55 protein-coding genes and 1 riboswitch (1 of these 56 running past the window's edge) are annotated in these 55,694 nt (G+C 69.0%); of the genes, 20 read left to right on the forward strand and 35 right to left on the reverse strand.

Going from position 1 to position 55,694, the window contains the following annotated elements:
* Positions 1 to 770, forward strand: a 770-nt coding sequence (locus AC5RUH_RS09545) for an MFS transporter (RefSeq protein ID WP_494128440.1), incomplete at its 5' end; no start/stop codon positions are given.
* Between the two features lie 83 nt (positions 771 to 853).
* On the opposite strand, the gene AC5RUH_RS09550 is transcribed toward AC5RUH_RS09545, so the two are convergent.
* From AC5RUH_RS09550 to AC5RUH_RS09605, 12 genes are all read right to left on the reverse strand, one after another.
* Positions 854 to 1,318: an RrF2 family transcriptional regulator gene (locus AC5RUH_RS09550; RefSeq protein ID WP_494000839.1), complete on the reverse strand. Its 465-nt coding sequence runs from the start codon at positions 1,316 to 1,318 to the stop codon at positions 854 to 856.
* A gap of 12 nt (positions 1,319 to 1,330) precedes the next feature.
* Positions 1,331 to 2,236: a sulfite exporter TauE/SafE family protein gene (locus AC5RUH_RS09555; RefSeq protein WP_494025214.1), complete on the reverse strand. Its 906-nt coding sequence runs from the start codon at positions 2,234 to 2,236 to the stop codon at positions 1,331 to 1,333.
* Between the two features lie 367 nt (positions 2,237 to 2,603).
* A complete protein-coding gene (locus AC5RUH_RS09560; protein ID WP_494025215.1) occupies positions 2,604 to 3,203 on the reverse strand; it encodes a protoglobin domain-containing protein in 600 nt (199 codons plus the stop codon).
* Between the two features lie 82 nt (positions 3,204 to 3,285).
* Positions 3,286 to 4,815, reverse strand: coding sequence for an MFS transporter (locus AC5RUH_RS09565; RefSeq protein ID WP_494000836.1), 1,530 nt, complete (start codon positions 4,813 to 4,815; stop codon positions 3,286 to 3,288).
* 23 nt (positions 4,816 to 4,838) lie between these two features.
* Positions 4,839 to 6,092, reverse strand: coding sequence for an amidohydrolase (locus AC5RUH_RS09570; RefSeq protein WP_494013748.1), 1,254 nt, complete (start codon positions 6,090 to 6,092; stop codon positions 4,839 to 4,841).
* A 176-nt stretch (positions 6,093 to 6,268) separates the two neighbouring features.
* On the reverse strand, positions 6,269 to 7,255 hold the full coding sequence (locus AC5RUH_RS09575) for a S1C family serine protease (protein WP_494049356.1): 987 nt from the start codon (positions 7,253 to 7,255) through the stop codon (positions 6,269 to 6,271).
* 158 nt (positions 7,256 to 7,413) lie between these two features.
* Positions 7,414 to 8,871 carry a benzaldehyde dehydrogenase gene (locus AC5RUH_RS09580; protein WP_494128441.1) on the reverse strand — a complete coding sequence of 486 codons (1,458 nt, stop codon included), beginning with the start codon at positions 8,869 to 8,871 and terminating at the stop codon, positions 7,414 to 7,416.
* Positions 8,872 to 8,941: 70 nt separating this feature from the next.
* Positions 8,942 to 10,057: an NAD(P)-dependent alcohol dehydrogenase gene (locus AC5RUH_RS09585; RefSeq protein ID WP_494128442.1), complete on the reverse strand. Its 1,116-nt coding sequence runs from the start codon at positions 10,055 to 10,057 to the stop codon at positions 8,942 to 8,944.
* A gap of 87 nt (positions 10,058 to 10,144) precedes the next feature.
* Positions 10,145 to 10,750 (reverse strand): isochorismatase family protein, encoded by a 606-nt coding sequence (locus AC5RUH_RS09590; RefSeq protein ID WP_494128443.1) that lies wholly within the window; start codon positions 10,748 to 10,750, stop codon positions 10,145 to 10,147.
* Positions 10,751 to 10,878: 128 nt separating this feature from the next.
* On the reverse strand, positions 10,879 to 11,814 hold the full coding sequence (locus tag AC5RUH_RS09595; RefSeq protein WP_494025222.1) for a transposase: 936 nt from the start codon (positions 11,812 to 11,814) through the stop codon (positions 10,879 to 10,881).
* 135 nt (positions 11,815 to 11,949) lie between these two features.
* Positions 11,950 to 12,525 (reverse strand): NADPH-dependent F420 reductase, encoded by a 576-nt coding sequence (locus tag AC5RUH_RS09600; protein ID WP_494000829.1) that lies wholly within the window; start codon positions 12,523 to 12,525, stop codon positions 11,950 to 11,952.
* A 77-nt stretch (positions 12,526 to 12,602) separates the two neighbouring features.
* Positions 12,603 to 13,019, reverse strand: a complete 417-nt coding sequence (locus tag AC5RUH_RS09605) for a ChaB family protein (RefSeq protein ID WP_494001310.1) — start codon at positions 13,017 to 13,019, stop codon at positions 12,603 to 12,605.
* A gap of 244 nt (positions 13,020 to 13,263) precedes the next feature.
* On the opposite strand from AC5RUH_RS09605, the gene hrpB reads away from it, so the two are divergent.
* Positions 13,264 to 15,894, forward strand: coding sequence for an ATP-dependent helicase HrpB (hrpB, locus tag AC5RUH_RS09610; RefSeq protein WP_494128459.1), 2,631 nt, complete (start codon positions 13,264 to 13,266; stop codon positions 15,892 to 15,894).
* Positions 15,895 to 16,064: 170 nt separating this feature from the next.
* On the opposite strand, the gene AC5RUH_RS09615 is transcribed toward hrpB, so the two are convergent.
* The gene (locus tag AC5RUH_RS09615; RefSeq protein WP_494128460.1) at positions 16,065 to 17,207 is read right to left on the reverse strand and encodes an acyl-CoA dehydrogenase family protein; all 1,143 of its coding nucleotides are present in this window, start codon (positions 17,205 to 17,207) and stop codon (positions 16,065 to 16,067) included.
* Positions 17,208 to 17,874: 667 nt separating this feature from the next.
* Between AC5RUH_RS09615 and AC5RUH_RS09620 the strand changes: the two genes are divergently transcribed.
* The 3 genes from AC5RUH_RS09620 to AC5RUH_RS09630 are packed head-to-tail and all read left to right on the forward strand — an operon-like array spanning position 17,875 to position 20,883.
* A complete protein-coding gene (locus tag AC5RUH_RS09620; protein WP_494128444.1) occupies positions 17,875 to 18,978 on the forward strand; it encodes a LolA family protein in 1,104 nt (367 codons plus the stop codon).
* The gene (locus AC5RUH_RS09625; RefSeq protein WP_494012973.1) at positions 18,975 to 19,940 is read left to right on the forward strand and encodes an ABC transporter ATP-binding protein; all 966 of its coding nucleotides are present in this window, start codon (positions 18,975 to 18,977) and stop codon (positions 19,938 to 19,940) included. The genes AC5RUH_RS09620 and AC5RUH_RS09625 overlap by 4 nt, the downstream gene beginning before the upstream one ends.
* Positions 19,930 to 20,883, forward strand: a complete 954-nt coding sequence (locus AC5RUH_RS09630) for an ABC transporter permease (protein ID WP_494012972.1) — start codon at positions 19,930 to 19,932, stop codon at positions 20,881 to 20,883. The genes AC5RUH_RS09625 and AC5RUH_RS09630 overlap by 11 nt, the downstream gene beginning before the upstream one ends.
* Positions 20,884 to 20,934: 51 nt before the next feature.
* Here the strand turns inward: AC5RUH_RS09630 and AC5RUH_RS09635 are convergent, their stop codons facing one another.
* A complete protein-coding gene (locus AC5RUH_RS09635; RefSeq protein ID WP_494012971.1) occupies positions 20,935 to 21,336 on the reverse strand; it encodes a VOC family protein in 402 nt (133 codons plus the stop codon).
* Positions 21,337 to 21,869: 533 nt separating this feature from the next.
* Positions 21,870 to 22,346: an SRPBCC family protein gene (locus AC5RUH_RS09640; protein ID WP_494012970.1), complete on the reverse strand. Its 477-nt coding sequence runs from the start codon at positions 22,344 to 22,346 to the stop codon at positions 21,870 to 21,872.
* Positions 22,347 to 22,524: 178 nt separating this feature from the next.
* Here AC5RUH_RS09640 and AC5RUH_RS09645 point away from each other — a divergent pair, with 178 nt between their 5' ends.
* Both AC5RUH_RS09645 and AC5RUH_RS09650 read left to right on the forward strand, forming a co-directional pair.
* Positions 22,525 to 23,571 carry an NAD(P)-dependent alcohol dehydrogenase gene (locus AC5RUH_RS09645; protein WP_494128445.1) on the forward strand — a complete coding sequence of 349 codons (1,047 nt, stop codon included), beginning with the start codon at positions 22,525 to 22,527 and terminating at the stop codon, positions 23,569 to 23,571.
* Positions 23,572 to 23,606: 35 nt separating this feature from the next.
* A complete protein-coding gene (locus AC5RUH_RS09650; protein WP_494128446.1) occupies positions 23,607 to 24,632 on the forward strand; it encodes an LLM class flavin-dependent oxidoreductase in 1,026 nt (341 codons plus the stop codon).
* A 101-nt stretch (positions 24,633 to 24,733) separates the two neighbouring features.
* Here AC5RUH_RS09650 and AC5RUH_RS09655 read toward each other — a convergent pair whose 3' ends face one another.
* From AC5RUH_RS09655 to AC5RUH_RS09670, 4 genes are all read right to left on the reverse strand, one after another.
* Entirely contained in the window at positions 24,734 to 25,798 is a 1,065-nt protein-coding gene (locus AC5RUH_RS09655) for an ATP-dependent DNA ligase (RefSeq protein ID WP_494073936.1), read from the reverse strand.
* A 91-nt stretch (positions 25,799 to 25,889) separates the two neighbouring features.
* Positions 25,890 to 26,897 carry a fatty acid desaturase family protein gene (locus tag AC5RUH_RS09660; RefSeq protein ID WP_494128447.1) on the reverse strand — a complete coding sequence of 336 codons (1,008 nt, stop codon included), beginning with the start codon at positions 26,895 to 26,897 and terminating at the stop codon, positions 25,890 to 25,892.
* Between the two features lie 420 nt (positions 26,898 to 27,317).
* Positions 27,318 to 28,724, reverse strand: a complete 1,407-nt coding sequence (locus AC5RUH_RS09665) for an NAD-dependent succinate-semialdehyde dehydrogenase (protein WP_494012965.1) — start codon at positions 28,722 to 28,724, stop codon at positions 27,318 to 27,320.
* Positions 28,725 to 29,033: 309 nt separating this feature from the next.
* Positions 29,034 to 29,417, reverse strand: a complete 384-nt coding sequence (locus AC5RUH_RS09670) for an RNA-binding S4 domain-containing protein (protein WP_494049370.1) — start codon at positions 29,415 to 29,417, stop codon at positions 29,034 to 29,036.
* A gap of 188 nt (positions 29,418 to 29,605) precedes the next feature.
* Here AC5RUH_RS09670 and AC5RUH_RS09675 point away from each other — a divergent pair, with 188 nt between their 5' ends.
* The 7 genes from AC5RUH_RS09675 to AC5RUH_RS09705 all read left to right on the forward strand — a co-directional run bounded on the left by AC5RUH_RS09675 (position 29,606) and on the right by AC5RUH_RS09705 (position 36,812).
* Complete coding sequence (locus AC5RUH_RS09675) at positions 29,606 to 30,829, forward strand: glycerophosphodiester phosphodiesterase family protein (protein ID WP_494128448.1); 1,224 nt, start codon at positions 29,606 to 29,608, stop codon at positions 30,827 to 30,829.
* A 108-nt stretch (positions 30,830 to 30,937) separates the two neighbouring features.
* Complete coding sequence (locus AC5RUH_RS09680; RefSeq protein WP_494128449.1) at positions 30,938 to 32,263, forward strand: MFS transporter; 1,326 nt, start codon at positions 30,938 to 30,940, stop codon at positions 32,261 to 32,263.
* Positions 32,260 to 32,967, forward strand: a complete 708-nt coding sequence (locus tag AC5RUH_RS09685) for a FadR/GntR family transcriptional regulator (RefSeq protein WP_494128450.1) — start codon at positions 32,260 to 32,262, stop codon at positions 32,965 to 32,967. The genes AC5RUH_RS09680 and AC5RUH_RS09685 overlap by 4 nt, the downstream gene beginning before the upstream one ends.
* 132 nt (positions 32,968 to 33,099) lie before the next feature.
* On the forward strand, positions 33,100 to 34,032 hold the full coding sequence (locus AC5RUH_RS09690) for a cytochrome b/b6 domain-containing protein (protein WP_494024256.1): 933 nt from the start codon (positions 33,100 to 33,102) through the stop codon (positions 34,030 to 34,032).
* 73 nt (positions 34,033 to 34,105) lie between these two features.
* Entirely contained in the window at positions 34,106 to 34,483 is a 378-nt protein-coding gene (locus tag AC5RUH_RS09695; RefSeq protein WP_494000813.1) for a hypothetical protein, read from the forward strand.
* Between the two features lie 186 nt (positions 34,484 to 34,669).
* Complete coding sequence (locus AC5RUH_RS09700) at positions 34,670 to 35,686, forward strand: alpha/beta hydrolase (protein WP_494128451.1); 1,017 nt, start codon at positions 34,670 to 34,672, stop codon at positions 35,684 to 35,686.
* 136 nt (positions 35,687 to 35,822) lie between these two features.
* Positions 35,823 to 36,812, forward strand: a complete 990-nt coding sequence (locus AC5RUH_RS09705; protein ID WP_494128452.1) for an aldo/keto reductase — start codon at positions 35,823 to 35,825, stop codon at positions 36,810 to 36,812.
* A gap of 51 nt (positions 36,813 to 36,863) precedes the next feature.
* Here AC5RUH_RS09705 and AC5RUH_RS09710 read toward each other — a convergent pair whose 3' ends face one another.
* The 7 genes from AC5RUH_RS09710 to AC5RUH_RS09740 all read right to left on the reverse strand — a co-directional run bounded on the left by AC5RUH_RS09710 (position 36,864) and on the right by AC5RUH_RS09740 (position 42,569).
* Entirely contained in the window at positions 36,864 to 37,370 is a 507-nt protein-coding gene (locus AC5RUH_RS09710) for a flavin reductase family protein (protein ID WP_494024259.1), read from the reverse strand.
* A gap of 52 nt (positions 37,371 to 37,422) precedes the next feature.
* A riboswitch (SAM riboswitch) is annotated at positions 37,423 to 37,537 on the reverse strand.
* A gap of 163 nt (positions 37,538 to 37,700) precedes the next feature.
* Positions 37,701 to 38,570: a prephenate dehydratase gene (locus AC5RUH_RS09715; RefSeq protein ID WP_494024260.1), complete on the reverse strand. Its 870-nt coding sequence runs from the start codon at positions 38,568 to 38,570 to the stop codon at positions 37,701 to 37,703.
* 87 nt (positions 38,571 to 38,657) lie between these two features.
* Positions 38,658 to 38,870, reverse strand: coding sequence for a hypothetical protein (locus AC5RUH_RS09720; protein WP_494000808.1), 213 nt, complete (start codon positions 38,868 to 38,870; stop codon positions 38,658 to 38,660).
* A gap of 293 nt (positions 38,871 to 39,163) precedes the next feature.
* Entirely contained in the window at positions 39,164 to 39,970 is an 807-nt protein-coding gene (locus AC5RUH_RS09725) for an amino acid ABC transporter ATP-binding protein (protein WP_494000807.1), read from the reverse strand.
* A complete protein-coding gene (locus AC5RUH_RS09730) occupies positions 39,957 to 40,616 on the reverse strand; it encodes an amino acid ABC transporter permease (protein ID WP_494001307.1) in 660 nt (219 codons plus the stop codon). The genes AC5RUH_RS09725 and AC5RUH_RS09730 overlap by 14 nt, the downstream gene beginning before the upstream one ends.
* A 43-nt stretch (positions 40,617 to 40,659) precedes the next feature.
* Positions 40,660 to 41,478 carry an amino acid ABC transporter substrate-binding protein gene (locus tag AC5RUH_RS09735; protein ID WP_494000806.1) on the reverse strand — a complete coding sequence of 273 codons (819 nt, stop codon included), beginning with the start codon at positions 41,476 to 41,478 and terminating at the stop codon, positions 40,660 to 40,662.
* Between the two features lie 164 nt (positions 41,479 to 41,642).
* Entirely contained in the window at positions 41,643 to 42,569 is a 927-nt protein-coding gene (locus AC5RUH_RS09740; RefSeq protein WP_494000805.1) for a diacylglycerol/lipid kinase family protein, read from the reverse strand.
* 145 nt (positions 42,570 to 42,714) lie between these two features.
* Between AC5RUH_RS09740 and AC5RUH_RS09745 the strand changes: the two genes are divergently transcribed.
* Positions 42,715 to 44,622: a penicillin-binding transpeptidase domain-containing protein gene (locus AC5RUH_RS09745; protein WP_494128453.1), complete on the forward strand. Its 1,908-nt coding sequence runs from the start codon at positions 42,715 to 42,717 to the stop codon at positions 44,620 to 44,622.
* A gap of 132 nt (positions 44,623 to 44,754) precedes the next feature.
* Here the strand turns inward: AC5RUH_RS09745 and AC5RUH_RS09750 are convergent, their stop codons facing one another.
* The 7 genes from AC5RUH_RS09750 to AC5RUH_RS09780 form a co-directional block, all read right to left on the reverse strand.
* Positions 44,755 to 45,297, reverse strand: a complete 543-nt coding sequence (locus AC5RUH_RS09750; protein ID WP_494128454.1) for an AMIN-like domain-containing (lipo)protein — start codon at positions 45,295 to 45,297, stop codon at positions 44,755 to 44,757.
* Positions 45,298 to 45,707: 410 nt separating this feature from the next.
* Positions 45,708 to 45,998, reverse strand: coding sequence for an acylphosphatase (locus AC5RUH_RS09755; protein WP_494073947.1), 291 nt, complete (start codon positions 45,996 to 45,998; stop codon positions 45,708 to 45,710).
* A 48-nt stretch (positions 45,999 to 46,046) separates the two neighbouring features.
* Positions 46,047 to 46,436 (reverse strand): VOC family protein, encoded by a 390-nt coding sequence (locus AC5RUH_RS09760; protein WP_494073948.1) that lies wholly within the window; start codon positions 46,434 to 46,436, stop codon positions 46,047 to 46,049.
* Positions 46,437 to 46,627: 191 nt separating this feature from the next.
* Entirely contained in the window at positions 46,628 to 46,876 is a 249-nt protein-coding gene (locus tag AC5RUH_RS09765) for a hypothetical protein (RefSeq protein WP_493978913.1), read from the reverse strand.
* 424 nt (positions 46,877 to 47,300) lie between these two features.
* The gene (locus AC5RUH_RS09770) at positions 47,301 to 47,672 is read right to left on the reverse strand and encodes a glyoxalase superfamily protein (RefSeq protein ID WP_494000799.1); all 372 of its coding nucleotides are present in this window, start codon (positions 47,670 to 47,672) and stop codon (positions 47,301 to 47,303) included.
* Between the two features lie 194 nt (positions 47,673 to 47,866).
* Complete coding sequence (locus AC5RUH_RS09775; RefSeq protein WP_494128455.1) at positions 47,867 to 48,301, reverse strand: septum formation family protein; 435 nt, start codon at positions 48,299 to 48,301, stop codon at positions 47,867 to 47,869.
* 405 nt (positions 48,302 to 48,706) lie between these two features.
* Entirely contained in the window at positions 48,707 to 49,954 is a 1,248-nt protein-coding gene (locus AC5RUH_RS09780) for a pyridoxal phosphate-dependent aminotransferase (protein WP_494000797.1), read from the reverse strand.
* Between the two features lie 164 nt (positions 49,955 to 50,118).
* On the opposite strand from AC5RUH_RS09780, the gene AC5RUH_RS09785 reads away from it, so the two are divergent.
* The gene (locus tag AC5RUH_RS09785; RefSeq protein WP_494000796.1) at positions 50,119 to 50,517 is read left to right on the forward strand and encodes a RidA family protein; all 399 of its coding nucleotides are present in this window, start codon (positions 50,119 to 50,121) and stop codon (positions 50,515 to 50,517) included.
* Between the two features lie 97 nt (positions 50,518 to 50,614).
* On the opposite strand, the gene AC5RUH_RS09790 is transcribed toward AC5RUH_RS09785, so the two are convergent.
* Positions 50,615 to 51,085 carry a carboxymuconolactone decarboxylase family protein gene (locus tag AC5RUH_RS09790; protein WP_494012961.1) on the reverse strand — a complete coding sequence of 157 codons (471 nt, stop codon included), beginning with the start codon at positions 51,083 to 51,085 and terminating at the stop codon, positions 50,615 to 50,617.
* Between the two features lie 79 nt (positions 51,086 to 51,164).
* On the opposite strand from AC5RUH_RS09790, the gene AC5RUH_RS09795 reads away from it, so the two are divergent.
* Entirely contained in the window at positions 51,165 to 51,905 is a 741-nt protein-coding gene (locus AC5RUH_RS09795; protein WP_494128456.1) for a DUF427 domain-containing protein, read from the forward strand.
* A 312-nt stretch (positions 51,906 to 52,217) separates the two neighbouring features.
* On the forward strand, positions 52,218 to 53,003 hold the full coding sequence (locus AC5RUH_RS09800) for a sigma-70 family RNA polymerase sigma factor (RefSeq protein ID WP_494000793.1): 786 nt from the start codon (positions 52,218 to 52,220) through the stop codon (positions 53,001 to 53,003).
* On the opposite strand, the gene AC5RUH_RS09805 is transcribed toward AC5RUH_RS09800, so the two are convergent.
* Positions 52,936 to 53,961, reverse strand: a complete 1,026-nt coding sequence (locus tag AC5RUH_RS09805) for a glycosyltransferase family 9 protein (RefSeq protein ID WP_494128457.1) — start codon at positions 53,959 to 53,961, stop codon at positions 52,936 to 52,938. The two genes, AC5RUH_RS09800 and AC5RUH_RS09805, sit on opposite strands and share 68 nt — an antisense overlap.
* A gap of 144 nt (positions 53,962 to 54,105) precedes the next feature.
* Between AC5RUH_RS09805 and AC5RUH_RS09810 the strand changes: the two genes are divergently transcribed.
* Both AC5RUH_RS09810 and AC5RUH_RS09815 read left to right on the forward strand, forming a co-directional pair.
* Positions 54,106 to 54,645: a D-glycero-alpha-D-manno-heptose-1,7-bisphosphate 7-phosphatase gene (locus AC5RUH_RS09810; protein ID WP_494025251.1), complete on the forward strand. Its 540-nt coding sequence runs from the start codon at positions 54,106 to 54,108 to the stop codon at positions 54,643 to 54,645.
* Positions 54,642 to 55,694, forward strand: partial view of a glycosyltransferase family 9 protein gene (locus tag AC5RUH_RS09815; RefSeq protein WP_494128458.1) — the 5' portion only. It continues 15 nt past the right edge of the window; the window shows 1,053 of its 1,068 coding nt (coding positions 1–1,053); it begins with the start codon at positions 54,642 to 54,644; its stop codon lies off the right edge, out of view. Before AC5RUH_RS09810 ends, AC5RUH_RS09815 begins: the two co-directional genes overlap by 4 nt.

Raw genomic sequence — 55,694 nt, forward strand, 5'->3', positions numbered from 1 at the left:
CGGGACCCCGTGCGGACGGGGGCCCGCCCGGACCGGTCCGCGGCGACGGGCCTGCCGTTCGCGCCCGCGAAGCCGCGGCGGGGCCGGTGAAGCTGAATCCGTGGCGTTCACCGGTGGCCTGGGGCCTGGCCATCTTCCTGGCCGGCAACTCCGCGCAGACGTATGTGTACTTCGCGTGGCTGCCGCCGTACCTGACCGAACACGGCATTGACGCCGCGACGGCGGGGTCGGCGCTGGCGTACTTCGCCATCCTCGGGCTGCCCGCCAGCCTGCTCGTGCCATTGATCGTGCCGCGGCTGAGGCACCCCATCGCCGCCATTTTGGTGTTCACCGCCTGCTGGGTGGGCGGGCATCTGGGCCTGCTGCTCTCGCCGGAGAGCGGCACCTGGTGGTGGATGACCCTCTCCGGGCTGGGCCAGGGCACCTTCGCCACCGCGCTGCTGATGGTGAACCTTCGCTCGCGCACCACGCACGGCTCGGCGGTCCTGTCCGGCTTCAGCCAGGGCATCGGCTACGCCGGCGCGGGCGTCGCCCCGCTGCTGTTCGGCGTGGTGCACGAGGCCACCGGCTCCTGGACCGCTTCGTTCGCCATGCTGGGCGCCTGCATCGTGGTCATGCTGGTCGGCGCCGTCATGATCAACGGGCCCAGGAACATCGAAGACCCGCCCGCGGCCGGCGGCCGGCGCAGGAACCCGCGCTACCGCGTCAACGGCAGGGTGCCGTCGAAGGCTGCGTCGGCCGGCACCGGGGGAACAGGGCGGGCAGGCTAGAGGGCGGCCGCCTTCGCCGGGCCCGGCTCAAGCCGTCCACTGATCGTCGCCCCGCCGCGGGAAGGCAAGGCGATGAGGCATGTCTACCTGGGCTCCCACGCATCGTCGCGCGAACTGCGCCCGGTGACTTCTGCGGGCAGCTGACCGGAGGCAAGCTGGTCCAGGGTAACCGACTCCAGAACTTCGCGCAGGCTGCTGCGCGCGGCAATCCAGACCGGCTGGAGAACCGCCGCCGGGTCCTCGTATTGAACCGCTTCGGGCCGCACCCCGTGCACGCTCACCAGCGGCCCGTCCACCGCGCGGATGATGTCGGCGACGGTGATCTCCACCGCGGTGCGGGCAAGGTGCCAACCGCCGCCCTGGCCGCGGCGGCTGCGCACAATGCCGCTGCGCCGCAGATCGGCGAGAATCGACAGCAAGTAGTTGTGCGGGATGCCCTGGGCGGCCGCTATGGCCTCGGCCGCCAGCGTCCCGGTCTGCGCTTCGGACGACCGGGCGATGACGATCAGGGCGCGCAGGGCGTAGTCGGATTTGGCGGTGATGTGCACCCGCCCATTGTCTCAGGCGCCGGCGAGCTCCAGCTCGGGCTCCTCCTCGCGGCGTCGGCGCAACTCCCTGCGGACGGACTGCGTGATCAACAGGCCGGCCGCGACCGCCAGGACTGCCAGCGTGAGCCACACCGGGGCGGAGTTCTTTTCCGCCCCGCCCCACGTCTCCATCATGGTCTTGGCGTTGGTCAGGATGATGAGGCTTCCGGCTGCTACGCCGAGGACCGCCGCGGCCAGGTGTCGAACCAGCCACGCCGAGACGGGGGCCGCGATGACGCCGCCGGCAAGCAGGGCCAGAACCCAGGCGAAGTTAATGCCCTCCCGTCCGAGCGCGAGCAGGAAGCCCACCGAGGCACTGACCGCAACGATGAACTCGGTGGCGGAAATTGAGCCGATGACCTTGCGGGGTTCGATCTTGCCGGTGGACAGCAGCGAGGTGGTGCCGATCGGCCCCCAGCCGCCGCCGCCGATGGCGTCCATCGTGCCGGCGACGAGGCCAAGCGGCATCAGGACGACGGCCTTGACCTGGCCCTTGAACTGCGGCCGGCGGCCGGACAGGATCAGGAACCGGAACAGGACGTAGGCACCGAGCAGGAAAAGCAGCAGGGCAACCCACGGCTTGGCGACGTCGGCCGGCAGGCTGACCAGGAAGTTGGCTCCCATGAAGGCGCCGATGCCCCCCGGAACCGCCATGATCCCGACGATGCGCCAGTCGACGTTGCCGAACTTGTGGTGGGCGAATCCGGAGATCAGCGCCGTGCCGACCTCGGAGAGGTGGACTGCTGCGCTGGCCGCAGCGGGAGCGATGCCCACGGCAATCATGAGGCTGGACGAAGTCACGCCGTATCCCATGCCGAGCGAGCCGTCGACCATCTGGGCGAGGAGGCCGACGATGGCCATGAGGAACAAATTGCGCATGTGAGTGCCTTTCCCCCGAAACACTAGTAAGTTACTAGAGTTTGGAGTGTATGGACACCACGGGTCCGTGTCGATAGCAATCCGTCGTGCGCAAACATCCCTTAGCAAATCTTGAGGAGCGTGCGCGGTTGGCCGTGCCGCTCCCGCGGAAACGTAGGACGGAGCGTGGACTGGGAGGCACAACACGGTTTGCCTGCGCATGGCGGCGCGGCTGGTGCTGCCGGCCCACTGGGCCTGATTGTCGGCATGTCGGTGATCGAGGCGCCGCTGAAATTTCAGGCGCCCTGCATCACCATTCCCCTGGGGCTGGGTATCGGCCGGGGCAGAACCGGAGTTGCCCTGGCGTTGATCCTTCCGCCGGTCGCCGTCACCACTCGCCCGGCAGCGTGTAGGGCCGGGACCAGAGCGCGATCTGCAGGACCACTGCCTTCAGCCATGCCTGCATCATGGCGTCGACCTTCTCCACGGGATCCCCGCCGCTGGCCAGGAACGGCCGCATCGTGGTGACCACCGGCCCGATCAGCGCGATGAGGTGGCGCAACGGGACGACCTGAGTGGACCCTACGTGGTCGGTTTCGTTCTTGTGTTCGGGGGTGTGCCGCAGGGCGATTTCGTTTTGGTAGTCCAGCCACTCCTGGTCGTAGGGCTTGGTACAGGTATCCCTGATCCACTGGCCAAACCGGCGGCGGACCGCATTCAGGTAGTCCTCAATGGGCGGGCCGTCGGGCCGGGAGAAGTGCGCGACCAGCTGGGGTTGGCCGCCGACGAATCCGTACCAGACGTCGAGCACGTCCTCCACCTGGCCGTCAAGGATCTCGCCGGCCCGGTGCAGCAGGGTGGCGTCCTCGTCGCCAAACATGGCGCTGGCCTTGAGCTCATCGAGCTCGGCCAACGTGACCGGTGAATGCGCCACCGTGCCGTACTCGTAGCCGGGGATGTCTGAACCGCTGGATGCATGGACCGACATGGCAGTGCCTCCGCTGGAAGGTTTGGGACCGGCGCCTTGAACGGCCATTTATACTCTGCGACGCCGGTGGGGTCAACGATGCCTAGTTGCCGAAGGCCGGCGGCGGGACCACGTCCGGCCGGGCCTCTTCCTCCTCCTTGCTCCTGGTGGCGGGGACCGTGACGATAATCGAGGCGATGGCGACCACGACCATGAAGACGTTAAACAACAGCCCGACCGCCCCGCCGAAGCGCAGCGCCACGTTGTCCTGGCGGCCGATGAACAGGCCCCAGGACTGGATGAGTTCCGGGTTCACCGCCTGTGCGGCCACATACAGTGCCGCGGAGATGGCCACGCCGATGGCATTGCCCAGCGAGGACGCCATCTTGTAGATGCCGGACGCCGCACCCACCTGGGCGTCCGGGACGTTGGACAGGGCGGCGTCGGTGGACGGGGTGGCGTAGAACCCCAGGCCGACGCCGAACAGGGTGAACCCGATGACGGTGAGCACTATGTACTCTTCGATGTGCAGGAACGTGGTGGAGCACAGCAGGATGCCGACGCCAGTGATCATGCTGCCCCACAGCATCGGCTTCTTCGGGCCGAAGCGCTGCAGCAGCTTCTCGCCCACCCGGATGGTGGCGAGGATGGCGATCAGGTAGCCGAGCGTCAGCAGGCCCGATTGCAGCGAGCTCAACCCGGCGGCCACCTGCACCAGTCCCAGCGAAACGATCAGCGTGCCCGCGGCTCCGTTGAGCAGGAAGTTGGACAGCGTCGCGCCGGTGAAGGTGCCGTTCCTGAACAGCTTCAGGTCCACGAAAGCGAAGTGGCGGCGGCTTTCGATCTGCAGGAACAGCAGGCCGAACACCACGAAAGCGGCCACCAGCGCGACCCCCGGCCAACTGAACCAGCCGATGGCCGGCCCCTGGGAGATGTACACGTTGATGGCCACCAGCATGACGATGAAGCAGGCCAGCCCGCCCCAGTCGAAGCGGTGCCCGGCGGCCTCCGGATCGGCTGCCGCCCGCGACTCGGGCGTGCCCCGGAGCAGGAACAGCGCCAGCACCGACAGCACGATCGAAATCCAGAAGATGGACCGCCAGCCCAGGAAGGAGGTGGCCATCAGGCCGCCGAACAGGGCGCAGAAGCCCGAGCCGCCCCAGGAGCCGATGGACCAATACGAGAGTGCCCGCTGCCGGTCCTTACCCTCGTAGTAGCTCTTGATCAGCGCCATGGTCGAAGGCATGATGCACGCGGCGGACAGGCCTTGGATCGCGCGGCCGCCCAGCAGCATGAAGTCGGTGAGGCCGCCAAGGTTTTCCGGTGTCAGCGCGATGAGCAGGGAGCCGAGAATGCTGAGGTAGATCCCGGCGTACATGATCTTGGCCCGGCCGATCCGGTCGGCGAGTCCGCCCGCGACGACGATGAATATCCCGGAAAACAGCGACGTGATGGAGACGGCCAGGTTGGCCAGCGTCTGTTCGACCCCAAGCTGGTCCCGGATCCCCGGGATGACGTTGAGCAAAGTCTGCGCGAAGAGCCAGAAATTGATGACGGCCAGGACGATGCCCAGCAGCCACTTGTCGGTAGGTTTCCAGTCCGTGCGGACTGTGGTCGTGGTGGATTCGGTCATGGCAAACGACCCCTTACATTGCCTTACTTTGCCAAGTACTCCAGAGCTGCAACGGCCTGCGCCTGGGTGGCGACGGAGAGCGTCGGGTCGATGGCGGGAGCGAAGAACGGTGAGTGGTTGGCCGGAATGTCTTCGGAGACAGTGCCGTTCTCCACGGCTTCCCGGTAAACGTCGGCCGGAACGGAGCCGACCGTCCAATAGGTGTAGGGCACCCCGAGGGCATCCGGAATCCGGCTGAAGTCCTCGGAGGCCGTGACGGGTTCGGCACGGTAGACCTGATCGCCCCCAAAATGCCGGCTGAAGGCGGCCGTGATGCGCTCGGTCGTTTCGGCGTCGTTGCTGGTCAACGGGAACTGGTCGTAGTACTCGAACTCCGGGTCGCGGGGCGATCCGGCGGCCGCACACTCGCCGCGGACAATCCGTTCGATCGATGCCATGATCCGTTCCCGCAGGCCCAGGTCGTACGTGCGCAGGTTCAGCAGCAGCTCGGCACGGTCCGGGATGATGTTGGACTTGGTGCCCGCGTTGGAGGCGCCGACAGTCACCACCGCGAATTCGCCCGGCTTGGTCTCGCGGGAAACGATGGTCTGCAGCCGCAGCACGATCGATGCGGCCAGCACCACGGGGTCCACGGAGTTGTGCGGCATGGAGCCGTGGGCGCCGCGCCCGTAGACGGTAATTTTCAGGGAGTCGCCGGCCGAGAGGATGGGGCCGGCCGTGGTGCCGATCTTCCCGGCCTCGGTGGGCATCACATGCTGGGCGAAGGCGACGTCCGGTGTAGGAATCCTGGCGGCCAGGCCGTCGTCGACCATTGCCCGGGCTCCGGCGGCAGTCTCCTCTCCCGGCTGGAAGAGCGCCACGTAGGTGCCCGCCCAGCGGTCCCTGTGTCCGGCCATCAGCTTCGCCGCACCCAGCAGGGACACGATGTGCATGTCGTGGCCGCAGGCGTGCATGACGCCGGTGGTCCCGCCTCCGGGAAGCTTCGCGGTGGTCTCTGCGGCGTAGTCCAGGCCGGTGGCCTCGGCGACCGGCAGCGCATCGATGTCCGCCCGTGCCAGCACCGTGCTGCCGGAACCGTTGTTGAGGACCCCGACGACGCCCGTCCCGCCGATCCGCTGGACCTCGTAGCCGAAGCCGGTCAGCTCCCGCGCGATCAGGTCGGCGGTGTGGTGTTCTTCCATGCTGAGCTCGGGGTTCCGGTGCAGGTCCTTGTACAGGTCCCGTTGCCAGCCCAGCTCCCGCTCGAGTGAGCCGGCGAGGCCGTCCGTGATCGCCATGGTTGCCCTCCTGGTCCGCCGGCCGAAGTGGGGGCCGGCTGGTTAGGCGTGCTTCCTCCAACGGTAGGACCTGGACCGTTCAGACACAACGACGACGGCGGTGTCCCGGCCCCCTGCGATTCCGCATCCGAGGCACGGGCGCCGCGCACGGCGGGCCAAAGGCCGCGGCTCGCGCTTTAACCGGCTGACATTTCCACCGGCCAGGCGGTCAGCTCCACCACGGACCCGCCGCGCAGCACGGCCAGCGGGAACTCCACGCCGATGGCATCCGCGAAAAGCAGCCGCTGCAGGCTCTGCGCACTGGCCACCGGCTGCCCGGCGGCCCGGATCACGAGGTCGCCCGGCCGCAGTCCGGCCTGCTCGGCGGGGGAGCCGGGCAGCACCTCGACCACCCGCAGCGCGTTCCGCTCGCCGGTCCGCATGATGTCCCGCGGGGACAACGGCAGCGGCGTACTCACCAGGCCGAGGTAGGCGCGCCTCACGCGCCCGTCGGCCAGCAGCGCGGAGATGATCCGGCGGGTCGTGGCGTTGATCGGCACGGCCAGGCCGAGCCCGATCCCGGCGACGGCCGTGTTGATTCCGACCACCCGTCCGGAGGCGTCGGCCAGGGCGCCGCCGGAACTGCCCGGGTTCAGTGCGGCGTCCGTCTGGATGACGTCCTCGATCACCCTCCGGTTCCTGCCCGCGGCCACGGGGATGGAGCGGCCCAGGGCGCTGACCACCCCGGCCGTCACCGAGCCGGAGAGGCCCAGCGGGCTGCCGACGGCGACGACCAGTTGGCCTACGCGCAGTTTGGACGCATCGCCCAGCTCGACCGGGCGCGGCACCGTGAGCCGGCCGCGCAGAACGGCGAGGTCGGAGAGCGGATCCGCGCCGACCACGTCAACGTCCGTGCGTGACCCGTCCGCGAAGGCCGCATGGCCGCCGTCGGAGTTCGCCACGACGTGCGCGTTGGTGAGCAGGTAGCCGTCCTCGGTGAACACCACGGCCGAGCCGCCGGACGGGAAGCTCCTGTCCCGGCGTCGCGCGTCCATCTGAATGCCCGCCACGTGCGGCGTGACGGTCTCCGCTATGCGCACCACGGACGCCGAATACGAGTCCAGCGGGTCCTGGGCGGCGTGCGCCGCCTGCGGGTCGGCATGCGGTTCCGGGATCGTGTTCACGGCCCACCTCCGGGAGCTTTGCTTGCTCACTATGGAACCGCAGAATGGCCCGGTTTGATCCGGCTGCCGCTACGCCTTGAGTGAACCCAAAAGTTAACCACGCGACGGCGGGCGGCCGGCTGTTGCCGGCCGCCGCCGTCGCGGGACTCAGGAGGGGATCAGAACGGGTACTGCGCGATGTCCGGGCGGACGGTGAGCCATTGGGTCTCGGTGAAGGAGTCCATGTTGGCTTGGTGGCCGCCGATGCGGGAGCCGTTGCCGGAGTTCTTCGTGCCGCCGAACGGGGAGTTCGCCTCGTCGGAGACGGTTTGTTCGTTGATGTGGACCTTGCCGGAATCGACGCGGTCGGCGATCTGCATGGCCAGGCCCACGTCTCCGAGGATGGACAGGGAGAGCCCGTACTCGTTGGCATTGGCCAGTTCCACGGCTTCGTCGATGGTGGAGAACTTCATCACCGGGGCGACCGGGCCGAAGATCTCGTCCTTCCACGCGGTGTTGGCCGGGTCGAGGTCGGCGAGCACGGTGGGGGAGTAGAACGGGCCGTCGTTGGTGCCGCCGGCGGCCAGCCGGGCGCCGGCGGCGACCGCGTCCTGCACGATCGAGTCGATGCGCTTGAGCTGGTGCTCGTCGATGATCGGGCCGAGCGCGACGGTGCCGGTCTTGGGGTCGCCGACCGGCAGGTTCGTCGCCTTCTCGGCCAGCGCGGCGACGTAGTCCTCGTAGATGTCCTCGTGGACGATGTGCCGGCCGGTGGTCATGCAGATCTGGCCCTGGTGCATGAACGAGCCGAACGCGGCGGCGGACGCGGCCTTGGCCAGGTCCGCTCCGGGCAGCACGATCATGGCGTTGTTGCCGCCGAGTTCCAGGTGCGCGCGCTTGAGGTTCCGGGCGGCGGATTCGCCGATCTTCCGGCCGGCGGCGGTGGAGCCGGTGAAGGAGATGACCCGGACCTCGGGGGCCTCGACCACGGCCGCGCCGATGTCGGCGCCGCCGGGCAGCAGGGAGAGCAGCCCGGCGGGCAGGCCTGCTTCTTCGAAGACGCGCATCAGGCTGACGCCGCCGCAGACCGCCGTTCGGGGGTCGGGCTTGAGCAGCACCGCGTTGCCCAGCGCCAGCGCCGGGGCGACGGCGCGGATGGAGAGGATCAGCGGGAAGTTGAACGGCGCGATCACGGACACGACGCCGACCGGGCGGCGGCGGGCGAAGGACCAGCGGTCCTCGTTGGAGGTGAGCACGTCGCCGGCCGGCAGCGAGGGCAGCGCCGCGGCTTCGTAGCATTCGTTGGCGGCGATGTGGGTTTCCAGGCCGGCCTTGGGGCCGATGCCCCCGGATTCGCGCACGATCCAGGACTGGATTTCCTCGGCGTGTTCCTCCCACAGCGCGCCGGCGCGGCGCAGCACGGCGGCGCGTTCTTCCGGTTTGCGGGCGGCCCAGTCCTTTTGGGCAGCGGCAGCTACTGCTGCCGCTTCCTGCACGTCCTCGACCGAGGCCAGCCCGTAGCGGCCCAAAGTCTCGCCGGTGGCGGGCTCCACCGAAGCGGCGGTGCCGGCACCGCCGTCGCGCCAGCCATTGACATGGATCTTGCCCTCCCACAGGGAGGCATCAAGCAGGGACATATCCCGTCCTTTCAAGTTGATTGCATGGTTGTGCGGGCCGCGGCGGGGCGGCCGGGGCAGGGAAGGGTTTTCAGTCGGTGGCTTTCAAGACGGCCTTGATGGTCCCGCCGGCGGTGGAATCGGCGATGGCCGTGTCGATCTGGTCGAACCCGTAGTACTTCACCAGCTTGTCGAAGGGGAACCGTCCGGCCTTGTACAGGGCGATCAGCCCGGGAATCAGCTGGGCGGAGGTGCTGGAACCGCCGAGGGTGCCGATGATCCGCTTGCCCCAGAGCGTGCGCAGGTGGTCCACCGAGAACCGCGCCTGCGCCGGCGCCCCGCCGATCAGGATCAGCGTGCCCAGCATGCCCACGGCGTCCGCGGCTTCTTCAACCACCTTGATGTTGCCGGTGCATTCGAGCACGTAGTCGGCCGGGCCGCCGCAGATGCGCTGGATCTCCTCGAGGGCGTTGGTGTTGCCGGAATTGATGGTGTGGGTGGCACCGAGTTCGCGCGCCAGCTCCAGCCGCGAATCGTGCAGGTCGATGGCGATGATCGTGGCCGCGGGCATGTTCTTCGCGGCCATGATCGCGGCCAGGCCCACGGCGCCGGCTCCATACACGACCAGCGACTGGCCGGGTTCGGGCTTGGCCGTGTTGAACACGGCGCCGGCACCGGTCGTGATGCCGCAGGCCAGCGGCCCGAGCAGTTCCAGCGGGATCTCCTTGTCCACCTTCACCAGCGACGACGCCAGTGCGAGCGAGTAGTCGGCGAAGGACGACTGGCCGAAGAAGTGGCCGGACACCTTGCCTCCGTCGGCCCGGGTGTAGGCGGACTTGCCGGCGTCGGGACCCTTGAACCGGGCACCACTCACCAGCGCCTCGCCCAGGCGCAGGCAGTACCGGTGCTCGCCGCGCAGGCAGTTCTTGCATTCGCCGCAGTAAGCCCAACCCATGATGACGTGGTCGCCCACGGCGACATTGGTCACGCCGTCCCCGATGGCCTCCACGACGCCGGAGCCTTCATGGCCCAGCACGCCGGGCAGCGGCAGCGGCATGTCTCCGGCCTGGGTGATCAAGTCCGTATGGCAGAGGCCGACGGCGGCCACCTTGACCAGCACTTCGCCGGGCCCGGGCTCGTCCAGCTCCAGCTGCTCGGGGACAAACGGGGCATCCTTTTCTTCGACTACCAGCGCATTGATCTTCATTGCCATGCTCCTAACGGTCTTGCCGGCTATGTTGACGTGTCATCTAGTCGAACGTTTCACAACCACGGAAAAGTCCCCGGGCTGCACCTACGCCGTCGTTCCGAGTTCCGCTTCCATGTCGGCGGCGCTCATCACCCGGCCGAAGAAGGTGCCGATAGCGTCCAGGGTGGCGGCCTGGGCAGCCTCCGACCGGCCTCCGGTGGCGTCCGAGAGGAACGCCACCTTGTAGTCGTTCATGAAGGCACTGCGCGCGGTCGATTCGCAGCACACCTCGGTCAGCGTGCCGGCGATGACCACCGTGTCTATCGTGTTCAAGCCGCGGATGGTCGACAGGACACTCTTCAGTTGCGTGTTGTGGAACGCGTCGTAGCGGTGCTTGTCCAGCACGTAGTCGGCGGCTTCGGGCTTGAGTTCCTCGACGATCTCAACTCCGCTGGTTCCGCGGCGCATGCCGGCCGCCCGCAGCCGCTGGTTGTAGGTGGTCTCCAACGGCGAAACGTCGAATGTATCCAGCAGAACGTGGCGGGTGTAGATGACCGGGATGCCTGCCTGCCGGCATGCCGCGGCGGCGGTCACCATTTCCGGCAGCCGGTGGCGTGCCATGGGCACTTCCATCGGCGCGCCTTCCAGCACGAAATCGTTCTGCATGTCGATCATCAGCAGTGCGGTCCTGGCCGCATCAATGCGCCACATGTTGCCCCCTGTCGGCTCCGGCCGGTCCGGGCATTCCGCCCGGGCCGGACTTGAGACCTAGGCTACATGTTCCCTCGCGTCTCGCTGCCCCGCTAACTTGCTGCCCTGCGGCGGCCGCCGCGAGAAGACTATTCCTGCTCGGCCAACTCCCGCCGTGCCGCTGCGGCGGCCTTGCGCGTCCGATCCGCGGTCTTGGCCGCGGACACCAGGTCTTCCTCGGCAGCCTCCATCTTGCGATCGGTCGAGGCGACCTCCCGTTCCAGGTCCTCGATGCGCCGCTTCAGTTCGGCGAGCTCGCCCACGAGTTCGTCCCGCCGGTTCTGCAGTTGATCAAGCTTGTCCAGCACCTTCTGTTCCGATGCTTCGGCGTCTTCCTTGCGCTGCTCCGCCTTGTCCAGCGCCGCCCTCGCCTGCCGGCGCCGCCGCTCGGCCTCTTCGGCTTCCTGCTTGGCAGCCCGTTCGGCCTTGGCGGCCCGGCGCTCGGCGAGTTCGTCCCGCGAGGACCGCTTCGGCTGGAGGCGTGGCGCCGGCTCGGCAGCAGCATCCGGGGGAGCGCCTGCCCCGGGCAGGGCCACCCGGCCGTCCAGGTCCACCGGGTCGATCCCGTTCGACGACAGCGACTCGGTCAGCAGGCCGCTGGTTACGGCCGCCGCCGCACCGGCATCCGCCATCGCCGCATGCAGCGTCTGCTCCGCCTCGGCGACCGCCGCGGCACTCACCTTTTGCCCGAGCTCATCGGCCAGCTTCCGGCCCTCCGCCGCCACGGCGGCCAACAGTTCCCGGCGCTGGTCACCCAGTCGGCGCAGTAGTTGCGGATCGAGCTGTTCCTGGGCTTCGCTCATGGCGTGGCCGAGTTCCACGATTCCCGCGATGTCAGCGCTCCGCTGCCGGCTCAGGAGATTGACCAGCCAGGCCGCGGCCGACGGCTTTGCCAGCGCTTTGATTTGCCGGGCGAGCTCCTTGTGGCCGTCCTGGGCTGCCTCCTTGGCCCGAGCGTTGCGGGCAGCGGTGAATTCGCCGGGAAGCAGCGCGTACAGCTCTCGTGCCGCGCTCTCCAGGTCCATGTGCCCCAGCCTAATAGGAGCGGCCGTCCGCGGTTGTCATCGGGCTCGGCTGGCGGGACAGTGACGATCCAAACCCCGTCCGGGCGGCAGCTGTCCGCGGGCCACGCGCCGCGATGGCGGCGGCACCAGCTGAGGTCAGGGCACGACGCCGAAGCCGCCGCTCCAGGCGATCTTCTCGCTGGCGGCCAGGGTGATCTGCAGGAAGCCCATGGCTTCCAGTTCCCGAGCCCGGGACAAGGCACCGGCGTCGATAATACGGAGTCCGGCGGCGGCGACCACCTCGGCCAGCATGGTCTTGGCCTCTGCGTCGTCGCCGGCCACCAGCACCGTGGTGGTCAGCCCGCCGACAGTCCCGGCAGCCAGCGTGGCGGCCAAGGTGGTGTTGAAAGCCTTGAGCACCGCCGAGTCCGGCAGCGCCGCGGCTAGTTCCGCGGCCGCGGAGCTGTCCGCCGCCACGGTCAGGGAGTCGAAGGTCTCGAAGTTCACCGGGTTGGTGATGTCGACGACCACCTTGCCGGACAGCTGCCCGGAGCGCTTGCCGAGGATGTCGGCCAGGGCGGGATAGGGCACGGCCAACACGACGATGTCACCGGTGACCGGCTTGTCCTCGTCGGAGTGGCCGAGCATCTCGACGGTGTTGCCGCCCTTGGTGACGACCCCGGAAATGGCCTGGCCCATGTTTCCGGTACCGATAACGCTGACGTGTGCCATGGAGTGCTCCTCGATCACGGATGGATACTGGAAGACGCAGCCAAGACGCTAGCGGCAGGAGCTGAGGCAGTCAACGGCTACCGGGCCTTCCTGGTCTCCCGGTCGTTGGCCTTGCGCAGCGCCTCGACGAGCTCTGACTTGTCCATCCTCGACCTGCCGGGGACGTCGAGCTTCTTGGCCAGATCGTAGAGGTGCTGCTTGGAGGCGTTTGCGTCCACCCCGCCCTTGGTTTCCCGAGAGGTGCCGGCGCCGCCCTCGGCCTGCGGGTCGGAGGGGCCCTTCTTTTCCTTCGGTTCCCAGTGGTCGCCCACCTTCTCGTGCGTGTGCTTGAGCGCGCTGTAGGCCACGCGGTGGGCACGCTCCTCGTCGCCGTACGTCTCGGCGGCGGAATCATGGGCTTCCGCGAACGTCTCCTGGGCCTTCTTGCCCGACCGTTGCAGCGTGCTGGGCAATTCGGTCTGCTTCGGCTTGCCGCTCTTCGTCGTCTTCGGCATCTGAACCACGTCCCTCCAGAAAGGATTGTTCGCCATTCCACCTCCAACGTGGCACAGTTCGTGGGCGCTGCCAAGGGAGATACGCCGGGGTGTGGAAGCGCGAACAAGGACGGCGGGACGGCCGCCTGCCGACGGGAGTGGCGGCGATGCCGGAGGGCGCGACAGGCACCGGCACAATGGAAGGGTGAGCCAGCCAATCCCGCAGGAACCCGCGCACCGCCACGTCCTTTTCGACCTGGCCGCGATGGGCGAAGGCCTGGTCTTCGCCGAGTCACTGGACGACCTGGCCGCAGCCCTGACGGGCAGCCCTGTGGGCGAGGAACCCGCAACCGTAGGCACCCGGACGGGCACCGCCGTCGTACAGGCCCCGCCGGGCACGGGCAAGACCACCCTGGTTCCGCCGCTGGTCGCCAACCTCGTGGCCGCTGCAGCGGCTGGCGGCCGTCCGCGCATCGTGGTCACCCAGCCCCGCCGGGTCGCCGCCCGTTCCGCCGCCAGGCGCCTGGCCGCGCTGGATGGGAGCCGGCTGGGCGAACGCGTCGGCTATACGGTGCGCGGGGAACGCCGGGCGGGCCCGCAGACGCTGATCGAGTTCGTCACGCCGGGAATCCTGCTGCGCAGGCTGCTCACCGATCCCGGCCTGGACGGGACGGACGCGGTGATCCTGGATGAAGTGCATGAGCGCGGCCTGGAGACCGACCTGCTGGTCGGCATGCTCGGCGAGGTCCGCCAGCTGCGCGGGGATCTCACGTTGGTGGCGATGTCGGCCACCTTGGACGCGCCGCGCTTCGCCGCCTTGATCGGCGCGCACGACGGCGAAGGGCCGGCCCCGGTGGTCGACTGCCCTTCCGCACTGCATCCCCTGGCGGTGCGGTGGGCTCCGGCCTCGGTGCCGCGGCTGGACGGGCGGGGAGTGGCCCGCGGTTTCCTGGACCACGTCGCGTTCACCGCGGCGGCCGCGCACGCCGAGGCGCTCGCGGACGACCCCTCGGTGGACGCCCTGGTCTTCGTGCCGGGAGCCTGGGAAGTGCAGCAGGTGGCCGCGGCGATCCGGGACAGGGTCCGCGACAGGACGGGCGGCGCCGGCAGCGGCACGGAGGTTCTGGAGCTGCACGGGCAGGCGGATCCGGCCACGCAGGACCGCGCCGTTTCCGGTCGGGAACCCGGTGGGCCGCCGCGCATCATTGTCTCCACCTCGTTGGCCGAGTCCTCGCTCACCGTGCCGGGCGTGCGGTTGGTCGTCGACTCCGGGCTGTCGCGCGAACCCCGCCGGGATGCCGCCCGCGGCATGTCCGGGCTGGTGACGGTGTCGGCCTCGCGCGCTTCCGCCGACCAGCGCGCCGGCCGCGCGGCCCGCCAGGGGCCGGGCACCGTGGTGCGCTGCTACGAGCCGAAAACCTTTGGCGCCGCGCCCGCCCATCCCACCCCGGAGATCGCCGTCGCCGACCTCACGGGTGCCGCCCTGGTGCTGGCCTGCTGGGGTGCCCCGGGCGGCGAGGGGCTGCGGCTTCCGGACGCGCCGCCGGCGCCGGCAATGGCGAATGCCGTCCGCACGCTGCATGAGCTGGGCGCCATTGACGACGGCGGCCGGGCCACCGATGTGGGGCGTGTCCTCTCGCGGGTTCCAACCGATCCCCGGCTGGGCCGGGCACTGCTGGATGGTGCGGCTGTGGTGGGCCGGCAGGTGGCCGCCGAAGTGGTCGCCTTGGTCTCCGGCGAGGAACGGGCACCCGGGGCAGACATTACGGTGCTGCTGTCCCGGCTGCGTTCGGCAGGCCGCGGCGACCCCGCCGCGCGGCGCTGGCGGGAGGAGGCGCAACGGCTGGAGGGCATCGCACGGCAGGAGGCCGCCGCCGTCGTGCCTTCCACCGGTGCGGCGGTCCCGGCGGAGCATGCCGGCTTCGTGGTGGCGCTGGCCTTCCCCGAACGGGTCGCCCGCCGCGTGCCCGGTCCCGGGCAAACCTACCTGCTGGCGTCCGGAACCCGGGCCGGGCTTCCGTCCGGCAGTGCCTTGGCCGGGCACGAGTGGCTGGCTGTGGCCGAGGTGTCCCGCGCGCAGGGCCGCGACGCGGCAGGCACGGGGGCGGTGATCCGCGCCGCCGCCCCGTTGGCGGGCGAAACGGCGGCAGCGGCGGCACGGCATTTGATGACCGACCGGGTGGAGGCTCGCTTCGAGTCAGGCAAACTCGCGGCCCGCCGGGAACGCAGGCTTGGCGCCATCGTGCTCTCCTCGGCACCGGTCAGGCCGTCGCGGGACGAGGGCCGGGAGGCGGTAGCCCGGGCCTTGGGAGAGCGCGGGCTCGGCATCCTTGGCTGGTCGGAGGCAGCCAAGGGGCTGCGCCGCCGGCTGGCCCTGCTGCACCGCGAGCTGGGCGCGCCCTGGCCGGACGTCGCGGACGCAGCCTTGCTGGGGCGGCTGGCCGATTGGCTGGCGCCGGAACTGGAGGCACTGGCCGGCGGGAAGCCGGCCGCCGCAGTGGACCTGGCCGAGCCGCTGCGCCGGCTGCTGCCCTGGCCGGAAGCGGCGAGGTTCGATGAGCTCGTGCCGGAGCGGCTGGAGGTTCCCAGCGGCTCACGGGTGCGGATCGACTACCCGGAACGGGACGGGGGAGAGCGCCCGGTAGTGGCGGTCAAACTGCAGGAGTGCTTCGGTTGGGCGGACACGCCCCGGCTGGTGGGCGGTCAGGTCCCCGTGCTGTTCCACCTGCTCTCGCCCGCGGGCAGGCCGCTGGCCGTCACCGATGACCTGGCGTCTTTCTGGTCCGGTCCCTACGCGCAGGTCCGCGCCGAGATGCGCGGCCGCTACCCGAAGCACCCGTGGCCGGAGGATCCGTGGACCGCGCCGGCCACCGCGCGGACCAAGCACCGGAGGTAACGGCCGGATAGTGCCGCCCGGGCCCGGCGTGCCGGACCGGCGGTTCGGCACGTTCTGCCCCGACCGGGCGGACCGCCCCGGCGGTTCGACCCGGCGCCGGACGCGTGGCGCCCCGGCGTTTCGGCACGGCGGACTGCCGCCGTTAGCGGGTCTTTTCCGGCCGGTCCCAGTCAGCGGATGAAGTGGCGGGAGATGAGCAGCCGCTGAATCTGGTTCGTCCCCTCGAAGATCTGCATGACCTTGGCCTCGCGCATGTACCGCTCGGCCGGGAAGTCCCGGGTGTAGCCTGCCCCGCCCAGCACCTGCACGGCGTTCGTCGTCACGCTCATCGCGTTGTCGGTGGCCACCAGCTTGGCGATCGAGGCCTCCCGGCCGTAGGGAAGGCCGGCGTCCTTCAGCCGCGCCGCCGCCAGGTACATGGCGCGCGCGGTTTCCACTTCCACCGCCATGTCGGCGATCAGGAACGCCAGCCCCTCGTGCTCGATCAGCCGCTTGCCGAAGGCCTCGCGCTCGTTGGCGTAGGAGGCGGCCAGGTCCAGCGCGGCCTGGGCCAGCCCGGCGGCCACCGCCGCAATGCCCAGCCTGCCCGAGTCCAGCGCCGCGAAGGCGATCGCCAGGCCCTGGCCTTCCTCGCCGATCAGGCGGTTGGCCGGGACATACACGTCGTCGAAGTTCATCGTCGCCGTGGTCGAGGCCGTCAGCCCCATCTTGTGCTCGGGCGGCGCCGCGCTCAGTCCTTCGGCGTCGGCCGGAACCAGGAAGCAAGAGATCCCGTGCCGGGGATCGTCGGACGTCCTGGCCATCACCGTGTAGAAATCGGCCTCGCCGGCGTGCGTGGTCCAGGCCTTCGCACCGCGGATCACGTAGCCATCGCCCTTCCGGACGGCGCGGGTGCGCATCGCCGCCGGGTTGGAGCCCGCGTGCGACTCGGAGAGGCAGTAGGCACCCAGCGTGTCGCCCGAGAGCATGTCCGGCAGCCAGGTCTTGCGCTGCGCATCGCTGCCGAAATGCACCAGCGGGAAGCAGGAGAGGGCATGGACGCTGACGCCCACCGCCACGCTGCCCCAGGCTGCGCCGAGTTCCTCCAGGACCTGCAGGTAGACCTCGGCCGGCTGGCCGCCGCCGCCAAACTCCTCCGGGTACGGCAGGCTGAGCAGCCCGGTTTCCCCCAGCATCCGGAAGACCCCGCGCGGGAAGCGTTCGGCGGCCTCGGCCTCGGCCGCCTGCGGCAGCAGCTCGCGGTCCGCGATGTCGCGGACCAGCTCGATCAGGTCCTGCGCTTCCTCCGTCGGCAACAACCGCTGCACAACCATCGCCACTCACCCCTCCGGCTACCGGCCTGGGTGCGGACCGGCGCCTGGATTGCCGCAGCCAAGCCGGGTTCGCCGGGACGCTGCGGTGCGTCCATGTCATTGCGTGAGTCAACTACAACACGGCAATAGGGGCCTGACAAGCATGATCCCCGGCGTGTGTGCGGGCCGGCGCGGGGCGGGTGTGGGGCCGGTGTGGGGGGCCGGTGTCGCGGCCGGGCGGACCGCGGTGCCGAGCAACAGGAGCAGTCGCTGGACATCGGCGACGGCCGCGGACCTCGAGAGCGGCCGAGCTGTGCGAGAGCGGCCTTCCGCGACGGGGCTGTGTCGACTTTCGGCCGCTCTGGAGCTCGGCGGAACGACAGCCATCTTGTGGAGCCGATGTCACGGCCGGTCGGACCGCGCTGCCGAGCAACAGGAGCAGTCGCTGGACATCGGCGACGGCCGCAGTCCTCCAGAGCGGCCGAGCTGTGCGAGAGCGGCCTTCCGCGACGGGCCTGTGTCGATTATCGGCCGCTCTGGAGCTCGCTCGGGCCGCCCCGGCGCACCAACACCCGCGCCCGGGCCTTGGAGCTCCGGCGGTGCCGGCTACGCCGTGACTGGTGACCCGGCGAGGCGGGAAGCGTAGGCTGGGAAGCGAGTCCTGCAGCAGCAGAAAAGGTGATGTGCCATGGACCGGACGTGGAAGCGCTGGCTGCCCGCCGCCGTCGTGCCCGCAGTCATTGCCGGCGGAGTGCTCACCGGTTCCCTGCAGGCCAACGCCGCAACCGATCTGCCGGACAAGACCCCGCAGCAGTTGCTGGAATTCGTGGCGGACAGCGACGTCCGGGAACTCTCCGGCACGCTGGAACAGGACTCCGCGCTGGGGCTCCCGGAACTTCCCGAGGACCTGCCCGCGGACGAGGGCGGACAGGTGGCCGAGGCGCTGGAACTGCTGACCGGTTCCCGCACCGCGCGCGTCTACCTGGACGGGCCGGACCAGGCCCGGCTGCAGCTCTTCGACCGCTTTGCAGAGCGCGACGTGATCCGCAACGGCACCGAGGCCTGGGTCTACAGCTCCAAGGAGAACGAGGCGGTCCACCTGACGCTGCCCTCCTGTGCGGACGGCGGAAAGAATCACGACGGCGGTGCGCACCATCCCGCCAGCGCCTACACGCCCGAACAGCTCGCCGATCACCTGCTGGCCAAGATCGGCCCGGAAACGAAGGTGTCCGTCGGCGCCGATACCGAGGTCGCCGGGCGCAGCGCCTATCAGCTGCTGGTGGAGCCGAACAGCACTGCCACGCTGGTGGGATCCGTGACCGTCGCCGTCGACGCCGAGACCGGCCTGCCGCTCAGCCTCAGGGTCAACGCGCGGGGACAGCAGGATCCGGCGTTCCAGCTGGGCTTCAGCAAGCTGACGCTCGAGACCCCGGACCAGGGCCTGTTCGAGTTCACCCCGCCGGCCGGTGCCAGCGTCAGCGAAAAGGCCGTGCCGCGGCACGGAGAGCAGTCACCGTCCGGACGCCATGGCCGGCACGGCGGCGGCGCTGCCGCGCTGCGGGATGACGTCACCCTCCACGGCTCCGGCTGGGAGACCGTGGCGGAAGTCCCCGCCGGGGCCCTGCCGGAGGGCTGGGAAGACTCGCCCTTCCTGGCCCAGGCCACCGAAGCGGTGGACGGCGGCAGGCTGATCTCCACCGCCCTGCTCAACGTGTACCTGACCGACGACGGCCGCGTTCTGGCCGGGTCGGTCCCGTTCGAGTCGTTGCAGGCAGCCGCGGAGGCCCGGTGAACGGCAGCGGCAACCCTGCCGCGCTGGTCATCGAGACCTCCGGACTGACCAAACGCTTCGGCCGGCAAACCGCCGTCGACTCCCTTGACCTGGCCGTCCCGCACGGCTCCGTCTTCGGCTTCCTGGGCCCCAACGGCTCGGGAAAAACCACCACCATCCGCGTCATGCTCGGGCTGGCCGCCGCCACCAGCGGGAGCGTCCGGATCTTCGGGCAGGACATGCCCGGGTCGTTGCGGGACGTGCTTCCGCGGGTCGGAGCGCTGATCGAAGGCCCGGCGTTCTACCCCTTCCTGTCCGGCGCCGCGAACCTGCACCGGCTGGACACCGCGGACCGCCATGCCCCGTCAGAGACCCGGCGGGCGAGGATCGGCAGGGCGCTGGAGCGGGTCGGCCTGACCCACGCCGCGGACAAGAAGGTGCGCGCCTACTCGCTGGGCATGAAGCAGCGGCTGGGCATCGCCAACGCCCTGATGATGCCGCGCCAGCTCCTGGTGCTGGACGAACCCACCAACGGGCTCGACCCGCAGGGCACCCGCGAAGTCCGCAGCCTGGTCCGTTCGCTGGCGGGGGAGGGCACCACGGTATTCGTCTCCAGCCACCTGCTCTCCGAGGTGGAGCAGATTTGCACGCACGCGGCCGTCATGCGCGCCGGCCGGCTGGTGGCGCAGGGGGCCCTGGACGAGGTGCGCCGGGCGGGGCTCACGCATGTGAGCGTCCAGACGCCCGACATCGAAGCCGCGCGCGGCGTGCTGCGCCGGTTGGGCCTGGAACCCGAGGTCCCGAGCACCGCACTCGACGGACACGTGAACGCCCCGATGGACCAGGGCGGTCTGTTGCCTGAGCACATCGCCGCCGCCCTCGTGGCGGACGGCGTCCGGATCCGCGGGTTTGCCGTGGAGGCAAGCAGCCTCGAGGACCGGTACGTGGAGCTGACGGGGGAGGGATTCGACGTTGTCCAGTGAGCAGCGGCCGAGCAGGGGTGGCGACCGCCGGCCGGGGCCGGAAATCGTGGAAGTCGAGGCCGCCGACGAGGAAAATCCCGGCGCTTCGGCGGCCGCTTCGGCCCAGGGACGGGAAAACGGGAAGTCCGCCGGATGGGCCTTCTTCGGTTCCGAGCTCAGCGTGCTGTTCCGACGTGGCCGGACGTGGGCCATGCTGCTGGCCCTGGCCGCCGTACCGACGCTCATCGCGGTGGTGGTCCGGTTCGCCGCGGACGAGGGAGGGCCCGGCGGCGGTCCACCGTTCCTCAACCGGATCACGGACAACGGGTTGTTCGTGGCGCTGACCGGGCTGGTGGTGTCCATCCCGTTGTTCCTGCCGCTGACCGTCAGCGTCGTTTCCGGGGACACGATCGCCGGCGAGGCGGGCCACGGCACGCTGCGCTACCTGCTCAGCGCCCCGGCCGGCCGGCTGCGGCTGCTGGCCGTCAAGTACGGTGCGGCGGTGGTCTTCTGCATGGCGGCGGCGCTCGCCATCGCGGTCACCGGCGCGCTGATCGGCGGCCTGCTCTTCGGCGTCGGGCCGGTGACGCTGCTGTCCGGCGACACGATCGGCGTCGGCGAGTCTCTGGCTCGGCTGCTGCTGGTGGCCGCCTACGTTGCCGTGTCGCTGGCTGGGCTGGCGGCCATCGGGCTCTTTATCTCCACTCTCACCGAGGTCCCCGTCGGCGCCATGGCGGCGACGGCAGTGCTGGCCGTCGTCACCCAGATTGTCGGCGCGCTGCCGCAGTTGGAGTGGTTGCACCCGTGGCTGTTCACGCACCACTGGCTGAGCTTCGCCGACCTGCTGCGCCAGCCCATCTCCTGGGACGCCTTCGGCGCCAACGCCGTCCTGCAGGGCGGCTACATCGCCGTTTCCTGCGCCCTCGCCTACGGCCGCTTCACCACCAAGGACGTGCTGTCCTAAGACGATCGCCGCCGGAGATGGACTGTGGCTGTCCGCCGCCGCTTGAAGTTGTTACGACATCCCGGCCTGTTCGTCGGGCTGATGGATGCCGATGGTGTTGTTTTCGGTGTCCAGGTAGTAGCCCTGCCACGCCATTCCCGGCAGTGCGTACTTCGGCAGGGCGGTTTGGCCGCCGGCCGCCAGGATCTTCCGTTCGGTGGCGTCGTAGTCGTCCACCTCCATGGTGACCACCCAGGCGTTGGTGCCCTGGCCGCTGTCCGGGGTCGGGGCGGGGCGCTGCATGAGGCCGCCGTTGATGCCGGGCTGGTCCTCCGGGCCGGTCACGACGCCGTAGTAGGGAGTGCCGGTGACCTGTGAATAGTCCTCGAACGTCCAGCCGAACACGGTCGCGTAGAAGTTTTTGGCTCGTTCCAGGTCTTCTGCCTGGATTTCAAAGTGCACGGGACGGGCCATGGCGGGCTCCTTCGCTGGACGCGGATGCTGATGGTGGTGCGAGCGCTGATCAAGCGAGGCGGTGGCGGCCGGTTCCACGGCTCCAGGGAAGCCAGCCGCGGGTGCGGCGCGGTCGGCTGAGGTGGCCTTCCTTTTCCAGCGGATCGGCAGCATCATCCGGCAGATGCCGATCCTCGCCGGCCACAATGTGACTTGTTCCGGGGCCGGGTATCTGGGCCGCTGCCAGATTCGGCATCCCCGTGCTGTCCCCGGACCCGTGGACGGGCTTAGGTCCCATCCGCTCCATGTCGGCTACTGGATTGGCTTCCGGCCGTTCCTGATTTTTCCGCATGATTGGCCCCCATCGCCGCTCAGTTAATCCCCTGCGGCCTAGAGTAAACCGGATAACCAGAAAATGGGGGAGAATCCGGAAAAATTTGTTGGCTTGGAAGGGCCGGCTGCTGCGACAGCGCTGTCAGGTGGGCGAGCAAACGACGGCGGTGGGCCGGCTCCGAGAGCCGGCCCACCGCCGTCGTGCTTGTGGTTTTGGAAGTTTAGAGCTGCGTGCCGATGGGGCCGCTGTCGTTCACTTCTCCGCGCCAGGCGCCGGTTTCGGCGCCGCGGGTTTCGATGAACTCCTTGAACTTGCGCATGTCCGACTTCACTTGCTTGTCGTCGATATTCAGGGCGGCGCCGACCTTCTCGGTGAAGGTTTCGGGATCCCACTCGAAGCGCACCGAGACCTTGGTGCTGTCCGCGCCGAGGGGGCTAAACGTCACGACGCCGGCGTGGGACTTGCCGTCGACGCTGCGCCAGGCGATGCGCTCGTCCGGCTGCTGCTCCACGATCTCGGTGTCGAACTCGCGCTCCACGCCGCCGACCTTGGTCTTCCAGTGGTTGGTGGTGTCGGTCAGCTGGGTCACGGACTCAACGCCGGACATGAAGTTCGGAAAGGATTCGAACTGCGTCCACTGGTCGTACGCTGTGCGGACCGGAACGGCTACATCAATGGTTTCTTCCACGGTTTGCATCAGTTGCCTCCTTTGGAATCGGGCCAGGGCCGCTGGTGCGCCCCTCGAGGTGGCCTCGTGGCCTACGCTACACAGACTGGTGAAACGTGACAACTCGATAGACAGCTTGCTGACCATTTTCCGCGGTGCGTAGGGTGGCGTGTGTAGCTATCGCAGAGTCAACCGGCAGGAGTGAATCATGCGCGCTGTAGTGTTCGAGGACTTCAAGACTTTTCCCACCATCAAGGACGTGGAGCGGCCGAAGCCGCGGGCCGGGGAGGTGCTGCTGAAGGTCGCCGGCGCCGGAGCCTGCCACTCCGATGTCGCCATCTACAACGACTTCGAGGCCGGCGGCCCGGGGGCGGTGCCGCCGCCGTTTACGCTCGGCCACGAAAACTCCGGGTGGGTCGAAGAGCTCGGGGAGGGCGTGGAAGGCTTCAACGTCGGCGATGCCTATCTGGTCTATGGGCCGATTGGCTGCGGGCACTGCAAGGCGTGTTCGCGCGGCCAGGACACTTACTGCGAGAACGCGGCCAAGATGCCCTACCTCGGCGTGGGACTGGGGCGCGACGGCGGGATGGCCGAGTACGTCACCGTGCCGGCGCGGAACCTGGTGCCGCTCGGCGACGCCGATCCGGTGGCCGCGGCGCCGCTGGCCGACGCTGCGCTGACTCCGTACCACGCCATCAAGCAGTCGCTGCCGCACCTGGCCGGCGGCGGCAAGTACGCGTTGGTCATCGGGCTGGGCGGCCTGGGCCAGATCGCCGTGCAGATCCTCAGGGCGCTGACCGGCGCCACCGTCATCGCCACCGACATGAAGGAAGAAGCGATGCGCAAGGCCGAAGAGGCCGGCGCCGTGACCGTTTCCGGCGGCGAGGGGCAGGCCGAGCGGATCCGTGACATCACCGGCGGCCGGGGCGTCGATGCCGCGTTCGACTTCGTGGGCGTGGGCCCGACCGTCAAGACCGCCGCCGCTTCCATGGCCCGGCTGTCCAGGTTGACGGTGGTGGGGATCGCCGGCGGGACGCTGGAGTGGAGCTTCTTCACCAACCCGTACGAGTCCGTCATCACGAACACCTACTGGGGCACCATCGAGGACCTGCACGAGGTGGTGGACATGTACAAGGCCGGGCAGATCGTTCCGGAGATCGAGCGCTACAGCATGAACGATGCGCTGGAGGCCTACCGCAAGCTACAGGCCGGCGAGCTCAGCGGCCGAGCCGTGGTGGTTCCGCACGGGAGCTAGGGAATTGAAGTACCGGCGGCGGGGTTGTGGCGGATATGAAGCGCATCGGTTTCCTGTCCTTCGGCCACTGGAGCCCCGCCGTCGGCTCGCCGGTTCCCACCGCCGCTGAAGGGCTGCTGCAGAGCATCGAGCTCGCCGTTGCGGCCGAGGAAGTTGGGGTGGACGGCGCGTATTTCCGCGTGCACCACTTCGCGCGGCAGCAGTCCTCGCCGTTTCCGCTGCTGGCAGCGATCGCCGCGAGGACCAACCGGATCGAGATCGGCACCGGCGTGATCGACATGCGCTATGAAAACCCGCTCTACATGGCCGAAGAGGCGGCGGCCACGGACCTGATCAGCGGCGGGCGGCTGCAACTGGGGATCAGCCGCGGGTCACCCGAGCCGGCGCTGAACGGTGCGGCGGCCTTCGGGTACCGGCCGGCCGAGGGCGAGACCGATGCGGACATGGCCCGGCGCCATACCGCGGTGTTCCGCCGGGCCATCACGGGTGCGGGCATGGTCCCCGCCGACCCGAACCACCTCCAGGGCAGGCATGCCGGCATGCTTCCCGTGGAGCCCACGTCCCCGGGGCTGCCGGAGCGGATCTGGTGGGGTGCGGGCTCCCGCGCCACCGCCGTGTGGACCGCGGAGCAGGGCATGAACCTGATGAGCTCCACCCTGCTGATCGAGGACACCGGCGTGCCCTTCGACCAACTGCAGGCCGAGCAGATCCACCTGTTCCGCGAGGCTTGGCAGAAGGCAGGCCACGCGCATGTTCCGCGGGTGTCGGTCAGCCGCAGCGTGATGCCGATTGTCGACGACGAAGACCAGCGCTACTTCGGGCTCCGCGGCCAGGCCGACCAGCACGACCAGGTCGGCATGCTCGATGGTACGCGCTCGCGGTTCGGCAGGAGCTACATCGGGGATCCGGACAAGATCGCCGCCGAGTTGGCCCGGGACCAGGCGGTGCAGGCCGCGGACACGGTGCTGCTGACGGTGCCGAACTACTTGGGCGTGGAGTACAACGTGAAGATGCTGGGCAACATCGTGCAGCACGTGGCACCGGCCGCCGGCTGGCGCTGAGGAACCCGGCCGCCGTCGGCTCGTCACCGGGGTACCTGGCCGGCGTCAGCGGGCCGCTGGGACTGAGTCCCGGCCCGGCGACTGAGTCCCGGCCCGGCGCGCTACAGCAGCACGTCGTTCAGGTCGTAGGAAACCGGCTCGTCCAGTTGCCCGTAGGTGCACGACTCCGGATCGCGGTCCGGCCGCCAGCGGACAAACTGCGCGGTGTGCCGGAAGCGCTCGCCCTCCATGTGGTCGTATTTGACCTCCAGCACCCTTTCCGGGCGCAGCGGCACGAAGGACAGGTCCTTGCCGCCGCTCCAGCGGCTGCCCTCCGTGGTCAGGGGTGTGCGCTCGCCGGCCTCGTGCTGTTCGCGGTTCCAGGGATGGCCGTCCGAATCGGCAATCAGCGGCTGCAGCTCCTCAAACAGTTCCTTGCGGCGTTTCATGCTGAACGCCCCGGCCACGCCCACGTGCACCAGGGTTCCGCCGTCGTTGTACAGGCCCAGCAGCAGCGAGCCCACCAGGCCCGGCCCGCTCTTATGCACGCGGTAGCCCGCGACCACGCAGTCGGCAGTGCGCTCGTGCTTGATCTTGAACATGCTCCGCTTGTCCGGCTGATACTTTCCGTCCAAGGGCTTGGCCACCACGCCGTCCAACCCGGCCCCCTCGAACTCTCCGAACCACCGCTCGGCCACCACCGGGTCGGTGGTGGCCCGGGTCAGATGGATGGGATTGACGACGGCGGAGAGCGCCTTCTCCAGCGCGGCCCGCCGTTCCTCGAAGGGGCGCGAGGTCAGATCGTCGTCGCCGAGGGCGAGCAGGTCGAAGGCCACGAACCGGGCGGGAGTCTGCACCGAGAGGAGCTTGACTCGGCTGGCCGCCGGATGGATGCGCTGCTGCAGCATCTCGAAGTCGAGCCTGTCGCCGCCTTCGCCCACCAGGATGATCTCCCCGTCCACGACGCAGCGCTCGGGCAGCTGCTCACGGAACGCGTCCACCAGTTCGGGGAAGTAGCGAGTCATGGGCTTCTCGTTCCGGCTGCCGATCTCCACCTCGTCGCCATCGCGGAAGATGATTGACCGAAAGCCGTCCCATTTCGGCTCGTACGTCATTCCGCCGTCGGGGATCTTGGCCACGCTTTTGGCCAGCATGGGCGGAACGGGTGGCATCACGGGCAGGTCCATGCGCCCATTCTCTGTGCTGGCCCAGCCGGTGTCCATGCCAGCGCAGACAGGGAGGACGCCCCGGGCGCAAGGAATCCGGGCCCGCGCGGGCTCAGACCCGGCGGTAGATATCCGCCACCGGACAGTGGAAGGGATCGGAGGCGGCTATTCCGACGGCGCCCAGGTAGCGGACTATCGCCGCATAGGAGGCCAGCAGGCTGGTCTCCGTGTACGGGATCGAGTGCTCGCGGCAGTATTGGCGGACCATCGGCGCCGCCTTGCTCAGGCAGGGACGGGGCATGTCGGGGAACAGGTGGTGTTCGACCTGGCGGTTCAGACCGCCCATCAGCAGGTCCATCATCCAGCCGCCGCGGATGTTGCGGGAGGCCGTCACCTGTCGGGTGACGAAGTCCGGCCGGCTGGATTTCGAATAGATCGGCATGCCTTTGTGGTTCGGGGCAAACGATGCGCCCATGTAAAAGCCGAAGACCGCCATCTGCACGCCGATGAACGCGAACGCCTGCCCCAAGGGCAGAAGCCAGAAGACCACGGTGAGCAGCACGGCTGCGCGGGCCGCGAGGATGCCCAGCTCCAGCCAGCGGTGCTCCACCTTGGCCTGCCGGACCAGGTACTTGAAGGAATCCGCGTACAGGCTGAAGCCCAGGAACGGCAGCAGCGGGAACAGCAGGTAGCCCTGGAGCCGGGTGACACGGACCATCGCGCCGCGGCGCCCGGCCGCAGCGTCCGGGTGGAAGGCGATGGACCCGGTCCTGATGTCCGGGTCCTTGTCCACGGTGTTGGGAAACCCATGGTGCTTGGTGTGTTTGCGCATCCACATGGCGTAGCTGATGCCCACCAGGCAGGTGCCAACCAGCCGGGCAGCCCATTCGTTGACACGCTTGTTCTCGAAGACCTGCCAGTGGGCCGCTTCGTGCGCCAGGAAGGCGAACTGGGTGAACAGGATTCCCATCCCTGCCGCGATCAGGAGTTGGAACCAACTGCTCCCGAGCAACGAGAACCCCGTCCACGCCGCGGCGAGCAGCATCATGAGCACGGCGAAGAGGGTGATGTAGTAGCCCCTGCGGCGGGTCAGTAGACCGGCGGACTTCATGCGGGCCATGAGTGCCAGATATCCGGCCGCGATACTGTTCGGTGCCCGAGACGGGCGCGCCGATTCGCGAGCGGAACTGGGCTGGGAAGCCGTATTGGTCTGGGGCTCGGGCTGAAAGTCCATGACATGCCTTGCGTCCGGCGGGTAAATACAATCGGTGCAGCCGGCCGTAAAGCTTCAGCACCAGTCTTGTGAATGTACCGACGCCGCGCGAATCTGTCATCGGTAGGAGGCGTCCCGGCCATCATCCGGGCCAAATTCGCAGGCTGCGAGGACGCCAGCGAGCCTCGCGGGCGGACTGCGACGGCACCGTTAAAGCGCTGTTGCACGCCGCCATTCCAAACCCTGGCCGTCTCAGAAAGCAAAGATCAGCAGGCGCCCCTCCCGCGAGCGGGAAGGGCGCCTGCTGATCAGTGGATGCCGGACCGGTTAGTCGGCGATGTAGAACAGGCGCTTGTTGACGAATTCGTCCATGCCCAGCGGGCCAAGCTCGCGGCCGAAGCCGGAGCGCTTCACGCCGCCGAACGGGATGTCGGCGCCTTCACCGACGCCGTTGACGTTGGCCATGCCCACCTCCAGCTGCTGGGCGATCTTGCGGGCGCGCTCCTCGTCCTTGGAGAAGACGACGCCGCCCAGCCCGTAGTCGGTGTCGTTGGCCAGTTCCAGGGCTTCCTCGTCGCTGCTGACCTTGTAGACCACGGCCACCGGGCCGAACAGCTCTTCGCGGTAGGCTCGCATCTCCGGAGTGACGCCGGTCAGAACAGCCGGGGCCAGGTAGGCGCCGGGGCCATCGTGCAGGGTGCCGCCGGCGTGCAGCGTGGCACCCTTGTTGACGGCGTCCTTGAGCTGCTCGTGCAGTCCTTCGGCCGCCGCCCGGGAGGAAAGCGGGGCGTAGGTTCCCTCGGCCTCTTCGGCCGGGTCGCCGGGCTTGAGGTCCTTCGCCAGGTTGGTCAGCTCGGCCACGAAGTCGTCGTAGATGTCCTCCATGACGATCATGCGCTTGTTGGAGTTGCAGGCCTGGCCGGTGTTCTCGATGCGGGTGGCCCACGCCTGCTCGGCCGCGGCCTTGACGTCGTCGGTGTCCAGCAGCACGTAGGGATCGGAGCCGCCCAGTTCCAAGACGGCCTTCTTCAGGTTCTTGCCGGCGAGCTCGCCGATGATGGCGCCGGCCCGCTCGGAGCCGGTCAGCGAGACACCCTGCACGCGCGGGTCGGCAATGATGTCCGCGATCTGCTCGTGGCTGGCGAAGAGGTTGATGTAGACGCCGTCGGGCACGCCGGCGTCGTCCATGATTTTCTGGATGGCCAGGGCGGAGCGGGGGCAGGTCTCGGCGTGCTTGAGGATGATGGTGTTGCCCAGCATCAGGTTCGGCGCGGCGAAGCGGGCCACCTGGTAGTAGGGGTAGTTCCACGGCATGATGCCCAGCAGCGGGCCGACCGGCAGCTTCTGGATCATGGCGCGGCCGCCGCCGATGGCCTTGATTTCCTGGTCCGCCACCAGGTCGGGGCCTTCAGTAGCGAAGTAGCTGAAAATGTCGGTGCAGAACTCGGCCTCGCCCTTGGACTCGGACAGGGGCTTGCCCATTTCCTCGGTGATGATCGCGGCGAGCTCGTCGGCCCGCTCGGTGAACAGTTCCGCAATGCGGGACACTACCTTGGCGCGGTCCGTGATCGGCGTGGCCTTCCACGCTGTGTAGGCAGCCTGGGACCTGGCGAGGGCGTCCTTGACCTCGGCGTCGGTGGCAGTGGGGAATTCCTCGACCACCTCGCCGGTGGACGGGTTTTGGACCCGGTAGCCCGGCTGGGTGGATGAAGCGGCGTGGGAAGTGGTGGTCACAGCCCTGATCTCCTTCGGATAATGACATAGCAGCGGGACGGCGGCGCGGCCGTCTCCGGTTTCCATCTTGTACCGTCCGGCCGGTTATGTGAAGTGAGTTACGCTCACGGCATGGAAGTAAGAAGCCCGGCGCGGCGTGAATTGGCAGGCAGCGCAGGCGGGGCGGTGCAGCACCGGGCCATCCGGCCGTCCTGAGCGGCGGCCGAACGGCTTGCGGGCTCCCGTTCCCAGCGGCCGCCGAAGCGCCCGCCGAAGCGCCGCATCGCTCCCGTTCCCAGGGACCACCGAACGGCTTCCACGCTCCCGTTCCTAGTGGAGGCCGCGCAGCCTGTCCATCTCCCGCCGGTCCTTCTTGGTCGGCCGGCCGGCACCCCGGTCGCGCTGCGGAATTCCGAGCGAGGGAATCGCCGGGCGCGGCGGCGTGTGGTCCGTGAAGCAGTGCGAGGCCGCCTCGGCTCCCACCCGTTTGGCGATCAGACGGCGCACTTCCAGGATCCGTTCGTAGCCGGGCTGCCGCACCCGCAGGGTGTCGCCCGGGACCACCGGTTGGGAGGCCTTGACCGGGTTGCCGTTAAGCCGCACGTGTCCGGCACGGCAGGCGGCGGTGGCCGCGGAGCGGGTCTTGTAGGCGCGGATGGCCCACAGCCACGCATCGACGCGCACCGAGCTCGGGGTATTGGCGGAAGTGTTCATGCCCCTCCGAGTCTAGCGTCGCCGTGGCGGCTTCCGTTGGCGGTCCGATCCCGCCGGTTCCACGTCCCCGCCCTCAGTGGTGTTTCCTTTCACCCCGAGTTCACAGCCAGTTGGCCCGCAGGATCACCGGCGCTGTGAAGCTCGATGGCGGGGAAACCCGACAACCACTACGAAGGGCGTCATATCCCATGGCATCTCGCCTGCTCAGAACATTGACCACCTCCGCCGCGGCCGTCGCCGTCGGCGCTACCCTCGTGGCCGCCCCGGCGGCCGGCGCGCAGAACAACCCGGGCGCGCAGGATGAAGCCCCGCTGCTGATCGGCCACCGCGGGGCCGCCGGCACCGCCCCCGAAAATACGGTTGCGGCCTTCAAGGACGGGCGCGCCTCCGGCGCCGACTTCTTCGAGATCGACGTCCAGCTCAGCGCCGATGGCGTACCGTTCCTGTTCCACGACGACACTCCGGCCCGGACCACCAACGTGGAGGAGGTATTCCCCGAGCGTGCCGGGGACCCCATCACGTCCTTTACTTGGGATGAATTGCAGCAGCTCGACGCCGGATCCTACTTCGGCGCCAAGTACCAAGGGGAGCGGATCCCGCACCTGGACGACGCGGCGAAGATCGCCACGGTGAAGACCGGCGTGTACATCGAAATCAAGTCGCCGAAGAACTCCCCGGGCATCGAACAGCTCGTCGCCGACGAGCTCCGCACCGATGCCGCCTGGACGAAGCTTGTTGCCGCCGACAAGGTCCAGGTCCTCGGCTTCGACGAGGCCTCCAACCGCACCTTCGCCGGCCTGGCTCCCGAGATCGCGCTGCAGCAGCTCTCGAGCACCGTCCCGGGTCCGGCCACGCTGGAATCGTGGGCGGCCTTTGCCGATTCGATCGGCACCAACTACCGCACCCTGACGGCGCAGAATGTTGCAGATGCCAAGGCCGCCGGACTGGTCGTCGGCGTCTACACCGCCAACTCGCCCGAGGCCGTCCAGCACTCCATCGACCTCGGCGTCGATGCCGTCACGGGTGACTTCCCGATCCAGACCATGCGATACCTGGACGGGCGGAAGCCCTTCCCCGCGGGCACCGGCCTGGAAATCGCCGGTGCGGTGAACGACCCAGCCGGCAGCGACGTCCAGCCGGAGACCGGCGAGCACGTGGTGCTGCGCAATACGGCGAACCACAGCATCGACGCCAGCGGCTACATCATCCGCGACGCGGCGAACAATATCCTGACGGTCGGCGCGGGCTACGTGCTTGCCCCCGGCGCGGAGCTGCGGGTCTACACCGGTCCCGGCACCAACAGCGCAGAGGCCTACTACAGCAATGGCACCGCGTCACTGCTGAACAACGGCGGCGACTCCATAGCACTGTGGGCCCCGCAGGGCACGCTGCAGGACGTCTTCGCCAACTAGGCGGCGGGTTCTGCGCCGACGATGCCGGCACCCCGGGCAGCCTTACGCCGCCCGAGGCGCCGGCGTCGGTTTTGGTGCCTCAGACATCAAACGTCTAACGTTTAGAGAATGATTTTGGAGCGACAGCCCGGCGGCGGCAGCAGCGACCACGCGCCGGGCGGCGACCATGCGCCGGGCAGCGACGAGGCTCCGGGGGAGTTCGCCGAGGCTCTGGTGCCGGAGCTCAACGTGCAGGAGGCTGCCCCGGCGCCCGCCGCCGCGCACCGCCGCTGGTTCATCGCCGCGGCCGTAGCCGCCGTGATACTCATCGGGTTGAACCTCCGGGCTGGTATTGCCAGCGCGGCCGCGCTCTTCCACGACCTGCAGCAACTGCTGGGGTACGGGCCGCTGGTCGCCGCACTGCTGCCCACCGTTCCCGTGCTGTGTTTCGCCGTGGCCGGAGCCGCGACCGCCTGGCTGAGCAGCCGCATGGGGCTGGAACGCGCCATCGCACTCGCGCTGACACTGCTGATCGCGGGCTTGGGCCTGCGCGGAGTCGAATCCGTCGGGATGCTGCTGGCCGGCACGGTGGTGTCCATGTCCGGACTGGCGGTCTGCAACGTGGCGCTGCCGGCGTTCATCCGCAAGTACTTCGCGCACCGGCCGTCGACGATGACCGGGGCCTACACCATCTCCATGTCCGTCGGCGCCACCCTGGCCGCGGCCATCAGCGTCCCTCTGGCCGCGCAGTTGGACTCGCCGTCGCTCGCGCTGGCCGCGTGGGCGCTGCTGGCCGTCGTCGGGCTCGCGGTGTTCCTTCCCATGGCCGTGGCCGGCAGGCGCGGTTCGGGCACGCGGACCCGGGACCACTCGTCGCCGTGGCCGCTGCTGCTAACGCGCAAGGGCGCGCTGCTCACCGGCCTGTTCACCATCCAGGCGCTGCTCGTCTATTCCGTGATGGGCTGGCTGCCGTACATCCTGATCTCGCGCGGGGTGGATGCCGCGGCCGCCGGGCAGCTGCTCGCGCTGGTCCAGCTGGTGTCCATCCCCGCCGTCGTCCTGCTGTTGTCCATGGCGGCGCGCCCGGGCCTGCTGCGGCCGGCCTTCATGATCACCTGCGCGGCGTCGCTGGCGGGCTACCTCGCCCTGCTCGTGCTGCCCGCCGAGCTCGCCGTGCTGCCCGCGGTTTTGATCGGACTGGGTTTTGGGGTTTTCCCGCTGCTGATGCTGGTGATCAGCCGCAGCGGTTCCAGTGCGTCCGAGACCACCGCACTGTCCACGCTGGCCCAATCGGTGGGCTACCTCTTCGCCGCCCTGGGCCCGTTCGGCCTCGGCCTGCTGCACGATGCACTCGCCGACTGGACCGTACCGCTGGTGCTCCTGGTGGCCGGCGCGGCCCTGCAACTGCTGCTGGCTCACGCGGTCAGCGGCCTGGTGCGGAAGGCTCAGGCGTGAGGTCCGGCCCGCTCCAGCGGCCGCCGCTGGCGGAGGAAGTCACGTCCAGGCTGCGGGAGTCCATCGCGGCGGGGCGGTGGCAGCTGGGGTCCCGGATCCCTCCGGAGCCGGAACTGATGGCGAGTCTGGGCGTCTCCCGCGGCACGCTGCGCGAGGCGGTCAAGGCCCTGGCCCACGCCGGGATGCTCGAGGTGCGCCGCGGTGACGGCACGTACGTGCGCGCCACCAGCGAGATCAGCGGCACCGCCCGCCGCGCCTACCGGGAGTACGACGACGAGGACGTGCTCCAGGTGCGCTTCGCGCTGGACACCCAGGCGGCGCGGCTGGCGGCGCAATCGGCGCGATCCGAGCCGGCGGGCCCAGGCGGCGCCGTGGAGGCGCTGCGGGAGAGGCTGGCCCGGCGCCGGCATGCGTGGGCCGAACAGGACCTGGAAGGCTGGATCGCCGCGGACTGGGACTTCCACCTGGCCGTGGCCGAGGCCTCCGGCAACCAGCTGCTGCACGAGCTGTACGGCAGCTTCGGCGATGTGTTCCACGGGACCAAGATGGCCCAGCGATTGCGGGACGGCTTCGATGGATGTCTGCGCGCCGGACACGAGGACCTCGCGGACGCCATCGCGGCCGGAGACGAAGAAGCCGCGGTGCGGACCGTCACCGCCAACCTGCGCTACTGCCTGAAATGGATGCCGCAGGACGGCCAATAACGCCCCGCTCACGCCGTGCTGCGGCGGGCTCTGGCCGCCGCGGCCGCGCGTGTGGCACGATGCCGCCCGGCCGGGGTACCTTGAATCACGAAGCCCGGACTGTCGGGACGCAGGGAACGAGGAAAGCTGGCGATGTCCACTTCGACGAAACCGTCCGGGAGCACCCGGAAGACGTGGCTGAAGATCACCGCGGCGGTGGCCGGCGCCGTCGTCGTGCTCCTGCTGTTGGTGTTGCTGGCCAAATGGCTTCGCACGATGCCGGGCGTCCAGGACTTCCTGGCCGCCTACCCGGGCCGCTCCGAACTGCCCGAATCCGCGCCGGTCGGGCTGCCCGCGTGGCTGGGTTGGCAGCACTTCCTCAACTTCTTCCTGATCGTGTTGATCATCCGCACCGGCCTGCAGGTACGGGCCGGTACCCGCTCGCCGGCGTACTGGACACGCAACAACAAGGGCCTGGTGAAGACCAGGAACGCGCCCACCAAGATCACCCTGAACCTGTGGTTCCACCTGACGCTGGATGCGTTGTGGGTGCTGAACGGCATCGTCTTCATGGTGCTGATCTTCGCGACCGGGCACTGGATGCGGATTGTGCCCACCAGCTGGGACATCTTCCCGAACGCGCTGTCCGCGGTGCTGCAGTACGCCTCGCTGGACTGGCCGCTGGAGAACGGGTGGGTGAACTACAACGCGCTGCAATTGCTGACCTACTTCGCGACCGTCTTCATCGCCGCCCCGCTGGCCATCGTCTCCGGCCTGCGCACCTCGGCCGCCTGGCCCAAGCGGGCCGCGGTCAACAAGTACTTCCCGATTGAGGCGGCCCGGGCCATCCACTTCCCGGTGATGGTGTATTTCGTGCTGTTCATCATCGTGCACGTGACGCTGGTGCTGGCCACCGGCGCGCTGCGCAACCTCAACCACATGTATGCGGCCACGGACGACGGCGGGTGGACCGGTTTCTGGATCTTTGCCGCCTCCGTCGCGGTGACCGTGGCGGCTTGGTTCCTGGCCCGGCCGATCTTCCTGCGCCCGATCGCCTCGCTGACGGGCAAGGTCACGAGCCGCTGACCGCGCGGCCGCCTGATCGCCAGCCGCTGACCGCCTGACCGCGGCTCAAGGCTGCACCGCTACACTGCTCGCCATGATCACCGTTGCGGCCATCGCCGCGTGCCTTGTCTTCGCGCTGTTGGCCGTCTTCCAGATCCTGCTGGCCGCGGGCCTGCCGCTGGGCCGGTTCGCCTGGGGAGGAAGCCACCGCATCCTGCCGGCGAAGCTGCGCATCGGGAGCGCGGTCTCGGTGCTCCTGTATGCGTTCTTCGTGTTCGTCATCATGGACCGCGCGCAGTTTCTCGACGCGTTGCCGGAGACCGCGTCGCTCGTTCTTGGCTGGGTCCTGACCGCGTACCTGTTCGTCGGCGTCCTGATGAACGCCATCTCGCGCAGCAAGCCCGAGCGGTGGACCATGACGCCGGTCGCCCTGGTCTTGGCCGCGCTGAGCCTGGTGGTTGCCCTCGGGTGACGTGGTTTCCCGCCCTTGGCGGGGAGCTGCAAGGCTTTTCGTCGGTGGGCCGTCCAGCCGTTTGCGGGTCTCACGTCCCTTCGCGGGCGGGGGGTTCCGACGGTTGACGGTCAGGCAGGGGAGGGGCTTGCCCCGCGGGCGGGGCGGGCTCACGATTGGTTCACTACCGGCCGATCGGAGGAAGCCATGCAGGTCCGTATCCGCCGCGCACTGACAGCAGTTGCCGTGCTCGTCGCCGTCCCGGCGGCCCTTGCCGGCGGCCTGGTCCTGTGGCTGCGCTTCAGCCCCCGGCCGCTGGCGGTGCTGCTGCGGGTGCTGTCGGAACGGGACGGCCGGCGCACGGCCCGCGCGATGGCCCGGCACGTGCCGGACGGAATCAGCGAAGTATTGGATCAGGAATACCTCAGCAACCACGGGCATACCCGCCTGGACGTGTTCTTCCCGGACAAGGCGGCCGAGGATTCGCTGCGCCTTCCGACAATTGTCTGGATCCACGGCGGGGCCTGGATCTCCGGCACCAAGAACGACGTCGCCAATTACCTGCGGATTCTCGCCTCCTACGGCTTCACCGCCGTGGGAGTGGACTATTCGCTGGCCCACGTGCGCCGCTACCCGGCGCCGGTGCGCCAGACGGCCGCCGCGCTGCGCTACCTGGAACACAACGCCGACCGGCTGCACATCGATACCGAGCGGATCGTGCTGGCCGGGGACTCTGCGGGCGCGCAAATTGCCGCACAACTGGCGCTGGTCATCGCCGATCCCGACTATGCCAAAAGGCTCGGCATTGCCTCGCCCATGAAGCCGGAGCGGCTGCGCGCGGTGCTGCTGCACTGCGGGGCGTACGACCTCTCGCTCGCCGGGGCGGACCAGGCCGGGAACCAGAACTACCTGCGCACGGTGCTGTGGTCCTACACCGGGGCCAAGGACTATCTGGAGCGTCCCTACGTCGCGCTGGCCTCCGTGGCCAAGCACGTGGGCGCCGGCTATCCGCCGGCTTTCGTGTCAGCGGGCAACACGGACCCGTTGCTGCCGCACTCGCTCGGGCTGGTCGAAGCGCTGCGGATCAAGGGCGCGGCCGTGGAGGAGTTCTTCCCCCACACGGAGGCCGGCCTAGGGCACCAGTTCCAGTTCAACCTGGAGTTGGAAGCGGCGTGGCAGGTGCTGGAGCGCAGCGTGGCGTTCCTCCGTCGCCACACCGGCTGATGCCACCCGAGTTGAATCGGCGCCCCGCTACGAGGGGTGTTCTTCGGTGTCTGCATCACCCGGGGCCGGCGCCGATGCCTCCCCCGGGCACCGCCGTCGTACGCTGGAAACCTGCCCAGCGAAGGGGGAACTATCAATGAACGACGCCGGCTCGCGCCTCATTTTCGGCTGCATGGGGTTGGGTGGGGGCTGGGGGAGCGGGCCGCTGGAAGCGGCCGATGTGGCGGCCGCGCACGCGGCCGTGGCGGCGGCGCTGGAGGCCGGGATCACGACCTTCGACCACGCCGACATCTACGCCCACGGCAAGGCCGAGGCCGCGTTCGGGCGGGTGCTGGCGGAAAGTCCCGAGCTGCGCGACTCGATCCGGCTGCAGGGCAAATGCGGCATCCGGCTGCCGGTCCCCGGCATGGTCGGGCACTACGACTCCTCGCGGGAAGCCATCCTGGCCCGCACCGACGAAAGCCTGCGCCGGCTGCACACCGATCACCTGGATACGCTGCTGATCCACCGGCCCGATCCGCTGACGCCGGCCGAGGAGATCGCCGCGGCGTTCAACGAGCTTCGGATGGCCGGGAAGGTACGCCGCCTTGGTGTCTCGAACATGTCCGGCGAACAGATGCGCTGGCTGCAGTCGGCGCTGGATGAACCGCTGGCGGTGAACCAGCTGGAAATGAGCCTGTACCGACGCGACTGGCTGGAGTCGGGGGTGCTGGTGAACCACCCGGAGGGACCGGGGATCAGCTTCCCGCACGGCACCTTGGAATACTGCGCCGCCCACGGGGTGGAGCTGCAGGCCTGGGGCGCGCTGGCCAAGGGCCGGTACAGCGGGCGTGCGGCAGCGGAGGCCGCGACACCGGATGCTTCCGCGCCCGCGGATGCCTCACCCCCGGCGGATCATGCAGCGGCAGCCCTGGTCACGGAACTTGCCCGGGACAAGGGGTGCCCGCCCGAGGCCGTGGTGCTGGGCTGGCTGCTGCGGCATCCGGCAGGCATCCGGCCGGTCGTCGGTACCAGCAGCCCGGACCGGATCCGGGCCTGTGCCGAGGCGGAAGCGGTTGGAGCATCGATGACCCGCGAGGAGTGGTACTCCCTGTGGGTGGCGGCCCGAGGCAGGCCGCTGCCTTAGCTGCCCCCGCCCGGCCCCGCCGGCTGCCGGCGGGGGCCGGGACCGTGGGTCCTAGACGAAGGCCGGCTGTTCCAACCGGCGGAACGCGGAATCGTGGAAGACCAGGGGCTCGTGGGTGCCGTCGTGCGTGGACAGTCCGTGCACCTGCAGCAGCACGACGTGGTGGTCCCCGGCCGGGACCTCCTGGTGCACCGAGCAGTCCAGCCAGAGCGCCGCGTCGTTGAGGAAAAGCGCGCCGTCGTCCGTGCCGTGCAGGCTCAGGCCGGCAAAGCGGTCACCGTTCCTGGACGCGATCTGGCGGCAGACGCCGTCGTGTCCGGTGCCGAGCACCGAGACGCCGATCCGGTTGGCCCGGCGGACCAGCGGCCAGGTCCGTGAGGTGTTTTGCACGGCGAACATCACCAGCGGCGGCTCGAGGGAGACGCCCACGGTGAACGAGGAGGCGACGATGCCCTGCGGCTCGCCGGCGACGGTCGCGCACAGCGCCGCGATGCCCGAGGGGAAGCGGCCGAAGGCGGAGCGCAACGTGTGGGGGGTCAGGTCATGGTGTAGCGACATGGCGTCCTTGGGGCTTGGGCGCATCCGCTGCGGCCGAGCTGCTGCGGGTGGATACGCGTACTTGCCTGCCGACATACCCGGCGGGCCGAATCATCACCTGGAGCACCCCGCTACGGTAGAGGGTTGCCGGCCAACCAGCCAGGGCTGTGAAGTTGGCGCTCTTGATTCGTCTCCACGCTAAGAGCGGGGAAGGGCCTGGGTCAAACGCCGGTAACAGTTCGTCAAATGCAGCGTTTTACTTCCGGGCGCCGCGAGGTGTCTGCTGCCCCGACGGGCGGCCGTGCGACGGCTGCTGCCCCGAAGGCTACTGTCCGACTGCTGGTCCCACGGCTACTGCGCGGCGGCGCCCGGGCGCACGGTCCGCTGCCGGAACGGATGCGCCGGGTAGACGCCCAGGATGCGGATTTCGGTGGTGAAGAAGTCCAGTTCCTCGAAGGCGTGGACCATGGCCGGATCGTCCGGGTGGCCTTCGACGTCCACCATGAACATGGTGGCGGCAAACTCGCCGCCCACCATGTAGCTCTCCAACCGGGTCATGTTGATGCCGTTGGTGGCGAAACCGCCCAGCGCCTTGTACAGCGCGGACGGCACGTTCCGCACGCGGAACACGAAGCTGGTTACGGCCGGACCGGGAAGTTCCTCGCGGGACGGGACCGGCCGGCGGTCGGCCAGCACCACGAACCGTGTGGTGTTCGTCGGATCGTCTTCGACCTTTTCCGCGAAAACCTCCAGACCGTAGAGTTCGGCGGCCATCGGCGGCGCCAGGGAGACCTTGGTCGGGTCGTTCCATTCGGCCACCTCCCGGGCCGAACCGGCGGTGTCGCCTGCGATGACCGGAGTGAGCCCGAGCCTGCGGATCAGCTTGCGGCACTGGCCCAAAGCATGGATGTGGCTGTGCACCTCCCGGGCCTGCTCCACGGTGGCCCCGCGTACGCCCAGCAGGCTGAAACGGATGGGCAGGAAGAATTCCTCCACGATCTGCAGGGTGGTCTTCGGCAGCAGGGCGTGGATGTCCGCCACCCGGCCGGCGATCGAGTTGTCGATGGGGATCATGGCCAGTTCCGCCTCGCCGCCGGTGACGGCAGCGAACGCATCCTCGAAGCTGGCACACGGCACCGCTTCCCAACCGGGGCGCACTTCCAGGCAAGCCATGTGGGAGTTCGAGCCGGGTTCACCTTGGTACGCAATCGCTGGAGCCATGGGCGAAATTATCCCACCGGGGCGGGCCGGCGCTTCATTCCGGGCAACCGGGCGGCGTCATATAACCGGGACCGGCCCGCCAACCGCTTAGTACAGATGCGATTCCTGGGTGATGCCGTAGGGCACGTCGTCGCTCAGCTCCACCGTAAACTGCCCGGGGCCGGTGCGAGTGACCAGGATGCCGCAATCGCCGTCGATGGCGGCGAGCTTTTGCAACTCTTCGACCGCAGCATTCAGGAGATCGTGTGCTTCGGAAGCCGTCTGTGCGGTCAACGACTTGGTAGCCAGGGAAGTGGCCATGGTTCTGCCTTTCGTGGCCGGAGGTTTCCGCGCAGGAGAAACGCGGGATGGAAGCTTCCGGCCGGAACGAGCCTGCCATGCGGAACGGTGCATGGAACTTTACATTCTGCCATCCCAGATGACATCAGATGAATTTCGCACCGGCGTGGCGTGCGCCACACCCGGCGCGGCGGCGTGGTGCTGGAAGCAGGTCAGGCGGGACCGCCGCGCGTGTTGGAAACCGGTCACGCGGGACCGCCGCGGATGCTGGAAGCGGTCGGGGGAGGGCGGGCCAGCCGGAAGTGAACCCGGTCCTAGAACGGGTTGAGCAGCCGGTGGACGAACTGCCGGGTGCGCTCCTCCCGCGGTTCGCGCAGCACCTGTTCGGGGTGTCCGCGTTCCACCACCACGCCGCCGTCCATGAACACCACTTCGCTGGCCACTTCACGGGCGAAGGCCAGCTCGTGGGTGACCAGGGCCATGGTCCAGCCCTCGTCAGCCAGTTCCTTGATCACGTGCAGCACGTCGCCCACCAGTTCAGGATCCAGTGCGGACGTGGGCTCGTCGAACAGCAGCAGCGAGGGTTTGAGCGCCAGCGCCCGGACAATGCCGACCCGCTGCTGCTGTCCGCCGGAGAGCTGATGCGGGTACTGGTCTTCCTTGCCGGAGAGCCCGACACGGTCCAGCAGCGACCTGGCCTCGCGCACCGCTTCGGCCTTGGACCGCTTCTGCACCTGGACCGGGCCCTCGATGATGTTCTGCAGCACGGTCATGTGCGGGAACAGGTTGTAGTGCTGGAACACCATGGCGCTGCGGTCGCGCAGGGCGGCGATCTGTTTTCGGTTCACCGGCGAACCGAAATCCACGGCCGGCCCGCCCGAAAAGGCGACCCGCCCGCCGTCGGGGATTTCCAAGCCGTTCAGGCAGCGCAGCACGGTGGTTTTGCCCGACCCGGAGGGTCCGATCAGGGCCAGTACCCCGCCCGTCTGGACGGAGAGGTCGATGGACTTGAGCACCTGGTTGCTGCCGAAGGACTTGCGCAGCCCCTCTACGGAGAGCACCGGCCCTGCGGCGGAGCCGGGCTGCGAAGCGGCGGCGGAGGGGACGTCAGTGGGCGACATAGCGGTCCAGCCTCTTCTCCAGTCGGGACTGCCCGGCGGAGAGCACCAGGCAGAACACCCAGTAGACCGCCGCGGCCTCAATGTAGAGCAGCATGAACTCCTGGCTGAACGCCGCGATTTCCTGGGCGGCCCGGAACGCCTCGGTGACCAGGATCAGGGAAGCGAGGGAGGTGTCCTTGACCAGCGAGATGAAGGTATTGGACAGCGGCGGCACCGACACCCGCGCTGCCTGCGGCAGGATGATGCGGCGCAGGGTGGTGGTGCCGGCCATGCCGATGGTGTGGCCGGCTTCCCACTGGCCCTTGGGGACGGACAGAATCGCGGCGCGGATGATTTCGGCCGCATAGCCGCCCACGTTCAGGGAGAACGCGATGATGGCGCTCGGCCACGGTTCAAGCACCACGCCGATCGACGGCAGGCCGTAGAAGATCACGAACAGCTGGACGAGCAGCGGGGTGCCGCGGATCACCGACACGTAGGCGCGCGCGATGCCGGCCAGGATCCGGTTGCGGCTCAAGCGCATCAGGGCCACGACGAGCGCCAGCAGCAGGCCGATGGCGAAGCTGGCCAGCGAGAGGGGGATGGTGCCGGTCAGCCCGCCCTGGACTATAGGCCAGAGCGAACTGCCGACGAGCTCCCAGTCGATGTCCATACGGTTACGTTAGCGTCTCCCTTTGAAGCGGCCGGATTTACTTGCTGACGTCCGCGCCGAAGTACTTCTCGGAGATCTTTGCCAGCGTGCCGTCGGCGCGCAGCTCCTCCAGCGCCGTGTTGAAGGCCTCGACCAGCTCGTCGCTGCCCTTCTGGAAGGCGAAGGCGCTCTGCGTTTCTTCGTCCGTTTCGGCGGCTACCTTGATGTCTTTGTTGTCGTTGGTGGCCTGGTAGTCCAGGTAGGTCAGCTTGTCGTTGACCGTGGCGTCCACCCGGCCCTGCTCCAGCAGCGAAACCGCCTGCGCCCAGCCCTCCACGGCCTCGACATTGGCTCCGGCGCCCTTGGCCAGTTTGTAGAAGTTGCTGGTCAGCGACTGGGCGGACGTTTTGCCCTCCAGATCCGCCAGGGAGGAAATGTCGTTGTTGTCCGACTTCACGACGACGACGCCGGTGCTGACCGTGTACGGGTCCGAGAAGTCGTACTTGGCCAGCCGGTCTTCGTTGATCGAAACCTGGTTGGCGATGACGTCGAAGCGGCCCGCCTCCAGCCCCGCGAAGATGGCGTCCCACTGGGTCTCTTCAAACCGCACGTCGACGCCGAGCTTGTCCGCCACCGCGGTGACGACCTCGACGTCGTAACCGGTCAGGTCGCCGGTGCCGTTCTCGTGGAAGGAGAACGGGCGGTAGGTCCCCTCGGTCCCCACGGTGATCACGCCTGCGTCCTGGATCTCCTGCAGCGTGGTCGCGGCGGAGGAGGTCGCCGGCTCCGACCCCGACGGCGAGGACGTGCTGCAGCCGGCCAGCACCAGGGCGGCGGCTGCGGCGGCACCGAGGACGGACAAACGACGACGAATCATGGTGGAAAACCCCTTGTGATGTGGGACGACGAGCCAACCGGCGGGTGGCCGGCAAACGCTGAAGCTACCACGTGCAACAACGGGTACCTCAAGATATGTTCCGAACTGTGTCGGCAATGTGAGCAGCCGCACTCCCGGCGGCGCGCACCGGCGTCGTTATTGTTCTATTCGGGTGCCACCCGCACCACGAGTGCGCCCGGATCGACGCGCATCATCAAACGGGACCCCATGCCAATATGGTCGCCGTCCAGCTGCATCTCCTGGGGCCGGCCGGCGTGGATCTCCACGTGCTTGCCCTGGTAGTAGTCAACCGAAGGATCCACGCTCCGGCCGCGTTTGGCGAGCCCGGCCAGCACGCCGAGCCAGCCCAGCCGCCCACGCGGGGAGATGGTCATGACGTCCAGCAGGCCGTCGTCGAGCTGCGCACCGGGGAACATCTCGAATCCGCCCTGGATCTTGCCGCAGTTCCCGCCCATTACGCTGCGCATCCGCACGGTCATGGGCTTGCCGCCGTCTATGGTGACCGTGGCGCGGACCGGCTTGCCCGGAAGGTTGCGCAGGCCGGCTTCCACGTACGCCAGCCACCCGATACGGTCCTTGAGGCCGTCGTCGGTGCCGCCAATCACGGCGGCGTCGAAGCCGAGGCCGGCCATGACCAAAAACACGGAGTCACCGCCCGACCTGTCCACGGTGGCCCGGACCACGTCGATCCGCCGGTCCCGGCCGGCCAACGCGATGCCGGCAGCGGTCTCCGGGTCGTCAACCGGCAGGTCCAGGTTGCGGGCCAGCAGGTTGCCGGTGCCCAGCGGGATCACGCCCAGCGGCATGTCGGTCGCCGCCAGCCGGCCGGCCACCCGCCGCACCGTTCCGTCACCGCCGGCGGCGATGACCAGATCGACGCCCGCTTCCAGCGCCTGGTGCGCCTGGCCGGCGCCCGGATCTTCGAGCGTGGTCTCGAGCCAGAGCGGCGGCTGCCAGCCGGTCTCGGCGCACAGGCCCTCGACCAGCGCCACCAGGTCGAAGTTGAACTTCTTGGACGGGTTCCAGACCACCGCGGCACGGCGGGAAGCTGGGGGAGCGGATTCGGTCATGGTGTCCTTACTGTCCTGTTTGCCGGCTGAAGGCCGACGTCCCGACGAACCCATTCAAGCACCATCCCGCCGGTGCCGCCCGGCTCGACATCGCTGCTGGCCGCTTATAGGTTCTAACAGGACACCCTCGGATCCGGGAGAAGAATTGCTTCGGCGCGCACTTGCATCAATCACCGCCCTGCTGCTGACGGTAGCGGTCTCTGCCTGCGCTCCGGAGCGGGAATCGCCGGAACCGGCCGCCCGGGCACTGGCGGAAGCGTTGGCTGCCAACGACGTGTCGAACGTGGCCTTCGCCGATGCCACCGGCGCCCAGGTGCAGGAACAACTGGCCGCGTTGACCGAGGGGATGGACCCCTTGGAGCCCGAAGTCACCGTGGAAGGCGTCGAAGAGGTCGAATCCAACCTCTTCCGGGCCACCCTTTCCTATGACTGGCCGGTGGCCGATGCGGAGCAGGGCTGGAGCTACACCACCAGGGCCGACCTGCACTACGCCGAGGACACCTGGCACGTCCGGTGGAAGCCCGAAATCCTGGAGCCCTCGCTTGCCGAGGGGGAACGGCTGGTGCTCTCCACCGAGGAGCCGCGGCGTGGCCAGATCCTCGACGCCGAGGGCGAGGCGATCGTCAAGAACCGCCCGGTCAGGGTCGTCGGCATCGACAAGACAGGCCTGGACACAGCGACCGCCGAGGACTCGGCGCGCGCGCTGGCCAAGCTGGTGGACATCGACGCCGCCGCTTACCTGGAAAAGGTTGAAGCTTACGGGCCCAAGGCTTTCGTGGACGCCATCACGCTGCGCGAGGACGCCTTTGACAAGCTGGACCAAAAGAAGCTGAAGGGCATCGAGGGCTTCCTGGCGGTAGGTGACCAGATTCCGTTGGCGCCCAACCGCACGTTCGCCGCGCCGGTGTTGGGATCGGTCAGGGAGGCCACGGCCGAGGACATCGAGAAGTCCAAGGGCACGGTGGTCGCGGGCGAGACCGTAGGCTCGTCCGGCTTGCAGGAAGCCTTCAACGCCGAGCTCTCCGGCACGCCGGGAGTCACCGTCTCCGCCGTCGGGCAGCCCGCCGAAGAGGGCGGCGAAGCGCCGTCCCGCCAGCTGTTCCGCCAAGACCCGGTGGACGGCGAAAACGTGAAAACCACGCTCGTGCCGAAGTTGCAGTCGGCGGCCGAGGACATCCTGGCCGACATCGACTCGCCGAGTTCGATCGTCGCGCTGCGGCCCTCGACCGGTGCCGTCCTGGCGGCCGCGAACGGTCCGGACAGCGAAGGCTACAACACCGCGTTCCTGGGCCGGTACGCCCCCGGTTCCGCCTTCAAGATCGCCACCGCGTTGGGCATGCTGCGCAACGGCGCGACCCCCGAGTCGGCCGTCACCTGCGACCCGGAACTGGTCGTGGACGGCCGAAGCTTCGAGAACGCGGACAGCTACCCCGCCGAGTTCACCGGCCGGATCACCTTGACCGAGGCCATCGCGCACTCCTGCAACACCGCGTTCATCGCCGAGCACCGGGAACTCTCCCAGGACCAGCTGGCTGATGCCGCCGGCGCCCTGGGCATCGGCATGACCGCGAGCCCCGGCATCGAGGCCTTCATGGGCGACGTGCCGCGGGAGGACACCAAGGGGACCGCGCACGCGGCCTCGCTGATCGGCCAGTCACGGGTGCAGGCGTCGCCGCTGGCGCTGGCCACGATGATGGCGGCCGTGGTGGAAGGCGGTTCGGTCGTGCCGACGCTGGTGGACGGTCACGACCCCAAGGCCGAGCTCCCGGACGTGCCTGAACTGACCGCCGGGGAAGCCAAGCAGTTGCGCAGCATGATGCGCTCGGCCGTCGTGGACGGCTATCTGGCCAACCTGGCCGACCTGCCCGGGAAGCCCGCCATCGGCAAGACCGGCACCGCAGAGTACGGCTCGCAGGACCCGCCGCAAACCCACTCCTGGGTGATCGCCGGCCACGGGGACCTTGCCATCGCGGTGTTCGTGGAGGACGGCGAGCTGGGCTCCGAAACCGCCGGCCCGCTGGCCGAGGCTTTTCTGGAAGCCGCCGCCGGCTAGGCCTTCAACGACGACGCCGGCGCCCGCCAAGGTGCCTGAAGGCACCGAAGGCGGGCACCGACGTCGCCAGCGGCCAGCCAAGGCCCGGCCTTCGCCCGCCAGCCGCCCGGCCCTGCCTGCAGAGTTCCAGGCTTACCAGCGGTGGGCCACGTCAATCACCAGGCGGGACATGCTGCCCGGGCCGTCCAGGGTGAAGACCCGGAACGGCAGGCGGGCGCGCACGCCGAGGCCGATGGTGGTGTACCCCTCGAAACTGCCGCCCCAGGAGAGCTGGCGGAAGGTGGTGTAGCCGGTGACGTTCACCAGCTCCTTCGGGTTGGCAGGCCGGTAGGTGCCGCGCCCGTTGGAGTCATACGCCGGAGCCTTCACGACCACGGCCAGATCGGCGCCGCCGCGCAAGGGGATTACATGGCCGGATCCTTGGGCCCGCACCGTCCCGTACCTCACCGAGTAGCCGGCCACGTCGCCGCGCAGGTCCACAACCATGCGGTCGAAACAGGCGTGCCGGCCGGTGCGCACGTTGGTAATGGGTGCGGTCGTGGTCCCCGGCGCGGACCCCGGCGTCGAGCCCCAGGTGATGCCGCAGTAGGGCGCCGCGGTGGCGGGGCCGGGCGCCACCAATCCCAAGCCGAGAACCAACAGGATTACGGACAGCCATGTGGGGAGCTTGCGCATGGCACACCGCCTTTCATGGGGGTGACAGATGCACTCAGGATAGGGGCGTTTTCCGCGACGGGACCCGGCACGTCCGCGATAACGCCGCAACCGTTACGGCACGCGGCCCGGGCACGCTTTTCTTGATCCTTCGGTAATCGGAAACGCACTCCGCCCGTAACCAAACACGGCGGGGGAGAAGTGTTACGACGTTTCGTAACATAAATCACAGTGCTGCAATTTGAAAGCGCGGCCAGTGGCATAATTCCAGCATTAGCCGGTTCGGACCCCCACGTTTTTGCCGGGCCGGCGATCCCCCAAAGAGCCGGTCCCGCGTGAACATACCGCGGGGCCGGCTCGATTTAAACGTCACACCATAGGCGCCGCCCGCAGGCGTCCCCGGCGCCCCTGCAGCCCCTGTGCAGACCCCTTCAGCCCACTTCGAAGGTCCTGAACCCGCCGGTGGGCGGGCCGTACGTCGCTTCGACCGCGTCCACCCGCCCCGGCGCCTTGCCGGACTCGAACGCGGCCGCGAACTGGCGCACCGCATCGCGCGGCCCCTCTGCCACCACGCCCACGGTGCCGTCCGCCTGGTTCACGGCCGAGCCCACCAGCCCCAGGCGTTCGGCGCGTTCCCGTGCCCAGTACCGGAAGCCCACTCCCTGGACCCGGCCGCTCACCGTCGCGCTCAGGCGGACGTCCCCGGTGGGTTCCTGTTGCATGCTTCGCTCCTGTCCGCACATCGGTCCAGCGTACGACGGCGCCTCGCTTCAGGCAGCGCCGGAACCGTAGGGGCGCGTGATGGCCTCCAGAAAGTGGCCGTTCGGGTCGGTGAAGTACACGCCGCGGCCGCCGTCGTTGCGGTTGATTCGCTGGGGCCGGCTGCGGCCCGGGTCTGCCCAGTAGGCGATTCCGGCCGACCGGATGCGCGTGAGGATCCCGTCGAAGTCGTCCTCGGCGACCAGGAAGGCGTAATGCTGGGGCTGCACGTTCCCGGCGGTGTCCGCGTAGTCGAGTGCCACGCCGCCCTCCAGCAGGACCGTCATGAAGTGTCCGAACATCGGCTGCGGCGGATCGAGGCCGAAGATCTCCGCAAAGAATTCCGCCGACGCCTTCTTGTCTGCGGCGTAGACGATGGTGTGGTTGAACGAGACGGCCATGGCATGCTCCGAAGGCGGTGGCCGGGACGGACGCCGGCCCCAATGCTGGCTCCATTCAACTCCGGCCAGGCCCGCCGGACAAGCGCAGAACCCGGAAGGTCCGGGTTAACGAAGCAACGGACGACGCCGGCGCCGTGTGGTCGCCGAAGCCGTCCGCTCCGTTGGGGTGGCTGTGCCGCCCCGTGCTGATGTCAGCCCTTCTGCGGCAGCCGCCAGACCGTGCAGTCCTGCGTGCTGATGGCGCGGCGCGAGCCGTCCGCCTCATCACGGATCCACACCAGGCCGACGCCGGGCGCGGTACGGTCGACGCGGCCCCGGTACTGGACGGCATTGTCCATGCGGGCCTCGACCGAATCGCCGCGGCGCAGATGTCCGAGATTGCGGATACGGGTGGGGGTGGAATTGACCAGCGGGGACTGACCGGGTGCGGATAGTGTCATCCGTGACCTCCTGTGTTGTGGCGGTAAGGGCGTGCTGTGCCAGGCGGATCAGCTGTGGGGCCGACCCTGCCGTGGCATCGTTCGGGGACTGCTCGTCAGGCGTGAAGCGCCGGCTCCTGCCAGATGGCGGCGAGCGCTGACGACAGGGGCTGCGAGGCGGCAGGGCGCGGGAAAGAGCTTCTCCGCTGATCCCTGCTGCAAACTTGTTGGTGGTCCCTCAGCTGTCCGTTGGCAGTCTCACTTTAAGGAACACCTTTGGAGGGCCGGATTATTCCGCCGGAGCAGGAAAAGTTTTTTGGGCCCTCGCCGGTGGTCGCAGGCGGAGCCAGGCTGCATCCACGGCAGACGGCGGGCGGTTTCCCGCGGCGCTGCGGCGCCACGGGCCAGGCCCGGAAGCCTCAGGGGCCAGCACGCGAGCGGCAGGTTAGTCCCTGGGCGGCAGCTGCTGCAGCGCCCAGGTGTTGCCGTCCGGATCGCTGAAGTAGACGAACTTACCCCACGGCTGCGCGTCCACGTCGCTCGCTGCGACGCCGCGGCTGAGCAGTTCTTCCCGGGCCGCTTGGGCATCGGCAACGACCATCTGGAGCCCCTGCTGCGAGCCGGGTGCCATCTCCGTGATGCCCTCGCCGATCACGATGGAACAGGCCGAGCCGGGCGGCGTGAGCTGCACGAACCGCAGGCCGTCGCTTACCCGGTGGTCGTGGTCGGCGTGGAAGCCGACCTGCTCAACGTAGAAATGTTTGGCCCGGTCGACGTCGGTGACCGGCACGGCCACCAGTTCGAGTTTCATCTCCATGCCGGACACGCTAGCGCCGGCAGGCACCCGGCGGTAGGGTCCGGCGCGGGATCGCGGTCATGCCCTGTCCGCAACCCGAGGGAGCCTGCGCCCCTCGGACTTTTCGAACAGACGGCGCGGGTGGGAGCCAGGCGGCACGGGTGGGAGCAGCTGTGGCCACCAGAGATGATGCACCCGATGGCGGCCGCGGCCAGCTAATCCCCGAAATAGCCGCGCTCCAACAGGGAGCCGGGGTGGTACAGGCAAACGGACGTGCGATCACCCGAATCCCAATCCGCTTGCGTAGGGAACAAGAGCCGGTGCGTGCCGTCCGGAATCAACCGGGCTTCGAGAAACTGGGACATCACCTCGCCGCACCGGGGTCCGGCCTCGCGTTCCAGTGCTGACTGACCCGGATACAGCTCGCCGGCGTGGGTGATGGTGCCGAATATCTCGCCTTCATGCGGTTCCTGGCAGGGCACCTGAAACAACGCGGTGGTCGTGGGGCCGGAGGAATACTCCCAATCGAAGAACACACAGTCGCCGACGGCTGCCTCACTCAGGGCCGAGGGCTCCACGCCGGAAGACCATTGCGTGGCGAGGAAGTCGTCGATGTAGGCACTAGTGCCCTCCGGATCCGCTGCTCCCACGGTCTCCGCGGGTGCCATGGTCGGGCGACCCGGCGGGGGAGAGGCCAGCCGGACGGGTCCCTGGGATGTGCCGGCGGCAGGACCGCTGGCGTACCCGCCGCCGGAGGCTGGCGGAGTGGCACCCGCCGTGGCCGGGGATGCCGCTCCAGCTTCCGCGCCCGGTTCCGTGCAGCCCGCGAGCAGCAGCGCGAATAGCGCCATGAGGGCGGCCGTCGGCCTATTCCGCATGTTCCCCCGATGCCGGCTCTGCAGCCGCCCGACCGGCGGCTGGAATTGTGAGCAGCCTAGCAGGCTGTGCCGGCGGGCCGGGCGCGCCCCGCCCGCGGCCACAGTGCCAGCGGACCCATCGGTCCGGCGGCTTGCGTCGCGGGGCCTTGCCGCCGTGCCGGGCGGACCAGCCGGGCTTTAGACGGCGGCGGCAGCAGCGGCGTCGGCCGTCTTCTTCCGGTGGATGGCCAGGAAGGAGGAAATCCTGCGGACCGCCTCCTCGATATCCTCCACCGACGGCAGGATCACGAACCGGAAGTGATCCGGCGTGGGCCAGTGGAAGGCGCTGCCGTGCGAAACCAGGATTTTCTCCTCCTCAAGCAGGTCCAGGACAAACTTTTCGTCGTCCTCGAACGGATACACGGCAGGATCCAGCTTGGGGAACAGGTACATCGCCCCGGCCGCGGGCACACAGCTAACGCCCGGGATCTGGTTGAGCAGCCGGCAGGCCAAGTCGCGCTGTTCGTGCAGCCGGCCCCCGGGCTTCACCAGGTCCCCGATGGACTGGTAGCCGCCCAGCGAGGTCTGGATGGCGTGCTGCGCCGGGACGTTCGAGCACAGCCGGAGCGAGGCCAGCAGTTCCAGTGATTCGCGGTAGGCCGCGGTCTCGGCGCGCGGCCCGCTGATGGCCACCCAGCCGGCGCGGTAGCCGGGCATCCGGTACGCCTTGGAGAGCCCGCTGAACGTCAGCACCGGCAGGTCCGGGGCCACCGAGGCGGTGTGGACGTGCACGGCGCCGTCGTAGGTGATCTTCTCGTAAATTTCGTCCGAGAACAGCACCAGATCGTGCTTGCGAGCCAGGGCCGCGAACTGTTCCAGCACGTGCCGCGGGTAGACGGCGCCGGTGGGGTTGTTCGGGTTGATCAGCACGATCGCCCGTGTCCGGTCGGTGATTTTGGCTTCGACGTCCGCCATGTCCGGCCACCAGTGGTTGTCCTCGTCGCAGAGGTAGTGCACGGCCTTGCCGCCGGAGAGGGTGACCGACGCGGTCCACAGGGGGTAGTCGGGCGCGGGGATCAGCACCTCGTCGCCGTTTTCGAGGAACGCTTGCAGCGTCATGGAGATCAGCTCGGACACCCCGTTGCCGATGAAGATGTCCTCAACGCCGATCTGCATCAGGCCCTTGGTCTGGTAGTACTGCGAAATGGCCGTGCGGGCGGAAAAGATGCCCTTCGAATCGCTGTAGCCTTGGGCGCCGCGCAGGTGGTGGATCATGTCCACCACAATCGACTCCGGCGCCTCCAACCCGAACGGTGCCGGATCGCCGAGGTTCATCCGCAGGATGCGGTGGCCCTCCGCCTCCATCTTCTTGGCCGCGTGCAAAATCGGGCCGCGAAGTTCGTACCGGACGTTCTGGAGTTTGCTGGAATGTTGCATGGGACGCATGCCCTATTTTTTCACAGAGTGCATCGGGCGTTCATGTGGGCTTCACCACTGCGCGGGTCTGGTGCCCAGAGCTGCATCGGCCTACCGTGGTTACGCTCCCATAGCGGCACCGGCACGCGGTGCCGGTGCCGTGCGCCCCGAACCGGAAAAACGGAGGAAAGCCAATGGCTCTCACGCACATCAATCCAGCGGGCATGTTCCGCAGTCCGGCCTTTTCCCAAGGCGTGCTCGTGGACGGCCCGGGCCGGCTGCTGATCGTCGGCGGCCAGAACGGGATCAACGCGGACGGCGAGATGGTCAGTGACGATCTTGCCGGCCAGACCAGGCAGGCGATGCGCAACGTGCTCGCGGTCCTCGAGGAGGCCGGCGCGACGCAGCAGGACGTGGCCAAGCTGAACATCTACCTCGCTGCCGGGCAGGACGCGAACGCGGGGTACGCCGCGGCCGCGGAGGTGTGGGGGCCGGTGCCGACGGCAATCACCGTCCTGCAGGTGGGGTCCGCGCGGCCCGGCGTGCTGGTGGAGATCGACGCGCTCGCCCAGGTCCCGCCGCGGCCCGAGTAGCCGCGGCCTGCGTAGCCGCTGACAGGGACCGCAGCCACCGCCGTCGTGCGCTGCCCTGCCGCCCTGGCACGGGGGCGGCCTGCCCGGCCCCGGTTGCCTACTGCGGGCGGACCGGGTGCTTGCTGACGATGGAGACCCGGTTGAAGGCGTTCATCGCGACGGTGATCCAGCTGACCGCGGAGAACTCGTCGTCGGTGAGTTCCTCGCGGGCGGCGGAGTAGGCGCGCTCCTGGCTGTGGTGGTCCGGCAGTTCGGTCAGCGCCTCGGCCAGGGCCAGCGCGGCCCGTTCCTTGTCCGTGAAAACCTCGGTGTCCCGCCAGGACGGAAGCACGGAAAGCCGCTGGGCCGTCTCGCCTTCGCCCAGGGCCAGCCGGGTGTGCATGTTCAGGCAGTACGCACAGCCGTTGATCTGCGAGATGCGCAGGTTCAGCAGTTCCACCAGCTTCCGGTCCAGGCCTGCCGCTTCGGCCGCTTCGCCGACCTTGAGCGCCAGTCCGTTGAGCGCGCGATAGGCTGCCGGCGTCTGCTTGTCGATGTAGAACTTGGCGGGACGATTGTCGGAACTCACTCATGCCTCCTGTGTTGCTGGTCGGCCTTCATTCTCTCAGCACTGCCGACGGGAGCCGCGGAGGAGTAGCGTGTGCCCCATGGAATTCGATGCACCCTTCACGGAACCCACTGCACGGCGGATCCGGGTGCGGCTGGGTGGAAGCCTGGTGGCCGACAGCACGCGGGCCAGGCTGATGGTCCAGTATGGCCGGGACGGTCTGCCGACCTACTATCTGCCGCGGGAGGACGTCGCGGCAGGGGTGCTGGCCAATGCGCGCCCCGGGCCGGCGGGCCAGCAGCTCTGGGATGTGGCCATCGGCAAGAAGCGCGCGGAGGCCGGGGCGTGGGAGCATCCGGAAGCGCACGGCTCGATGAGCGACCTGGCCGGCCACGTGACTTTCTCCTGGCGGCAGCTGGAGTGGTACGAGGAAGACGAGCGGGTGCTGGTCCATGCCCGTGATCCCTATAAGCGGGTAGATACCCTGCGCAGTTCCCGGCGGGTGCAGGTCTACCTCGCCGGCGAGAAAGTGGCGGACAGCATCCGGCCGCTGCTGCTGTTCGAAACCCACCTGCCCACCCGCTACTACTTGCCGGCCGAGGACGTGCGGACCGACCTGCTGGAGTCCAGCGGCACCGTCACGAGCTGCCCCTATAAGGGCGAGGCCCGTTACTGGTCGGTCCGGGTGGGCCAGAGCCTGGTCCCCGACGTTGTGTGGAGCTACCCGAACCCGATCCCGGAAAACCCCAAGATCCGCGATCTCTTCTGCTTCTACAACGAGAAGGTGGACCTCGTGGTCGACGGCAAACCGCAGGAGAAACCCGACACGCCCTGGGCGTGATTTCCGTCCCCGTTTCGCTCCGGTCCCGCGCTGCCATCGAGAGCGGCTGATACCCGACGCGGGCACGTCAGGGACGGACGTTCCCGCATGGCTCGGCCGCTCTGGATGATTTCGGCTGCTGCCGCTCTCCTCCGCCCCCGGTGGCCCGGGGCGCGGTCGGAGCGGCGGCTGCTTATACCTTCTTCTCCCGGGAGAAGAAAAGACTTTCGGGCATTTTTTCACCGTTCGCCTGTTGCATAATCAGCATGCTTATGGTCTCTTGGGGGAGAAGCGCTTCTGGTCCGCGCTTCCCGGATAGAGAGTGGGCCTCTGGTGCAATACAACGACAAGGATGACAAAGAGATACAGGTCTTGTTCCGCAGGGCGAGACGCGCTAAGGGGTCCCTGCGCGCCGCCTTGGAAGAGGAGTTGGTGCTGGGGCACCTGGGCATTGCCGAGGGGATCGCCCGCAACTATTCGGGCCCGGGCAGGGAGCTCGATGACCTGAACCAGGTTGCGCGGCTGGGGCTGCTCAAGGCGGTCCGCGGCTTCGACCCCGACCACGGCGCCGATTTCCGTGCCTACGCGGCTCCCACGGTCCACGGCGAACTGAAGCGCTATCTTCGGGACAGCTCGTGGATGATCCGCCCGCCGCGCCACCTTCAGGACCTGCGGACGGCGGCGATCAAAATGACCTCCGAACTCGCGCAGCGGCTGGGCCGCGAGCCCGGGCTGCAGGAGTTGGCCGACGCGCTCGCCGAAGACCCGGAAACGGTCGCCGAAGCCCTCAACTGCCACGGCAGCCTGCGGCCGGAATCACTGGAAGGGACCCCCGAGGGACAGGGCCTGGCGGAGACGCTGGCTGCCTCCGACGGCGGGACCGAACGGACCGAGGAACTGCTGATGCTTCGCGGCGCCATCCGCGAGCTGGAGCCGCAGGAACGGCAGTTGCTCTTCTACCGGTACTTCCAGGAAGAATCCCAGCGCCTCATCGGGGAGCGCATCGGCATGACCCAGATGCAGGTGTCCCGCGCGCTCGCCAGGATCCTGGTCAAGCTCCAGCACCGGGTGCTGGGGGAACGGCAGACCCCCGGGCGGCAGCGGATGCGGACGGCGTAGCGACCGGCAGTTGTGCGACGGCGGCCAGGACGTCGTCCGGGCCGACGGCCAGTAGGGCAGGGTCGGGGTCGGCGGAGAACGTGTCGCCCAGGCGCAGGCTCTCGTCGGTCAGGACCGTATGGGGTCCGGGTGGCGGACCCCATACGCTGACGGGTGCCGGGCCGAAAATGACCACCGACGGCCGGGCATAGGCCGACGCCAGATGGGCGGCACCGGTATCGGCGGAAATGACGAGCGCGGCCTCGGCGATCGCCGCGGCAAACTCCGCCAGTGGCAGCGTCCCCGCGACGACGGTGTCAGGACCCAGCCCGGCCAGTTCGGCCACGGCCTGTGCCCGAGGCCGTTCCGCCGCGCTGCCGGTGAACACGATGCGGTGTCCCTGGGCTGCCAGTTCCCGGGCGACCGCGGCGAACCGCTCGGCGGGCCACAGCCGGCTGCCGTAGGCGGCACCGACATGGAGTACCGTCGCTCCCGGGCAGGGGCTCTGGACGGCAGGTTTGTCCAGCCGGTAGTCGAGCGGATCCGCGTCGATTCCGTGCCACTGCAGCAGCCGGGTCCAGCGCTCGCGTTCGTGCGCACCTTCCGGCCATTCGGGGCCGTCCCACCCGGGGGCGCGGTGGCCAATGCGCCCGGCGGGCTGCAGGGCTTCCAGCCGGCCGCGGCTCTCCGGCCCGTTGCCGTGCAGGTTCACGGCGATGTCCACCCGGCCGGGCGCCAGCGCCAGCGGAACATCGAGGCCGTGGGTGGCCAGCAGGTCGTCTACCGAGCCCGTTAGTCCGAGGATGGGTCGCAGCCAGGCCTGGGCGGCGTAGACAATCCGGTGTTCCGGGTAGGCCGCGCGCAGTGCCCGCAACGCCGGAACCGCGACCAGCAGATCGCCCAGTTTGAGCGCCCGGAGCACCAGCAGTTCCGGGCGTCCGTCCCGTTCGAGTCCTTCAGCTTCTGCCACTGCAACCATCCTTCGTTCCGGCTGTGCCCATCCTTCCAGATGCCCGCAGCGTGCGCCTCCCGCGGCAGCGGTTGCCGTGGCGGGAAGTGGGCGACACAAAAGTAGTAGCAGGAGAAGTGTTTAGGTCGGAGCCGCGCTGGGAACAGTGCTGGTATGAGCACAACTGCTGCACACCCGCTGCGGGCCATCCTGTTCGACCGGGACGGCACGCTGGTCACGGACGTGCCCTACAACCCGGACCCCGCGAAGGTCCGGCCGGTAGCCGGCGCCCGGGCGGCCGTCGACGCGGTCCGGACCGCCGGGCTGCCCTGCGGGGTGCTCACCAATCAATCAGGCATCGGCCGGGGCCTGCTGAGCCGGGAACAGGTCGACGCCGTCAACCGGCGGGTGGAAGAGCTGCTGGGACCGTTTGACGTGTGGGAAATCTGCCCGCACAACCCGGACGACGGATGCCCCTGCCGGAAACCGCAGCCCGGCATGATCCTTGCGGCCTGCCGCCGGCTCGGGCTCGCTCCCGAGGAGGTGGCCTACGTTGGGGACATCGGGGCCGACGTCGAGGCCGCTGCCGCCGCCGGCGCCACCGGCGTCCTGGTACCGACCCCGGTGACCCGGCGCGAAGAGGTTGAGGCCGCCGCCATGGTCGCCGAAGACCTCACCGCCGCGGTGTCGCTGCTGCTGGAGGGCCGGCGATGAGCCGCGTACTGGTGGCGCGGCTGGACAGCGTCGGAGACGTACTGCTGGCGGGCCCGGCGGTGCGGGCAGTTGCGGCAGGCCACGACGGCAATCCGCGCGACGTCATGATGCTGTGCGGCCCGCAGGGCAAAGCCGCCGCGGAATTGCTGCCCGGCGTCGCAGGCGTGTTCAGCTGGGCCAGCCCGTGGATCGTCGACCCCGCCCCACCGGCGACCCGGGAGCACGTGGCCGCGCTGGCGGACTGGGTCCGGGCCTCAGAGATCTCCGAGGCCGTCATCCTCACGTCCTTCCACCAGTCGCCGTTGCCGCTGGCGCTGCTGCTGCGGCTGGCCGGCGTCGGGCGCATCACCGGCGCTTCCGTCGATTACGCCGGGTCGCTGCTGGATCAGCGGCTGCGCCCCGGCGAGGACTTCCCGGAGGACCAGCCGGAGGCCGAACGGGCGCTGCAGATCGCCGCTGCCGCCGGGTACCGGCTTCCGCCCGACGACGACGGCCGGCTGCAGGTGCAAGGCATCCCGGACACCACCGACCTGACCGGCGGCGAACCCTACATCGCCGTGCACCCCGGCGCCTCCGTCCCGGCGCGCGCGTGGCCGCCCCTGCACCACGCCGCCGCCGTCGAACTGCTGATCGGCGCCGGCTACCGGGTGGTGGTCACCGGGGGCCCGCAGGAGCAGGAACTGACGGCCACCGTCGCCGTCCCCGGCGCGCTGGACCTGGGCGGGCAGACCGACCTGCGGAGCCTGGCGGGGGTCCTGGCCGGCGCGTCCGCCGTCGTGACCGGAAATACCGGGCCGGCGCACCTGGCCGCGGCCGTGGGCACGCCGGTCGTGTCCCTGTTTGCGCCGGTGGTTCCGGCGGTCCGCTGGGCACCGTACAAGGTTCCGGTGGAGCTGCTCGGGGACCAGCAGGCGCCCTGCCGGCTCAGCCGGGCGCGCAACTGTCCGGTTCCCGGCCATCCCTGCCTGTCCCAGGTGGCCCCCGAAGAAGTGCTCGAGGCTGTACAGCGGCTGACCCGCGGCGTGACGTACTTGTCCGCCAGGAGAAAG

This window comes from Arthrobacter sp. Y3223166 (assembly GCF_059090935.1).

Coding starts and splice junctions, on each gene's coding strand:
- AC5RUH_RS09750 (WP_494128454.1), bottom strand. CDS start 45,297: ATGCGCAAGCTCCCCACATGGCTGTCCGTAATCCTGTTGGTTCTCGGC.
- AC5RUH_RS09580 (WP_494128441.1), bottom strand. CDS start 8,871: ATGTCCCTGCTTGATGCCTCCCTGTGGGAGGGCAAGATCCATGTCAAT.
- AC5RUH_RS09700 (WP_494128451.1), top strand. CDS start 34,670: ATGCAGGTCCGTATCCGCCGCGCACTGACAGCAGTTGCCGTGCTCGTC.
- AC5RUH_RS09635 (WP_494012971.1), bottom strand. CDS start 21,336: ATGGCCCGTCCCGTGCACTTTGAAATCCAGGCAGAAGACCTGGAACGA.
- AC5RUH_RS09710 (WP_494024259.1), bottom strand. CDS start 37,370: ATGTCGCTACACCATGACCTGACCCCCCACACGTTGCGCTCCGCCTTC.
- AC5RUH_RS09615 (WP_494128460.1), bottom strand. CDS start 17,207: ATGGTTGTGCAGCGGTTGTTGCCGACGGAGGAAGCGCAGGACCTGATC.
- AC5RUH_RS09560 (WP_494025215.1), bottom strand. CDS start 3,203: ATGTCGGTCCATGCATCCAGCGGTTCAGACATCCCCGGCTACGAGTAC.
- AC5RUH_RS09735 (WP_494000806.1), bottom strand. CDS start 41,478: ATGATTCGTCGTCGTTTGTCCGTCCTCGGTGCCGCCGCAGCCGCCGCC.
- AC5RUH_RS09660 (WP_494128447.1), bottom strand. CDS start 26,897: ATGGCCCGCATGAAGTCCGCCGGTCTACTGACCCGCCGCAGGGGCTAC.
- AC5RUH_RS09655 (WP_494073936.1), bottom strand. CDS start 25,798: ATGGACCTGCCCGTGATGCCACCCGTTCCGCCCATGCTGGCCAAAAGC.
- AC5RUH_RS09720 (WP_494000808.1), bottom strand. CDS start 38,870: ATGGCCACTTCCCTGGCTACCAAGTCGTTGACCGCACAGACGGCTTCC.
- AC5RUH_RS09595 (WP_494025222.1), bottom strand. CDS start 11,814: ATGGACCTGGAGAGCGCGGCACGAGAGCTGTACGCGCTGCTTCCCGGC.
- AC5RUH_RS09785 (WP_494000796.1), top strand. CDS start 50,119: ATGGCTCTCACGCACATCAATCCAGCGGGCATGTTCCGCAGTCCGGCC.
- AC5RUH_RS09605 (WP_494001310.1), bottom strand. CDS start 13,019: ATGCCGAAGACGACGAAGAGCGGCAAGCCGAAGCAGACCGAATTGCCC.
- AC5RUH_RS09795 (WP_494128456.1), top strand. CDS start 51,165: ATGGAATTCGATGCACCCTTCACGGAACCCACTGCACGGCGGATCCGG.
- AC5RUH_RS09640 (WP_494012970.1), bottom strand. CDS start 22,346: ATGCAAACCGTGGAAGAAACCATTGATGTAGCCGTTCCGGTCCGCACA.
- AC5RUH_RS09565 (WP_494000836.1), bottom strand. CDS start 4,815: ATGACCGAATCCACCACGACCACAGTCCGCACGGACTGGAAACCTACC.
- AC5RUH_RS09780 (WP_494000797.1), bottom strand. CDS start 49,954: ATGCGTCCCATGCAACATTCCAGCAAACTCCAGAACGTCCGGTACGAA.
- AC5RUH_RS09620 (WP_494128444.1), top strand. CDS start 17,875: ATGGACCGGACGTGGAAGCGCTGGCTGCCCGCCGCCGTCGTGCCCGCA.
- AC5RUH_RS09650 (WP_494128446.1), top strand. CDS start 23,607: ATGAAGCGCATCGGTTTCCTGTCCTTCGGCCACTGGAGCCCCGCCGTC.
- AC5RUH_RS09570 (WP_494013748.1), bottom strand. CDS start 6,092: ATGGCGATCACGGACGGCCTCGCCGGCTCACTCGAGCGGGAGCTGGGC.
- AC5RUH_RS09765 (WP_493978913.1), bottom strand. CDS start 46,876: ATGACACTATCCGCACCCGGTCAGTCCCCGCTGGTCAATTCCACCCCC.
- AC5RUH_RS09585 (WP_494128442.1), bottom strand. CDS start 10,057: ATGAAGATCAATGCGCTGGTAGTCGAAGAAAAGGATGCCCCGTTTGTC.
- AC5RUH_RS09740 (WP_494000805.1), bottom strand. CDS start 42,569: ATGACCGAATCCGCTCCCCCAGCTTCCCGCCGTGCCGCGGTGGTCTGG.
- AC5RUH_RS09805 (WP_494128457.1), bottom strand. CDS start 53,961: ATGGTTGCAGTGGCAGAAGCTGAAGGACTCGAACGGGACGGACGCCCG.
- AC5RUH_RS09680 (WP_494128449.1), top strand. CDS start 30,938: ATGATTTTGGAGCGACAGCCCGGCGGCGGCAGCAGCGACCACGCGCCG.
- AC5RUH_RS09705 (WP_494128452.1), top strand. CDS start 35,823: ATGAACGACGCCGGCTCGCGCCTCATTTTCGGCTGCATGGGGTTGGGT.
- AC5RUH_RS09600 (WP_494000829.1), bottom strand. CDS start 12,525: ATGGCACACGTCAGCGTTATCGGTACCGGAAACATGGGCCAGGCCATT.
- AC5RUH_RS09725 (WP_494000807.1), bottom strand. CDS start 39,970: ATGTCGCCCACTGACGTCCCCTCCGCCGCCGCTTCGCAGCCCGGCTCC.
- AC5RUH_RS09670 (WP_494049370.1), bottom strand. CDS start 29,417: ATGAACACTTCCGCCAATACCCCGAGCTCGGTGCGCGTCGATGCGTGG.
- AC5RUH_RS09770 (WP_494000799.1), bottom strand. CDS start 47,672: ATGGAGATGAAACTCGAACTGGTGGCCGTGCCGGTCACCGACGTCGAC.
- AC5RUH_RS09675 (WP_494128448.1), top strand. CDS start 29,606: ATGGCATCTCGCCTGCTCAGAACATTGACCACCTCCGCCGCGGCCGTC.
- AC5RUH_RS09760 (WP_494073948.1), bottom strand. CDS start 46,436: ATGGCCGTCTCGTTCAACCACACCATCGTCTACGCCGCAGACAAGAAG.
- AC5RUH_RS09715 (WP_494024260.1), bottom strand. CDS start 38,570: ATGGCTCCAGCGATTGCGTACCAAGGTGAACCCGGCTCGAACTCCCAC.
- hrpB (WP_494128459.1), top strand. CDS start 13,264: ATGGGCGAAGGCCTGGTCTTCGCCGAGTCACTGGACGACCTGGCCGCA.
- AC5RUH_RS09645 (WP_494128445.1), top strand. CDS start 22,525: ATGCGCGCTGTAGTGTTCGAGGACTTCAAGACTTTTCCCACCATCAAG.
- AC5RUH_RS09755 (WP_494073947.1), bottom strand. CDS start 45,998: ATGCAACAGGAACCCACCGGGGACGTCCGCCTGAGCGCGACGGTGAGC.
- AC5RUH_RS09695 (WP_494000813.1), top strand. CDS start 34,106: ATGATCACCGTTGCGGCCATCGCCGCGTGCCTTGTCTTCGCGCTGTTG.
- AC5RUH_RS09555 (WP_494025214.1), bottom strand. CDS start 2,236: ATGCGCAATTTGTTCCTCATGGCCATCGTCGGCCTCCTCGCCCAGATG.
- AC5RUH_RS09690 (WP_494024256.1), top strand. CDS start 33,100: ATGTCCACTTCGACGAAACCGTCCGGGAGCACCCGGAAGACGTGGCTG.
- AC5RUH_RS09810 (WP_494025251.1), top strand. CDS start 54,106: ATGAGCACAACTGCTGCACACCCGCTGCGGGCCATCCTGTTCGACCGG.
- AC5RUH_RS09590 (WP_494128443.1), bottom strand. CDS start 10,750: ATGTGGCGCATTGATGCGGCCAGGACCGCACTGCTGATGATCGACATG.